Source organism: Mesorhizobium sp. B4-1-1 (assembly GCF_006439375.1).
Taxonomy (GTDB): Bacteria; Pseudomonadota; Alphaproteobacteria; order Rhizobiales; family Rhizobiaceae; genus Mesorhizobium.
The window spans coordinates 115,344-172,007 of sequence record NZ_VFTH01000006.1 but is presented as its reverse complement, the minus strand read 5'-3'; the positions used below and the strand labels follow the sequence as shown (position 1 = coordinate 172,007).

General features: G+C 64.3%; 52 protein-coding genes, 1 tRNA gene and 2 pseudogenes (1 of these 55 cut by a window edge). 17 read left to right on the top strand and 38 right to left on the bottom strand.

Annotation, left to right across the window (positions count from 1 at the left end; all coding sequences use genetic code 11):
* Window positions 1–243: 243 nt before the first annotated feature.
* The 10 genes from FJW10_RS11120 to FJW10_RS11075 all read right to left on the bottom strand — a co-directional run bounded on the left by FJW10_RS11120 (window position 244) and on the right by FJW10_RS11075 (window position 9,606).
* The gene (locus FJW10_RS11120) at window positions 244–1,521 is read right to left on the bottom strand and encodes an L-fuconate dehydratase (RefSeq protein WP_140900122.1); all 1,278 of its coding nucleotides are present in this window, start codon (window positions 1,519–1,521) and stop codon (window positions 244–246) included.
* Window positions 1,522–1,575: 54 nt separating this feature from the next.
* Entirely contained in the window at window positions 1,576–2,307 is a 732-nt protein-coding gene (locus tag FJW10_RS11115) for an SDR family oxidoreductase (protein ID WP_140900121.1), read from the bottom strand.
* A 19-nt stretch (window positions 2,308–2,326) separates the two neighbouring features.
* A complete protein-coding gene (locus FJW10_RS11110) occupies window positions 2,327–2,773 on the bottom strand; it encodes a MaoC/PaaZ C-terminal domain-containing protein (protein WP_040993608.1) in 447 nt (148 codons plus the stop codon).
* Between the two features lie 9 nt (window positions 2,774–2,782).
* Window positions 2,783–3,856 (bottom strand): Gfo/Idh/MocA family oxidoreductase, encoded by a 1,074-nt coding sequence (locus FJW10_RS11105; RefSeq protein WP_140900120.1) that lies wholly within the window; start codon window positions 3,854–3,856, stop codon window positions 2,783–2,785.
* A complete protein-coding gene (locus tag FJW10_RS11100) occupies window positions 3,849–4,178 on the bottom strand; it encodes an L-rhamnose mutarotase (protein WP_140832152.1) in 330 nt (109 codons plus the stop codon). Before FJW10_RS11100 ends, FJW10_RS11105 begins: the two co-directional genes overlap by 8 nt.
* Before the next feature lie 10 nt (window positions 4,179–4,188).
* A complete protein-coding gene (locus FJW10_RS11095; RefSeq protein ID WP_140832151.1) occupies window positions 4,189–5,301 on the bottom strand; it encodes a mandelate racemase/muconate lactonizing enzyme family protein in 1,113 nt (370 codons plus the stop codon).
* Window position 5,302: 1 nt separating this feature from the next.
* Window positions 5,303–6,400, bottom strand: a complete 1,098-nt coding sequence (ugpC, locus tag FJW10_RS11090; RefSeq protein WP_140832149.1) for a sn-glycerol-3-phosphate ABC transporter ATP-binding protein UgpC — start codon at window positions 6,398–6,400, stop codon at window positions 5,303–5,305.
* Between the two features lie 4 nt (window positions 6,401–6,404).
* Entirely contained in the window at window positions 6,405–7,271 is an 867-nt protein-coding gene (locus FJW10_RS11085) for a carbohydrate ABC transporter permease (RefSeq protein WP_140900119.1), read from the bottom strand.
* Window positions 7,272–7,273: 2 nt separating this feature from the next.
* Window positions 7,274–8,170, bottom strand: coding sequence for a sugar ABC transporter permease (locus FJW10_RS11080; RefSeq protein WP_140782471.1), 897 nt, complete (start codon window positions 8,168–8,170; stop codon window positions 7,274–7,276).
* 119 nt (window positions 8,171–8,289) lie between these two features.
* Window positions 8,290–9,606: a sugar ABC transporter substrate-binding protein gene (locus FJW10_RS11075; protein ID WP_140900118.1), complete on the bottom strand. Its 1,317-nt coding sequence runs from the start codon at window positions 9,604–9,606 to the stop codon at window positions 8,290–8,292.
* A gap of 165 nt (window positions 9,607–9,771) precedes the next feature.
* Between FJW10_RS11075 and FJW10_RS11070 the strand changes: the two genes are divergently transcribed.
* Complete coding sequence (locus FJW10_RS11070; protein ID WP_140900117.1) at window positions 9,772–10,560, top strand: IclR family transcriptional regulator; 789 nt, start codon at window positions 9,772–9,774, stop codon at window positions 10,558–10,560.
* Window positions 10,561–10,728: 168 nt separating this feature from the next.
* Window positions 10,729–11,568, top strand: a complete 840-nt coding sequence (locus tag FJW10_RS11065; protein WP_140900116.1) for an amidohydrolase — start codon at window positions 10,729–10,731, stop codon at window positions 11,566–11,568.
* Between the two features lie 24 nt (window positions 11,569–11,592).
* Here FJW10_RS11065 and FJW10_RS11060 read toward each other — a convergent pair whose 3' ends face one another.
* The 10 genes from FJW10_RS11060 to FJW10_RS11015 all read right to left on the bottom strand — a co-directional run bounded on the left by FJW10_RS11060 (window position 11,593) and on the right by FJW10_RS11015 (window position 20,055).
* A complete protein-coding gene (locus FJW10_RS11060; RefSeq protein ID WP_140650564.1) occupies window positions 11,593–12,027 on the bottom strand; it encodes a type II toxin-antitoxin system VapC family toxin in 435 nt (144 codons plus the stop codon).
* On the bottom strand, window positions 12,027–12,269 hold the full coding sequence (locus FJW10_RS11055) for a type II toxin-antitoxin system Phd/YefM family antitoxin (protein WP_140650566.1): 243 nt from the start codon (window positions 12,267–12,269) through the stop codon (window positions 12,027–12,029). The genes FJW10_RS11060 and FJW10_RS11055 overlap by 1 nt, the downstream gene beginning before the upstream one ends.
* A 184-nt stretch (window positions 12,270–12,453) precedes the next feature.
* On the bottom strand, window positions 12,454–13,419 hold the full coding sequence (locus tag FJW10_RS11050; protein WP_140832141.1) for an ABC transporter permease: 966 nt from the start codon (window positions 13,417–13,419) through the stop codon (window positions 12,454–12,456).
* A 5-nt stretch (window positions 13,420–13,424) separates the two neighbouring features.
* The gene (locus FJW10_RS11045; RefSeq protein WP_140900115.1) at window positions 13,425–14,366 is read right to left on the bottom strand and encodes an ABC transporter permease; all 942 of its coding nucleotides are present in this window, start codon (window positions 14,364–14,366) and stop codon (window positions 13,425–13,427) included.
* Window positions 14,363–15,100, bottom strand: a complete 738-nt coding sequence (locus tag FJW10_RS11040; protein ID WP_140900114.1) for an ATP-binding cassette domain-containing protein — start codon at window positions 15,098–15,100, stop codon at window positions 14,363–14,365. The genes FJW10_RS11045 and FJW10_RS11040 overlap by 4 nt, the downstream gene beginning before the upstream one ends.
* On the bottom strand, window positions 15,093–15,830 hold the full coding sequence (locus tag FJW10_RS11035) for an ATP-binding cassette domain-containing protein (RefSeq protein WP_140900113.1): 738 nt from the start codon (window positions 15,828–15,830) through the stop codon (window positions 15,093–15,095). The genes FJW10_RS11040 and FJW10_RS11035 overlap by 8 nt, the downstream gene beginning before the upstream one ends.
* A gap of 156 nt (window positions 15,831–15,986) precedes the next feature.
* Window positions 15,987–17,171: a substrate-binding domain-containing protein gene (locus FJW10_RS11030; protein ID WP_140900112.1), complete on the bottom strand. Its 1,185-nt coding sequence runs from the start codon at window positions 17,169–17,171 to the stop codon at window positions 15,987–15,989.
* 26 nt (window positions 17,172–17,197) lie between these two features.
* The gene (locus FJW10_RS11025; RefSeq protein ID WP_140900111.1) at window positions 17,198–18,343 is read right to left on the bottom strand and encodes an extracellular solute-binding protein; all 1,146 of its coding nucleotides are present in this window, start codon (window positions 18,341–18,343) and stop codon (window positions 17,198–17,200) included.
* Entirely contained in the window at window positions 18,340–19,500 is a 1,161-nt protein-coding gene (locus FJW10_RS11020; RefSeq protein WP_140900110.1) for a CaiB/BaiF CoA-transferase family protein, read from the bottom strand. The genes FJW10_RS11025 and FJW10_RS11020 overlap by 4 nt, the downstream gene beginning before the upstream one ends.
* A gap of 3 nt (window positions 19,501–19,503) precedes the next feature.
* A complete protein-coding gene (locus tag FJW10_RS11015; protein ID WP_140900109.1) occupies window positions 19,504–20,055 on the bottom strand; it encodes a MaoC family dehydratase in 552 nt (183 codons plus the stop codon).
* Window positions 20,056–20,257: 202 nt separating this feature from the next.
* Between FJW10_RS11015 and FJW10_RS11010 the strand changes: the two genes are divergently transcribed.
* A complete protein-coding gene (locus tag FJW10_RS11010; protein ID WP_140832127.1) occupies window positions 20,258–21,364 on the top strand; it encodes a lactonase family protein in 1,107 nt (368 codons plus the stop codon).
* Window positions 21,365–21,383: 19 nt separating this feature from the next.
* On the opposite strand, the gene FJW10_RS11005 is transcribed toward FJW10_RS11010, so the two are convergent.
* Window positions 21,384–21,740, bottom strand: a complete 357-nt coding sequence (locus FJW10_RS11005) for a hypothetical protein (RefSeq protein WP_246674208.1) — start codon at window positions 21,738–21,740, stop codon at window positions 21,384–21,386.
* A 496-nt stretch (window positions 21,741–22,236) separates the two neighbouring features.
* Between FJW10_RS11005 and FJW10_RS11000 the strand changes: the two genes are divergently transcribed.
* Together FJW10_RS11000 and FJW10_RS10995 are read left to right on the top strand one after the other, a co-directional pair.
* Window positions 22,237–22,695 (top strand): YbhB/YbcL family Raf kinase inhibitor-like protein, encoded by a 459-nt coding sequence (locus FJW10_RS11000; RefSeq protein WP_140900108.1) that lies wholly within the window; start codon window positions 22,237–22,239, stop codon window positions 22,693–22,695.
* Window positions 22,696–22,767: 72 nt separating this feature from the next.
* Window positions 22,768–23,268, top strand: a complete 501-nt coding sequence (locus FJW10_RS10995) for a DUF6496 domain-containing protein (RefSeq protein WP_140900107.1) — start codon at window positions 22,768–22,770, stop codon at window positions 23,266–23,268.
* A 509-nt stretch (window positions 23,269–23,777) separates the two neighbouring features.
* Here FJW10_RS10995 and FJW10_RS10985 read toward each other — a convergent pair.
* Both FJW10_RS10985 and FJW10_RS10980 read right to left on the bottom strand, forming a co-directional pair.
* Window positions 23,778–23,853, bottom strand: a tRNA-Ala gene (locus FJW10_RS10985).
* Between the two features lie 161 nt (window positions 23,854–24,014).
* Window positions 24,015–24,410 (bottom strand): TIGR02300 family protein, encoded by a 396-nt coding sequence (locus FJW10_RS10980; RefSeq protein ID WP_140650589.1) that lies wholly within the window; start codon window positions 24,408–24,410, stop codon window positions 24,015–24,017.
* A 196-nt stretch (window positions 24,411–24,606) separates the two neighbouring features.
* Between FJW10_RS10980 and aroA the strand changes: the two genes are divergently transcribed.
* From aroA to rpsA, 3 genes are all read left to right on the top strand, one after another.
* Window positions 24,607–25,965 (top strand): 3-phosphoshikimate 1-carboxyvinyltransferase, encoded by a 1,359-nt coding sequence (gene aroA, locus FJW10_RS10975; protein ID WP_140900106.1) that lies wholly within the window; start codon window positions 24,607–24,609, stop codon window positions 25,963–25,965.
* Between the two features lie 86 nt (window positions 25,966–26,051).
* Window positions 26,052–26,702 (top strand): (d)CMP kinase, encoded by a 651-nt coding sequence (gene cmk / locus FJW10_RS10970; RefSeq protein WP_140900105.1) that lies wholly within the window; start codon window positions 26,052–26,054, stop codon window positions 26,700–26,702.
* 194 nt (window positions 26,703–26,896) lie between these two features.
* Window positions 26,897–28,594, top strand: coding sequence for a 30S ribosomal protein S1 (rpsA, locus tag FJW10_RS10965; RefSeq protein ID WP_140644738.1), 1,698 nt, complete (start codon window positions 26,897–26,899; stop codon window positions 28,592–28,594).
* 81 nt (window positions 28,595–28,675) lie between these two features.
* On the opposite strand, the gene FJW10_RS10960 is transcribed toward rpsA, so the two are convergent.
* The 4 genes from FJW10_RS10960 to FJW10_RS10945 form a co-directional block, all read right to left on the bottom strand.
* Window positions 28,676–29,383: an SDR family NAD(P)-dependent oxidoreductase gene (locus FJW10_RS10960; RefSeq protein WP_140832117.1), complete on the bottom strand. Its 708-nt coding sequence runs from the start codon at window positions 29,381–29,383 to the stop codon at window positions 28,676–28,678.
* A 197-nt stretch (window positions 29,384–29,580) separates the two neighbouring features.
* A complete protein-coding gene (locus tag FJW10_RS10955; RefSeq protein ID WP_140900104.1) occupies window positions 29,581–31,161 on the bottom strand; it encodes a 5-guanidino-2-oxopentanoate decarboxylase in 1,581 nt (526 codons plus the stop codon).
* Between the two features lie 75 nt (window positions 31,162–31,236).
* Window positions 31,237–31,908, bottom strand: a complete 672-nt coding sequence (locus FJW10_RS10950; protein WP_140900103.1) for a TetR family transcriptional regulator C-terminal domain-containing protein — start codon at window positions 31,906–31,908, stop codon at window positions 31,237–31,239.
* A complete protein-coding gene (locus FJW10_RS10945) occupies window positions 31,878–32,750 on the bottom strand; it encodes a dimethylarginine dimethylaminohydrolase family protein (RefSeq protein WP_140900102.1) in 873 nt (290 codons plus the stop codon). The genes FJW10_RS10950 and FJW10_RS10945 overlap by 31 nt, the downstream gene beginning before the upstream one ends.
* A 210-nt stretch (window positions 32,751–32,960) precedes the next feature.
* Between FJW10_RS10945 and FJW10_RS10940 the strand changes: the two genes are divergently transcribed.
* The 7 genes and pseudogenes from FJW10_RS10940 (at window position 32,961) to FJW10_RS10910 (ending at window position 39,376) form a co-directional block, all read left to right on the top strand.
* Window positions 32,961–33,776 (top strand): ABC transporter ATP-binding protein, encoded by an 816-nt coding sequence (locus tag FJW10_RS10940; protein WP_140900101.1) that lies wholly within the window; start codon window positions 32,961–32,963, stop codon window positions 33,774–33,776.
* A gap of 57 nt (window positions 33,777–33,833) precedes the next feature.
* Window positions 33,834–34,631, top strand: a complete 798-nt coding sequence (locus FJW10_RS10935; RefSeq protein ID WP_140832107.1) for a transporter substrate-binding domain-containing protein — start codon at window positions 33,834–33,836, stop codon at window positions 34,629–34,631.
* Between the two features lie 148 nt (window positions 34,632–34,779).
* On the top strand, window positions 34,780–35,490 hold the full coding sequence (locus FJW10_RS10930; protein WP_181177500.1) for an ABC transporter permease subunit: 711 nt from the start codon (window positions 34,780–34,782) through the stop codon (window positions 35,488–35,490).
* The gene (locus tag FJW10_RS10925) at window positions 35,490–36,299 is read left to right on the top strand and encodes an ABC transporter permease (protein WP_140832103.1); all 810 of its coding nucleotides are present in this window, start codon (window positions 35,490–35,492) and stop codon (window positions 36,297–36,299) included. The genes FJW10_RS10930 and FJW10_RS10925 overlap by 1 nt, the downstream gene beginning before the upstream one ends.
* A 96-nt stretch (window positions 36,300–36,395) precedes the next feature.
* Window positions 36,396–37,397 (top strand): Ldh family oxidoreductase, encoded by a 1,002-nt coding sequence (locus FJW10_RS10920; RefSeq protein WP_181177490.1) that lies wholly within the window; start codon window positions 36,396–36,398, stop codon window positions 37,395–37,397.
* 382 nt (window positions 37,398–37,779) lie between these two features.
* Window positions 37,780–38,232: pseudogene (locus FJW10_RS10915) on the top strand (DoxX family protein).
* Window positions 38,233–38,392: 160 nt separating this feature from the next.
* The gene (locus FJW10_RS10910) at window positions 38,393–39,376 is read left to right on the top strand and encodes a complex I NDUFA9 subunit family protein (protein ID WP_140900099.1); all 984 of its coding nucleotides are present in this window, start codon (window positions 38,393–38,395) and stop codon (window positions 39,374–39,376) included.
* Between the two features lie 7 nt (window positions 39,377–39,383).
* On the opposite strand, the gene FJW10_RS10905 is transcribed toward FJW10_RS10910, so the two are convergent.
* Window positions 39,384–40,754, bottom strand: a complete 1,371-nt coding sequence (locus FJW10_RS10905; RefSeq protein ID WP_140900098.1) for a cytochrome P450 — start codon at window positions 40,752–40,754, stop codon at window positions 39,384–39,386.
* A gap of 476 nt (window positions 40,755–41,230) precedes the next feature.
* On the opposite strand from FJW10_RS10905, the gene gyrB reads away from it, so the two are divergent.
* Window positions 41,231–43,702 (top strand): DNA topoisomerase (ATP-hydrolyzing) subunit B, encoded by a 2,472-nt coding sequence (gene gyrB, locus FJW10_RS10900; RefSeq protein WP_140900097.1) that lies wholly within the window; start codon window positions 41,231–41,233, stop codon window positions 43,700–43,702.
* Between the two features lie 238 nt (window positions 43,703–43,940).
* Window positions 43,941–44,843, top strand: coding sequence for a hypothetical protein (locus FJW10_RS10890; protein ID WP_140900095.1), 903 nt, complete (start codon window positions 43,941–43,943; stop codon window positions 44,841–44,843).
* An 88-nt stretch (window positions 44,844–44,931) separates the two neighbouring features.
* Here FJW10_RS10890 and FJW10_RS10885 read toward each other — a convergent pair whose 3' ends face one another.
* From FJW10_RS10885 to FJW10_RS10840, 10 genes and pseudogenes are all read right to left on the bottom strand, one after another.
* Window positions 44,932–46,338: an NAD(P)(+) transhydrogenase (Re/Si-specific) subunit beta gene (locus FJW10_RS10885; protein ID WP_140832088.1), complete on the bottom strand. Its 1,407-nt coding sequence runs from the start codon at window positions 46,336–46,338 to the stop codon at window positions 44,932–44,934.
* Between the two features lies 1 nt (window position 46,339).
* On the bottom strand, window positions 46,340–46,759 hold the full coding sequence (locus tag FJW10_RS10880; protein ID WP_140644722.1) for an NAD(P) transhydrogenase subunit alpha: 420 nt from the start codon (window positions 46,757–46,759) through the stop codon (window positions 46,340–46,342).
* On the bottom strand, window positions 46,759–48,003 hold the full coding sequence (locus FJW10_RS10875) for a Re/Si-specific NAD(P)(+) transhydrogenase subunit alpha (protein WP_140900094.1): 1,245 nt from the start codon (window positions 48,001–48,003) through the stop codon (window positions 46,759–46,761). The genes FJW10_RS10880 and FJW10_RS10875 overlap by 1 nt, the downstream gene beginning before the upstream one ends.
* A gap of 85 nt (window positions 48,004–48,088) precedes the next feature.
* On the bottom strand, window positions 48,089–48,313 hold the full coding sequence (locus FJW10_RS10870; protein WP_140545869.1) for an aa3-type cytochrome c oxidase subunit IV: 225 nt from the start codon (window positions 48,311–48,313) through the stop codon (window positions 48,089–48,091).
* 150 nt (window positions 48,314–48,463) lie between these two features.
* Window positions 48,464–48,613, bottom strand: coding sequence for a DUF3096 domain-containing protein (locus tag FJW10_RS10865; RefSeq protein WP_127866594.1), 150 nt, complete (start codon window positions 48,611–48,613; stop codon window positions 48,464–48,466).
* A 94-nt stretch (window positions 48,614–48,707) separates the two neighbouring features.
* Window positions 48,708–49,589, bottom strand: a complete 882-nt coding sequence (locus FJW10_RS10860) for a hypothetical protein (RefSeq protein ID WP_246674206.1) — start codon at window positions 49,587–49,589, stop codon at window positions 48,708–48,710.
* A gap of 315 nt (window positions 49,590–49,904) precedes the next feature.
* Entirely contained in the window at window positions 49,905–52,220 is a 2,316-nt protein-coding gene (locus FJW10_RS10855) for an EAL domain-containing protein (RefSeq protein WP_140832084.1), read from the bottom strand.
* 149 nt (window positions 52,221–52,369) lie between these two features.
* Window positions 52,370–55,855, bottom strand: a pseudogene (locus tag FJW10_RS10850) (indolepyruvate ferredoxin oxidoreductase family protein); the annotation flags it as partial.
* 196 nt (window positions 55,856–56,051) lie between these two features.
* Entirely contained in the window at window positions 56,052–56,582 is a 531-nt protein-coding gene (locus FJW10_RS10845; RefSeq protein ID WP_140650640.1) for a hypothetical protein, read from the bottom strand.
* A protein-coding gene (locus tag FJW10_RS10840; protein ID WP_140900092.1) for a CGNR zinc finger domain-containing protein crosses the window boundary here: on the bottom strand, window positions 56,575–56,664 show its 3' end. It continues 519 nt past the right edge of the window; 90 of the gene's 609 nt are visible here — the last part of the coding sequence; its start codon lies off the right edge, out of view; it ends in the stop codon at window positions 56,575–56,577. The genes FJW10_RS10845 and FJW10_RS10840 overlap by 8 nt, the downstream gene beginning before the upstream one ends.

The window sequence follows — 56,664 nt, the reverse complement described above, 5'->3', positions numbered from 1 at the left end:
GAACCTAAACGATTAGGCAGCTCGGAAGCCGGGATCTGGCCGCGGTGATGCTCGCATGACATCTTCATCGTGCCTGTCTCGAGCGACCAGACGGGCTACACCTACGAGGCCGTCTTCAACTGATCGTCTTTGCCCGATGCATGGGACCAGCCACGCTGTCAGGTCGTGGACGCCCCCTGAGCGACCTCGTAGCCCGAGAAGCAGACGATACCGCGTCCAACGCGAGAAGGCAGCGCCGATGCTTCAGGCACGATGCAGGTAATCCTCGATCGACCGAGCCTTCATCTCGATCGAGAAACCAGGTGCCCGAGGCGGCATATAAGCGGCATCGCGGATCACGCAGGGTTCGAGGAAATGCTCGTGCAGATGGTCGACATATTCGATGACGCGTCCGTCCTTGCTGCCTGACACGGCGACATAGTCGATCATCGACAGATGCTGGACATATTCGCAAAGGCCGACGCCGCCGGCATGCGGCCAGACCGGCAGGCCGAACTTGGCGGCGATCAGCAGCACCGCCAGCACTTCGTTCAGCCCGCCCATGCGGCAGGAATCGATCTGCACGACGTCGATCGCACCGCCGGCGATGAACTGCTTGAACATGATGCGGTTCTGGCACATCTCGCCGGTCGCGACCTTGATCGGCGCCACAGCCTTGCGGATCTGTGCGTGGCCGGCGACGTCGTCGGGGCTGGTCGGCTCCTCGATGAAGAAGGGCTTGGCGAAGGCCAGGTCCTTCAGCCAGTCGATCGCCTGGTCGACCTCCCAGACCTGGTTGGCGTCTATCATCAGATAGCGGTCCGGGCCGATCACCTCGCGGGCGATCCTGAGACGGCGGATGTCGTCGGCGCGGTCGCGGCCGACCTTCAGCTTGATGTGATTGAACCCATCGTCCACTGCTTCCTGGCAAAGACGCCTGAGCTTGTCGTCGGGATAGCCGAGCCAGCCGGCCGAGGTGGTGTAGCAGGCATATCCCTCGCGCTCGAGCGCGGCGATGCGCCCGGCCTTGCCGGCCTCGGCTCTCTTCAGGATCGCCAACGCTTCGGCCGGCGTGATCGCGTCGGTGAGGTAGCGGAAATCGACGATGCGCACGATCTCCTCGGGGCTCATCTCGGCGACCAGGCGCCAGACCGGCTTGCCGGCCTCCTTCGCCCACAGGTCCCAGACCGCATTGACCACCGCGCCGACGGCGAGATGCATTGCGCCCTTGTCCGGGCCGATCCAGCGCAGTTGGCTGTCGCCGGTCACATGGTGCCAGAAACGGCCGGGGTCCTCTTTCACCCAGTCAAGATCGAGCCCGACGACGCGGCGGCGCAGCGCTTCGATCGCCGCGCAGCAGATTTCATTGCCGCGGCCGATGGTGAAAGTGAGCCCGTGGCCCTTCAACGACGGGACATCGGTGTCGAGGATGACATAGGCTGCCGAGTAATCCGGATCCGGATTCATCGCATCGGAGCCGTCGAGGCTTTGCGATGTCGGGAAGCGCAGGTCGAAGGTTCTGAGGTCCGTGATTTTCGTCATTGCCGCCTCGTGACTGAATTGCCGCCCGCGCTCAACATGGCTACCGAAACGGCCTCAGATCGACCAGCCGCCGTCGATATTATAGGCCTGACCTGTCGTGTAGGAGGCGCCGGCCAGATAGACAGCGAGGTCGGCGATCTCGTCGGGCGTGCCGATCCTGCCCATCGGCTGGCGGGCGATGAAAGCGGCGCGCGCCGCCTCGTAGTCGCCCTGCGCCTGCATGCGGCCTTGAAGCGAGGGGCTCTCGACGGTGCCAGGACAGATGGCGTTGCAACGTATGCCCTTGGCGACATAGTCGGCGGCGATCGACTTGGTCAGGCCGACCACGGCCGCCTTGGTCACGCCATAAGCAAAGCGGTTCGGCACGCCTTTCGGCGCGCCCGCCACCGACGCCATGTTGATGATCGAGCCGTCGCCGCGTTCCAGCATGCCAGGCAGCACGGCGCGGATGGTGCGGATCATGGCGCGCACGTTGAGATTGAAGGCGAAGTCGAGGTCCTCGTCCTTCATCTCCAGGATCGAGCCGGCATGGACGAAGCCGGCACAGTTGAACAGCACGTCGACGCGGCCGATTTCGGCAAAGGCGGTTTTAACCGCATCGTCGTTCAGCACATCGAGTTTTCGCGTCGCAATGCCGGGCGTCTTGCTAAGTTCGGCCAGGGCCGCCTCGTTGATGTCGGTGGCGTGAACAATGGCGCCGGCCTCTGCGAAAGCCAGAACGCTTGCCCGTCCTATGCCCTGCGCGGCCGCCGTGACGACCACGACTTTGCCTGTGATATCAGCCATGTTCTTTTGTCTCCGTCGTTCAGCCGGGCCGTCGCTCGACGATGTAGATGTGATCCGCCGCCAGCACGACCTCGTCGCGCTGGTTCAAAACCTCGACACGCTCGATGACGCGTCCGGCGTTTGGCCGTTTCGGGTCGTCCTCCTTGGCGGCGATGGTGGTGCGCGTGCGGATCGTGTCGCCGATGAAGACCGGCTTGATGAAGCGCAGCCGGTCATAGCCATAGGAGAAGGCGACGGGATTGATCACGCTCGCCGTCAGACCGACGCCGACCGAGAAGACCAGCGTGCCATGCGCGATGCGCTGGCCGAAGGGCGTTGTCTTCATGAACTCGGCGTCCATGTGATGCGGAAAGAAGTCGCCGGTGTGGCCGGCATGGACGACGAAATCGGTCTCGGTGATGGTGCGGCCACTGGTGAGGCGCGACGAGCCGATCTCATAGTCCTCGAAATAAGTGGTCTGTTCCATGACGCGCTTCTACGGCTTTGCGGCCAGCGGCGTCGCCGGCGTGGCACTCGATTTATAGGCGGCTTCGACCAGCGCCATGGTGTGCCAGGCGTCCTCGACGGAGCTGACAAGCTCGGCGTCCTCGCCGGAAGCAAAACGCTGGACATTGGCCATGCGGCCGACAAAGGCATCGGGGAACCATTCGCCGGCGAGCGGCACGCTGACCCAATCCGACCCGCCCTTGGGATGGATTTCCAGAATATCGGGCTCGCCACTCGGATAGTCGAGATTGAGGCCGAGCTTGACGTAAGCCGCGCCTTCGGTGCCGCAGATGCGGAACTCGCAGGCCTGGTAGCGGCGGCCGAATTTGTGGTCATGATTGATGGAGAGTCCGCAACGCACGGTGTCGCCATAGTCAAGGATGGCGCTGGTGCGGGTCTGTGCGACCTTGTGATTGGGATGGCCAAGCGTCTTGGCATGCACACCCAAAGGATTGCCGAGAAGCTGGCGGATCAGGTCGAGATAATGGATCGAATGCATGGCGATCTCGACACGCGGCGCCTTGAGCAGGAATTCCCATAGCTGCCAGGGTGTGTCGAGCGCCAGAAGCGCGTCGAAATCAACGACCTCGCCCAGCCAGCCCTTGGCGATGGCATCCTTCAGCGCCAGCATCATCGGCGCGAAGCGAAGCTGGAAGTTCACGGCGGCCTTCAGGTGCTTGGCGCGGCAGATTTCGAGGATCTCGGTCGCCTCGCCGAGGTAGTTGCCCATAGGCTTCTGGATCAGCGCCACTGCGCCGTCCGGCAGGGCCTTCAGCACCTCTGCATGCCGGCCCGGCGGGGTGGCGAGGTCGAAGATCGCGTCCCTGACGGCCGCTGCTTCCTCGACCGAGTGGAACGCCGTGACGCCCCACTTGTCGGCGAGCTTCCGCGCCTTGGCCTGGTCCGGATCGTAGAGGCCGGAAATCGGGAAGCCGCCCTTGCGGTAGGCGGGAAAATGCGCGTCGCCGACGATCGAGCCGGCGCCGAAGGTGACGATCGGACGCGGCTTCGACGGTTTCGGCCAGGACTGCGCCAGCGATGCCGGATCGAAGGCATCAGTCATGATGGAAGACCTCGTCCATCGACGCCCACCACTCGCCTTCCTTGCGGGTCGGCAGCGGCTCCTGGCAAGGCATGCAGACCGACCACCATTCCTGGGTCTTGGGATCGGCAGCCATCTTGGCCATATCGGTGGCGTAATCGGTGCCGTGATATTCGAAATAGGAGAACAAAAGGTTCTCTGGCCGCTTCAGATAGATCGAATAGTTCTTGATGTTGCAGGCCGAGATCATGGCGAGAACGTCAGGCCACACAGCAGCGTGCAGGCGGACATATTCCTCGACCTTCTCGGGCTTCAAGCCCAGCACCATTCCCATGCGCTGCATATCCGCCTCCCTATTTCACGATCGCCGTGGTGAATTCGGCGATGCTCCTTGCCTTCACCGCGTCCCAGTCCCAGTCGATGCCGATGCCGGGTTCGCTGGGCGCCAGCGCATGACCGTCCTCGATGCGCATCTTAGCGCCCGTCAACTCATCGAGCTGCGGAATATACTCGACATATTTGCCGTTCTGGATGGCGCAGACCAGACTGACATGCAACTCCATCAGGAAATGCGGGCAGACCGGCATATCGAAAGCCTCGGCCGCATGGGCCACTTTCAGCCAGGGGGTGATGCCGCCGATGCGGCCGACATCGACCTGGACGATGTTGCAGCCGCCTTTCTGCATGTACTCGCGAAAGTGCCTGATGGAATAGAGCGATTCGCCGACGGCGATCGGCGTCGGCGTCGAATTCGACAGCCGCACATGGCCGTCTATGTCGTCGGCCGGCAGCGGCTCCTCGATCCAGGCGAGGTCGAGCTCGCGCAGCCGCTCGGCGCGGCGGATCGCTTCGTCGACGGAAAAGCCCTGGTTGCAGTCGGTCATGATCTCGTAGCCGTCGCCGACCGCCTTGCGCACGGCCGAGAGCCGCGCGACGTCCTCGGAGCCGTGCGGCTTGCCGATCTTGACCTTCGAGCCGGTGAAGCCCCTGGCCTTTGCGGCAAGCGCGTCGTCGACAAGTGCGGCCTTCTCGATATGCAGCCAGCCCCCCTCGGTGGTGTAGAGCGGGCAGCGGTCCTTGGCGCCGCCGGCAAGCTTCCAGAGCGGCAGGTTCTGTTTTCTCGCCCGCAGATCCCAAAGCGCCGTGTCGATCGCGGCCAGCGCGATCGCGGTGATGGCGCCGATGGTGGTGGCGTGGGTGGCGAATTCGAGATCGTGCCAGATCGCCTCGATCTGGTCGGCGTCACGGCCGATCAGGCGCGGCGCGAGATGATCGGCGAGAAGCCGCATCACCGAGGAGCCGCCGGTGCCGATCGTATAACTGTAGCCGGTGCCCGACGCGCCATCGGAATCGGTGATGGTGACGATCGGCGTCTCCTGGCTGACGAAACTCTGGATCGCGTCCGTGCGCTTCACCTTCGGCACGAGGTCGACCATGCGCAGTTCGATTTTCTCGATTTTTGCCATGTCAGTTCCTCAGCGACTTGCCGGTTTCGGCGGAGAACAGATGCGCGCGGCTCAGATCGAAGCTCATGCCGATCCGGTCGCCCGTTTTCAACGGTTTCGGATTGAGCATGCGCGACACCCAGTCGGCGCCGTTGAACTCGGCGAAGACCAGCGTTTCGTTGCCGAGCGGTTCGGTGATGCTGACCGGCAGCTCGACGCGGTGGACTTCTGTTTCGCCGCCGGAGCTCAGGCCGTGACCGGTCGGATAGAAGTCGTCTGGACGAATACCGAACACGACCCTGTCGCCGGCCGCCGTCTTCGACTTGAACTGGCCGGGCAGCGGCAGGCTGTCGCCGCCGCTGAACACAAGCTTGCCATCGCTCACCGTCGCCTCGTGCAGGTTCATCGGCGGCGATCCGATGAACCCGGCGACGAAGTGGGTCGCGGGTCGGCTGAACACCTCATCCGGCGTGCCGACCTGCTCGATGTAACCAGAGCGCATGATGACGATGCGGTCCGCGAGCGTCATCGCCTCGACCTGGTCGTGGGTAACGTAGATCACCGTCGACTTGACCTTGGCGTGCAGCTTCTTGATCTCGGTGCGCATCTGCGTGCGCAGCTTGGCATCGAGGTTGGAGAGCGGCTCGTCGAACAGGAAGACATCGGGATCGCGCACGATGGCACGGCCCATGGCGACGCGCTGGCGCTGGCCGCCGGAGAGCTGCGAGGGGCGGCGCTCGAGCAGTTCGTCGAGGCCGAGGATGGCGGAGGCTTCGGCAACGCGCCGGTCCATGTCGTCCTTGGCCGCACCCGCGATCTTCAAGGAGAAGCCGAGGTTCTCGCGCACCGTCATATGCGGGTAGAGCGCGTAGGACTGGAACACCATGGAGATGTTGCGCGAGCGCGGCGCCAGGTCGTTGACCACGCGGCCGCCGATGTCGATCGTGCCGCCGCTGATATCTTCGAGACCAGCGATCATGCGCAAGGTCGTCGACTTGCCACAGCCGGACGGACCGACCAGCGCGATGAATTCTCGATCGGCGATGTCGAGATCGATGCCGTGCACGATCTCCATGTTGCCGTAGCGCTTGGTGAGCTTTTTCAGCGAAACCGTTGCCATGAAGTCAACCTTTCACCGCGCCGGAGGTGAGACCGCCGACAAGGTGTTTCTGGACGATGTAGGTGAGGGTCAGCGCCGGGATGATCATCACCACGGCCAGCGCGCACATGCCGCGCCAGTCGATGGTGAACTCGGCCGTGTAGTCGAGCAGCCCGACGGGCAGCGTCTTGGAGTTGACGGAGCGGGTAAGCTGCGAGGCCAAAGCGAACTCGTTCCAGCAGGTGAGGAAGGCGAAAATCGCAGCCGAGGCGATGCCCGGACGCGCCAGCGGGAATTCGACCTGCCAGAAGGCTTGCCAGCGCGTGCAGCCGTCGATCTGCGCGGCCTCCGCGAGGTCTTTCGGCACCTGGCGGAAGAAGCCGTCGATCAGCCAGATGGTGAAGGGCACGTTGAGCGCGACATAGGCCAGGATCATGCCGATATGGGTGTCGATGATGCCCAGCCGCACATAGAGGAAGAACAGGGGCAGCGAGAGCGCGATGCCGGGCACGGTGCGCGTCAGCATCAGGCCGAGGAACATGCCCGACTTGCCGCGGAACCGGTAGCGCGCGAAGGCGTAGCCGCCGGCCATGCCGATGGCCACCGCGATCACCGTCGAGGTGATCGAGATGATCAGCGAATTGCGGAAATAGTCGAGCACCGGGATGCCGCCCTTGCCGATGCCGCTGAACATCGCGACATAGGCATCGAAGGAGAGTTCTTGCGGGATCCAGACCGGCGGCTTGGCCATGATCTCGACCGTGGGCCTGAGCGACGACAGAACGATCCAGATGCCCGGCAGGCAGATAAGCAGCATGGCGAGGAACAGGCCGACACGGTGCGCGACGGTCAGCGCGCGGCGGGTGAGGCGGGCGGAGGCGTTCTCGTCCATCGTCACCACTCCGCGCCGATCTGCGCGCGCGCCGCGGCGAGCTTGTTGTAGAAATAGACGGTGAAGGCGATCGACAGCAGGATCGAGAAATAGGCCATGGCGTTGGCGAGACCCATGCGGGCGTCGCTGTAGGCGGTGCGCCCGACCAGCGTCCACAACAACTCGGTGCGGCCGGCCGGGCCGCCGTCGGTCATGATCTTGACGATGTCATAGGCGCGCGCGACGTCGAGCGAGCGGATCGTCATAGCGATATAGGCGAAGGGCATGACGAAGGGCCAGGTGACATAGCGGAAGGTCTGCCAGGGCGTGCAGCCGTCGACGCGAGCCGCCTCGATCGGCTCCTTGGGCATGGCCAGCAGGCCGGCTAGGATCAGGATGGCGAAGATCGAGGTCGACGACCAGATCTCGGCGATCGAGATGGCGATGAAGGCGAGATGGCCTTCGATCAGCCACGGGATGGCGTCCTGCGTGATGCCCAGCGACTGCAGCGCGTTGTTCACCAGGCCGATATTGTCGTTGAACATGAATTTGAACTGGAAGCCGACCAGGATCGGCGAGAACATCATGGGGAACATCATCAGCGTGCGCAGGATGCGCTGGCCGCGCGTCGCCTTCTCCACCAGCATGGCCAGCCCGAGGCCGAGCAGCATTTCAAGGTTCAGCGCGATGGTGAGCAGGAGCACGGTGCGGCCGAAGGCCCACCAGAAATCGGCATTGGACAGGATCGAGAGATAGTTGCGAAGGCCGACGAAGACGAAGAAGGTCTCGGGCCGCGTCAGGCGGAACGGCGTGAAGCTGGAATAAAGCGACAAGATCAACGGCAGCACCACGACCGCCGCCAGCACGACGATGGCCGGGAGCAGCAGCAGGAACGGCGCGGATGGCTTGAAGCCCTTCATCGGGACCCTGTGAAAGAAACGACTGAGCCAGCCCCGGCCGAAGCCTGGGCGAGATTTGAGCAGCCGCAAAGGCTGCAGCCTCCCCGGTTTGCCGGGGAGGCGATTTGCGAGCGCGATGCCTAGAGCTTGCCGGCGTCCTGGAGGATCTGCGTCGCCTTGGCGGCCGCCTCGTCCAGGGCCTGCTTGGACGTCTTGTCGCCGAGGATCGCCGCCTGCAACTCGGGATAGACGGCGTTCGAGATCTCGATCCATTCCGGCGTCTGCGGCACGGCGAAGGCGTGCTTGGCTTCCTCCTGGAAGGCGGAGAGAACCTCCTTCTTGTAAGGATCGTTTTCAGCCTGCTTCAAGTCCCAGTCCCAAACCGCGGTGCGGGTCGGCAGCGGGCCGGCGGCGGCTTCCAGCTTCTGGCTGTCCTCGTTGGTCAGCCACCAGACCAGGGAAGCGGCGGCTTCCTTGTTGGCGCAGTTCTCGGTCACCGAGAAGCCGTGGAAACCGGACCAGCCGGTGCGCTTGCCGGAAGACCCCTTGGGCGCGACTTTCACGCCGACATTGCCGGCGACCTTCGAGGACTTCGGATCGTTGAAGAAACCGGCCCAGCCCGGCCAGTCGAGGTTGATCGCCACGGTGCCCGAGGCAAAGCCCTGGCCGAGATCGTCCCAGAGATAGTTGGTGGTGCCGGCCGGCACGGCCTTGGCCTTGTAAAGGTTGACGAACCAGTCGAGCGCCCGGATGCCAGCCTCGGAATTGAAGACGGGCTTGCCGTCCTTGTCGAGATATTCGCCGCCCTCGGCGACCACCATCTCGTAGAAGCGGCCGTTGATCGCCTCTTCCTTGCCGGCGAACTGCGTGCCGTAGAAATTGGGCGGGTTGGCGAAGAACTCGGCCTGGTCGGTGACTTCCTTCCAGGTGTCCGGCGGCGCAAGGTCATAGCCGTATTTGGCCTTGAACTTGGTCTTGTTGTCGGGGTTCTCGTAGAGGCTCTTCTGGTAGTAGAGCGCCGAGACGTCGAACTGCGCGCGCGGCAGCATCTCCAGCTTGCCGTCGATGGTCGCGGCCTTGATCGTCGACGGCACGAAAGCGTCGATCTCTTCCTTCGGCAAGAGCTTGCTGAGGTCGGTGTAAAGGCCCGTATACTGCGGCGCGAAGGACGAATGGTTCCAGCCGACGCACCAGTTGGTGCTGCCCGAGGCGATGTCGGACTTCAGCTCCTTGTCGATGTCGAAGCCGTTCTTCTTGGTCAGGATGTTGACCTTGGCGCCGGTCGCCTTCTCCCATTCGGGGATGCGCTCGTAGAGCTTTTCATATTGCTGGCCGCCGATCAGCTTCACGTCGATCGTCACGCCCGGAAATTTGCCGGGCAGATCGGCCGAAAACGCCGTGCCGCTCAGCAACAGGCCAGCCAGGCCGGCGGTAATGCCTAGAACCAGTCTCGTCATGTTCTCCTCCCATGGGCTCGCGGCGACGGTCCGCCGAGTGCGTGACCGATCGCTCAAGCTTCATTCATATGCAAATAGCATTTTCATTCCCGGGTCAAGGCGATTATGCTTCCAGCCGAATGAAGTTCATGCATATATGCAGATTTAAATTCACTGGAGGGGCGGGTGGCAGAGGAAGAAGACGGGGACCGCTACCGGGCGCCGGCGCTGGACAAAGGGCTGGATATTCTCGAATTGCTGTCCAGCGTGGATGGCGGGTTGACGCAGGCGGAGATCGCCAAGCGGTTGGACCGCAGCCCGAACGAGTTCTACCGGATGCTCGACCGGCTGGTGCGGCGCGGCTATGTCACCAAGATCGACGGCGACCGCTATTCGCTGACGCTCAAGCTGTTCGGGCTGGCGCAGTTGCACGCGCCTGTGCGCAGGCTGGTGTCCTACGCGACGCCGATCATGCGGGAACTGGCCGAAACCTCATGGCAGGCCAACCAATTGGTGGTGTTCGACCGCGGCGCCGCCGTGGTCATCGCGCAGCAGGAAGCGCCGCGTTACTGGGGCATCTCGATCCGGGTCGGCTCGCATATCAGCCTGTTCGACACCGGTTCCGGCCATGTGCTGCTTGCCTTCCGCTCACCCGAAGAGCGCAAGATGATGATCGCCGAGCATCTGCAGAGCACCGAACAACTCAACCTGACGCCGGAGTTCTTCGCCCGCCTCGACCAGGTGCGCGACCGGGGCTACGAGATGATGGCGTCGCTGCAGACCGCCGGCGTCTACAATCTTTCGACGCCGGTGCTGGGCCCCGACGGCAGAGCCATCGCGGCGCTGACCATCCCCTACATCACCCTGGTCAACGCGCCGACGGCGCCGGACATCACGCTGACGATTCGGCATCTGCAAGGCGCCGCCGCCAGGCTCTCGCAGCTCGCCGGATCCGATGTGCCGCAGCCGCAGTAATTTCTTATTTGAATAATAGATTTTTCGGCGGGATAGTGTCTTAGAGTGGGATGAACTCAAAAGCAGCCGGTCATCCCGCTCTAACGCCTTGTTTTTTTGGAGCATGATCTTTCCGAAAAGTCTGCAACTTTTCGGGATCATTCTCCGGGCCACGGAGGATACGTCGCCATGATCATCGACACGCATCTGCATCTCATCGACCAGAGCGCGCTCCGCTATCCGTGGCTGGCCGGCGTGCCGGCGCTCAACCGCGATTTCTCCTATGAGGAATATGCCGCCGACGCCCGGCGCTCAGGCATCGAAGCGGTGCTGCATATGGAGGTCGATGTCGACCCCGCCGATATCGCCGCCGAGACGGCCTATGTGAAGTCGATCGCCGGCCAGGCCGGCAGCCTGCTTAAGGGCGCGATCGCCTCCTGCCGGCCCGAGGAGACCGGTTTCGAGGCCTATCTGGAAACGGTCAGGGCCGAGCCGTTCGTCAAGGGTTTCCGCCGCGTGCTGCATGTCGTGCCCGACGATCTCTCCGAAGGCGCGCTGTTTCGCCGGAACATCAAGCGGCTGGCCGGCAGCGGCCTGACCTTCGACCTTGTGGTGCTGCCGCATCAGATCCCGAAGGCGATGGCGCTTGCCGACCTCGCGCCCGACGTCCAGTTCGTCCTCGACCATTGCGGCGTGCCCGACATCAAGGGCAATGCGGAACATCCGTGGCGCGAGCATATGGAAGCGATCGCCAAACGGCCGAACGTCACGGCCAAGATCTCCGGCGTCGTCGCCTATGCCGACCCGGCGACGTGGACGATCGAGATGCTGAGGCCCTATGTCGAGCACACGATAAGCTCGTTCGGCTGGGACCGCGTGATCTGGGGCAGCGACTGGCCGGTCTGCACGCTGGGCGGCGGGCTGACGACCTGGATTGCCGCCACCCATGCAATGCTTGCCGGCACGAGCGAGGCGGAGCGAGCACGCCTGCTTTCGGGCAATGCGCGCCAGTTGTGGCGGCTTGGATAGGCAAATAAAGAGCTCGCCTGCAAACTAATCGCTGTCAGCGAGCATTTGCGCCGGCACACCGAGTTCTGGCCCGGCGTCGGCGAGCCGCTGATCAAGCGTATATATCGTGGCGCCATGCTCCGATGCGATGGCGAGATGCAGCGCGTCCCCTGCTCGAAGTCCAAGATCGTGCCGGTCGGCAAACCTCGCTGCCGCCCGGAACTGCCCGCCCGTCACGCCCAGGACGGTAAAGCTCTCCGCGACAAGCCTATTAAACACGGCAAGCGCGGCGGCGCGCTGTTCCAGGCTGATTTGTCCTGTGCGTAGCTTGATCGCCATGGCGGACGACATCTCGGTGACGGTCCAGTCGCTAATGAGAAGCTGCGCCGGCTCCTGTTCCGTCAGCCAAGCCTGCACACGCGGCGTCATCGTTTCGTTCGAGAGAGCCGCCACGATCAGCGACGTGTCGAGATAGAGCATCAGTAGCGATCACCATCCCGCATCGACCGGACGAGATCGGCGGCGCCCTGGGACTGGGCCGACATCGCTGCCGTCAGCGAACGAAGCAGCGCGATATCGATCGGTTTGCGCGGCCCGACTACGGCAGTGAGTCGTGCGACCGGCTTGCCGCGACGAGTGATGTCGATCGAATCGCCCGCCTCGACCCGGTCGACCAGTTCGCTGAGGTGGGCCTTGGCATCGGCGAGATTGATCGCATTCATGTCACACTCCTGACCATGTAGATAGTCATATAGCGCATCGGGCTGGACAATTCCAGAACGATGCTTCTCTGCGATCAACTGACGGCTGGACCAGCCTCAGTAAACCCAAGGTGTCGTACGCTAGGTCGCCCAAGCGCGACATTTTTCCGAGAGCGGCCAGGAATCAAACAGCTTGCCGCTCGATCTAAACCGTCGTGCGAACGTGGCGCTCGCGGCCGTAGAGCGAGACCAGAAGCAGGATGACCAGGCCGAGCGCGGCTTGCACCGTCGACGGCCGGAAGCCGAGACCGATCAGCAGCGTGTTGATTTCGGTCAGCACCAGGACGCCGGCGATGGTGCCAAGATAGCTGCCGCGGCCGCCGACAAGCGCCGCGCCGCCGACCACGACGGCGGCGATCGTCTGGAAGAGATAGGGCTGGCCGACATCGCCATAGGCCGAGCCGGTGAAGCCGAGCAGCAACACGCCGGCGACAGCCGCGAAGAAGGCGCTGGCCGCATAGGTGACGACCCACATGCGCAACGGATCGATCAGCGCCAGGGGCGCCGCCTCCGGATTGCTGCCGACCGCGTAGAGCCGGCGGCCATAGGGCGTGCGGGCAAGCACCAGCACGATCAGCGCCGTCAGTACCACGAGGCAGGGCACCAGCAAGGGCACGGGCAAGGGACCGACCGAGCCGCCGATCGAGACGAAGCTGGACACGGCCTGCGGCGCCGAGCCGGATGGAAAACCGCCGGTCCACAACAGCACGGCGCCCTGGACGACCATGCCGATGCCGAGCGTGACGATCAGCGGATGGATGTTGAGCCCGCGCGAGATCAGCCCGTTCAGCGCGCCGATGGCGACGGCAAGGACACCGACGACAACGCAGACCAGGGCGAAGTTCCAGCCCTGACCATAAAGCTGCGCCGCCACGACATTGGCGAAGCCGATGACGAAGGGGATGGAAAGATCGATGCCGCCAAGGATGACGACCAGCGTCTGGCCGATCGAAGCCACCGCCAGCAGCGAGGCGATGACCAGCAGCGCGCGGATGGCGAAGGGCGCCGAATAGCCGGGGATGAGCAGCGTGCCGACGACCTGCAGCAGCAGCGCCATCAGGAAGGCGCCGGCGATGCGGGCGTTGGTGGACTGGAACCAGTTGCTTATCATCCCGGTCAGCCTTTCCGCCTCGACAGCCGTTCCTGCACCGCCGTAAGCACCACGGCGATAACGAGGATCAGGCCATAGGCGATCTGCAGCACATAGGTTGAAACGTTGAAGGTTGTGAGGAGGCTCTGCAGCAGGAAGATGTCGATGGCGCCGATCGCGGCGCCGCCAAGCCCGCCAAGCCCGCCGGCGAGGCTGACGCCGCCCAGCGCCACGGCGGCAATCGCAATCAGTGTGTAGGTCGGGCCGATATTGGGGTCGGCCGAGCCGATCAGCGCGGTGAGCATCAGCCCAGCCGCGGCGGCGAAGATCCCGGTCAGGATATAGGCGATGAGCCGCACCTTGGTCACCGGCACGCCGGCGGTATAGGCGGCGCGGTCGTCGCTGCCGACGGCCATCAGCAGGTCGTAATAGGGCGTGCGGCGCACCAGGAGCCAGCACAGGCCGATCAGCGCCAGCGGCAGAATCGAGAGCGGCCCGGCCATCGCCTTCAGCCAGTCAGGCGCCGGACCGATCGGCGCCGGCAGGATGGTGAGCGTGACGCCGGTGAGGATGAGATACGTGCCGAGCGTCGCCACGATCGGCTGGATGCGCAGGATCGTAGCGAGCACACCGTTCGCTGCGCCGACCGCCGCGCCAACCAGCAACGCGGCCGGAACGACGATCCACGGCGACGAGACGCCGAGATTGAGGAACAGCACCTGGATGACCAAAGCATTGACGAAGCCCATGAGCGGACCGACGGAGATATCGATGCCGCCGCGTCCCGCCAGGACGACCGGGGCGGAGGCGACGGCCGCGCCGATCAGCGGTGCGGCCAGCCCGAGCAGCGTGCCCCAGGACGACGGCTGAAAGCGCGCCGGATTGAGCCCGACGTTGAGCACGAGCAGGACGACGAGCATCACCGCGGCAAAGCCGACGCCACGGAGCTTGCGAAGGATCGGGCTCATGCGGCGCGCCCGAACATGGCTGCGATCACGGTGTCGGCGGTCATCTCCGCGCCCGAGAACTCGGCCGACACGCGCTGCTCGCGGAACACCAGCACGCGGTGGCAGAGAAGCAATATCTCCTCGATCTCGCTGGACAGGATCACCAGGGCCATGCCCTCGGCGGCGAGGCCACGGAAGACGTCATAAAGCACATGACGGGTCGCCACGTCGACGCCGCGCGTCGGATCGTTGAGCAGAAGGAAGTTCGGCTCCAGCGCCAAGGCGCGGGCGAGCAGCACCTTCTGCTGGTTGCCGCCGGACAGCGTCGTTATGGCCGCATCCGGACGCGGCGCGACGATGCTGAGTTTCTGCCTGTAGGCTTCATAGCGACGACGGCGTGCCGCGAAGCTCAAGAAGCCGAAGCGGCGATCGTTCGACACGGTGGAGATGGCGAAATTGTCGAGCACCGACTGCGTCGGGAAAATGCCGGTCGAGCGGCGGTCGCGCGGCAGATAGGCGATGCCGCCGGCGACGGCCTTGCGGAAGCTGGTGATCGACCCCGCCTTGCCGTCGACTGCGATCTCGCCGGCGACTGGCCGCTCGAGCCCGGCCAGCGCGCGCAGGAAGCGTTCCTGGCCGTGGCCGTCGAGCCCGGCAAGACCGACGATCTCGCCTGGCGCGATCGTCAGACTGATCGGATCGACACCGGGAGCGATGACGAGCTCCCGCACACGGAGGGCTTTTGCATCAGCCATGCGCCAACTCCGCGGCCGTTTGCGGCGCCATCGCCGCCAGAAGCTCGGCCGGCGTCGAAACACCGCGCTCCTCGGTCTTCACCACCCGGCCGGCGCGCAGGATGGATATGCGGTCGGACAAAGCCATCACCTCGTCCATCCGGTGCGTGATGAACAGGATCAGCGTGCCCGCCCCGGCCATCGCGCGCATAAGCGCGAAGACCGACTCGCGGTCGGCGAAGTCGAGCGCCGCCGTCACCTCGTCGAGGATCAGGACACGCGGGTTGCGGATGACGGCGCGGGCAAGCACGACAAGCTGTCGCGCGGCAAGCGGCAGCTCGCCGCATGGCCGGTCGAGATCGATCGGCGTCACCGCGAAGCGGCCGAGCGCGGCCTGCGCCCGGGCGCGGCGGTCGCCACGCGGCACGCCTCGTCGCCAAAGGCCGTCCAGGCCGAGCAGGATGTTGTCGGTCACCGAACGATCGGGCGCGACCAGCACTTCCTGGAAGACGGTAGCAAGGCCAGCGGCCTGGAAGGCCGCGGGCTGCGTGCCGGAAAACGCCTTGCCGTCTAGCAGGATCGCACCCCTATCGGGCTGCACGATGCCGGACAACAGTTTCACGAGCGTGCTCTTGCCCGAGCCATTCTCGCCGAGGATCGTATGGATCGTGCCGGGATGGAAGGCGATCGACGCCTCGGCCAGCGCGACGGTTTCGCCATAGCGTTTCGAGACGCCTTGGACTTCGAGCATGTGTCTTTCCAAGATAGAGAAGCAGGCCCCTAGAACGTTTCACCGTTTCACGGAAACGGCGAACCCTCTATCACTTCGTTTTGACGCAATTCCGGACGGAAAACCGTTTCACACTTTTCCTGGAATTGCTCTAGCGAGAGCCGGCTTCGCAAAACATCACTTGGCGCAGGCGTCCGGCACCTTGGAATAATCCCAGCCCCTGGTCGGCGCGGGATTGGCGAAATAGGCGTCGAGCACGTCCTCGGGCATCGGGTCCGTCGGCGGCACCGGGAAGACCGAAACGGCATCCGGCGTCATGCAGTCCTTGTACCATTTGTCGAGCTCGACGGCATGCACCGGCGGGATCGGGATCAGCAGCGTGTTGAGCTTCGGCTTCTGCCCGTCGAGCATGCGCTCACCGACGCGAAACAGCGTCTGCGCAGTCCAGCCCGGCAGCACGGCATGGCCCTCGAAGCGGTACTTGTCGGGATTGGCCTTCCAGTAGCCGAGCGCGTCGCCGGTGATCGAGCCGGTGATCAGCGGCGCGGGACGGCCGGCTTCGGCGAAGGCTTCGGCGACGACGCGGCTTTCGCTGCCGGTCGTCCACACCGCATCGATCGGCGCGGGATTGGTGGCGATCGCTTGCAGCACCACCGTCTTGGTGACGTTGGCCGTCCAATTGCCGTTGACGGTGCGCGCGACCTTGAGGCCCTTGTTCTCGGCCAGCGCCTTGTCGGCGCCCTGCTTTTCCTGGACCACGATCGGATGGCCGGCGATGCCCTCCACCACCAGCACGCTGGCATCGGGCTTTGTCTTGCCGATCGCCGTCATCATGTCATAGCCCCAGCGGGCATAGTTGGAATCGACATTGATGGCGTTGGGGCTGGTGATCGAGCCCGCCGCGGTGATGAAGGGGATGCCAGCCTTGGCGGCGGCGTCCACGGCATCGTCGAGCGCCGTCGCCGAGCCCGGGATCGAGGTGATGATCGAACATTTCTTGTCGATGAAGGCGCGGATCTGGTTGATCTGCTGGCTCGGGTCGTTGTTCGAATCCGACACTTCGAAGCTCGACACCGTGCCGTCGGCGATCAGGCCCTCGACCAGCCGCTTCAGCTCCTTGGTAACGGACACGCGCCACGGATTGCCCTGGTAGCTCTCCGAATGGCACCACTTCCACGGCTTGGCAGGCGGCGTGAAATTATCCCAGGCCGAGGGCAGCACTTTCTGCGGCGCGCCGTCATACTGCGCCTTGAGATCGGCAGGCAAGCCGTCGATCACCGACTTCACGTCGGCGGCATGGACGGCGAACGGGATCGTGACTATGGCGGTTGCGGCGAGCAGGCCGCGTATCAGGCTGGTCATCTTTTCCTCCCTTGGTGCATCAGAAACTAGCTGGCGGCGGCCGGCGCGAAACTCTCCCTGAACAGGCGATTGATGTCGGCGACGACGTCGTCCTGCCTGCCGGCAAGGCCCTCATTTATGCGGTCCGAAGCCTGCTGTTGGAACGCCATATAGCCGTCGTGGCGCGGGCGGACCCAGGCGCCTTCGAGCGTCGCACGCGTGTCGCGATAGAAGTCGCCGGTCGCGGCGTTGACGGCATCGTCCTCCCAGGCCGCGGCATGGCCGGGCTGGCCGCCGGCGGCTGTGTAAGGCCCGCGCTGCACGTCGCCGCTGGCGATCCAGTAGGCGAAGTCGATCGCCGCCTCGCGCGCGGCGGAAAAGGCCGAGACGGCAATACCGGTTCCGCCAAGCGCCGAGCCGACCGGGCCGTTGCCGCCGGCGACCGGCATGTCGGCGAAGGCAAGACGGCGCGGCCGGAAACCCGCCACCGCATAGGGAACATAACCGTAGATCAGTGGCGCGCAGGCGATGCGGGAATTGGCTTCCGCCATCCTTTCAAACACCGCGATCGGATCCATGGTCAGGCATGCGGGATCGACGAGCGCCGCGATCTCGCGCAGCATCTCGAAGGCGGTTTCGCCGGCCTCGCCATCGATAAGGTCGACCGAACCGTCGACGATGCACGGCCGGCCAAGATCGGCGGCCAATGTGTAGAAGCACATCAGCGAATGCGGCGGCCGGAGCGGCAAGAGAACGCGGCCCTGCTCGGCAAGCGCCAGCACTTCGGTCCAGATCGCCGGCGCGGCTTCGATCAGATCCGGCCGCCAGGCCTGAACCTGGGTCGCGGCATCGATCGGAAATGCCCATTGCCGGCCCTGCCAGGTGTAACTCGGATAGGATTGGCCGACGCTTCCGGCGGCGAGTGCCTTGCGTTCCGCCTCGCGTCCCGGCACATCGAGCGGCGCCAGACATTTCTCGGCGGTGATCTGGCCGACATGCGGGTGGTCGATGACGATCAAGTCGTAGGCGCTGGCGAGTTCTTTCACGGGAAAAGATTCGAAATCCTGCAGCGAGCGCTTTTCCCATTCGATCGAGACGCCGGTCTTTTCCTTCCACAGCGCCGAGCACGCCACCATCGGGTCGTAGCCGCGCGGATGGCTCCAGGTCATGCCTTTCAAAGAAACACCGCTCACAGGCCGAACTCCGAGCGGATTTTCTCGCTGTGCTCGCCGATGCGAGGGGCGGCTCGATCCACTTTGGCGCGGGCGCCGTCGACGCGCAGCGGCGTGCGGGTGGTTAGGATCGAGACATTGTCCTCGCGCGTCACGGTCTGCAGCATGTCGAGCGTCTTGAAGCCGTCGCTTTCCATCAGTTCCGGCCAGGTCAGCACCTTGGCGCACCAGACATCGGCGGGCTCGAGGATGGCCAGCCATTCGTCGATGGTCTTTTGCCCGATGCGCCTGGCGACGATCGCCTTGATCTCGTCGCGGGCCGTGAACCAGGTCGCGGGCTTGTCGCGGAACGGGTCGAGCTCGGGCAGTTTGAGCAGGTCGGCAATCTTCGGGATCGGCGTCATCGCAATCGCCAGGTAGCCGTCCTTGGCCGGATAGACGCCGTAGGGCGCCGACAGATAGGCGTGGGCGCTGCGGAAGGACGAGCGCTTCGGCAGACGGCGGCCGTCGTTGAGATGCGTGGTCAGCACCTCGAACTGGAAATCGATCAGCGCCTCGAGGAGGCTTGTCTCGACATGGCCGCCCTTACCGGTGATGCCGCGCCGCACCAGCTTGGCGAGGATACCCTGGGCGCAGGCAGCGCCCGCCAGCATGTCGGCGACCGCCAGGCCGAACGGCACGGGCCCCTGCTCCTCGTCGCCGTTGAGCCACATCACGCCGGAACGGGCCTGCGCGAGCAGATCCTGCCCCGGGCGCTTGACCCAGGGACCGTCCTCGCCATAGCCGCTGATCGAGGCGTAGACGAGCCGGGGATTGATCGTCCTCACATGCTCATAGTCGAGGCCGAGCCGCTCGATGACGCCCGGCCGGAAATTCTGGATGAGCACGTCAGCCCTGGCGATCAGCGCACGCAGCATCGCAAGATCGGCCTCGTTCTTGAGGTCGACGGCCAGGCTCTCCTTGCCGCGGTTGATGGCGTGGAAAATGGTGGAATCGCCACCGATCTCGGTGTCGCTGAGATAAAGCCGGCGCGACAGGTCGCCGCCGTCCGGCCGCTCGATCTTGATGACGCGCGCGCCGAGATCGAGCAGGCGCAGCGAGCAATAGGGTCCCGACAGGAACTGGCTCATGTCGACGACGACGAGGCCGGTCAGCGGAAGTTCGTTTTCAGCGGCCACGGTTCATTTCTCTGTCTTGCCGACGAAATCAGCCGGGTTCTTGTATTTCACCGTCTGCAGATGCTCGCAGTAGAGCACCAGCTCTCCTTCACCCTTGAAGACTTCATAGCTGGCGCGGATCAGGCCCATGTCCTGGTAGCGCGGCTTTTTGTCGAGGTTGGTTCGGATCGAATAGATGGTGTCGCCGATGAAGACCGGCTTGATGAATCTGAGCTTGTCATAGCCATAGGAAAAGGCGTTGATGCAATTGGTGGCGACCAGGCCGAGCCCGGCCGAAAAGACGAAGGCGCCCGCCACCAGCCGCCGGCCGAAAATGCCTTCCTTCTCGGCGAACATCTGGTCCTGCACGTAAGGATGGATGTCCAGCACCAGCGCGTTGAACATATGGCTTTCGCCCTCGGCGATGGTGCGGCGGAGCGAGCGGATTTTGTGGCCGGCCTGCCAGTCCTCGTAGAACCAGTTTTCCGAATTCCAGACGGGGATGCCGGCATGCGCCTCAGGCATGTCGACCGGATGCGTCGAGGCGACGCCGACGGTCGGCGAGAATGCGCTCATGGTCCTCTCCGGAAGCTTCCGGCGCGGCCTGCAAGGCGGTTCCGGGCACGAGGCCGGATGGCGAGACGCATGTCGCTTTTCCTCCCGTCAATTCTTTTGTGAATAATATTTTCACATATGGGATTGCCTTGCAAGCGACGATCGGCGAAATTTTTGGAAAGCCGGCACGAGCGCAGCAGCGCCGGCGATGGGAGGAAGATCGATGCAAAGCGCGTGTCTTGTCTTTGTCGGCAGCCTCAACCGCGAGGCTCCCTATTTCCAGGGGGCGCGCGGCGTCGGCCTCGGCGTCTACGCTTTCGACGAGGCGACGCTTGCCGTGCAAAAGCTTGCCGAGACCGACGAGGTCGACAACCCGACCTTCCTGTCGGTGACGCCGGACGGGACGCGCATCTATGCCAATTCGGAAGTCTTCGCCTGGCGCGAGGGAACGGTCACGGCCTATCGCTTCGAGCGCGCCACCAATTCACTCGCCTATATCAACAAGCAGCCGTCGCTCGGCAGCATCACCGCGCACAACACGATCACCCGCGACGGCGGCAAGCTGCTGGTCGCGAATTACGGGCTGGGAAGCGGCGGCCCCGACAAGGCGGTCGCTGTGTTCGGCTTCGCGGCCGACGGCGGCCTGACCGCGCCGCTGGCGAGCGTGGCGCATTCCGGCACCGGCCCCAACGCTGACCGGCAGGAGCGATCGCACGCCCACAGCGTCACCGAAACCATCCAGGGCGGCGTTGCCATCGTCGCCGATCTCGGCATCGACCAGCTGGTCTCCTACCGGATAGGGCCCAACGGCGCGCTGGTGAAGCTCGCTTCCTCGGCGCTCGCGCCAGGCGCCGGACCGCGTCACGTCGCGCTGCATCAGAACGGCCGCTTCGTTTTCGTCATGAACGAGCTGGACTCGACGGTCGTCTCCTTGGCGCTCGACCAATCGTCAGGTCAGCTCGAGCCGATCGACACCAAGCCGGCGGTTCCAGAACAGGCTCGCGCGCATAATCACTGCGCCGACATCCAGATCTCGCCCGACGGCCGCTTCCTCTACGGCTCCAACAGAGGCCATGACAGCGTCGCCATCTTCGCCGTCGATCAGCAGTCTGGGAAATTGGAGCTGGTCGACTTCGCGCCTTGCGGCGGCGCGACACCGCGCAACCTCGCGCTGACGCCGTCGGGCAGGCATCTGTTTTCAGCCAACCAGAACGCCGATCGCATCTCGATCTTCGCCCGCGACGAGACGAGCGGCCGGCTGACCGACACCGGCCACGCCATCGAAATCGGAACGCCGATGTGCGTGCGGATCACGCGGGACCCGCTTTGACTTCAGTGACTGACTTTGCTCACTGGCCGACCCGGGCGAACGAGCCGATATAGGTCTGGCCGGCAAGCGCGTAGGTAACGTTGAGTGTTCCTGGCGACGGCATCGTTGCGGTGATGTCCGCGCCGTTCGGCAGGCGCCCGAGCTTCAAGGTGTTTCCGACGATCCTGCCGGAGCCGTCGGCAACGCCCGGCTTGTTATCGGCCAGGTCGCCCCACGCGTAGCTGACCGTCACCTGCCCGCCCGAGGACACGGTCAGGACCGCCAGCTTGCCGTCATACATGCCGTTGAGCTGCCCCGCCCATATGCCGGAGAATGCGGCGTATCTGGCCGGAACGCCCTTGCCGGGGGGAACGATCGCAGCCGCCTGATCCAGCACGGCCGAATTCGGCGAGGTCGCAGCGGAAGCAGCAGCGGCGGCCGGGATTGGCTCGGATGGAGGCGGTTCGTCGGGAGCCGACTGGCAGGCGGCAAGCGCGGATGCCAGAATGCAAAGCATCGGCAAGAGACCGTTTTGTCGCGCGAGCAGCCCGGATCGAACACGTCCCTGCGCCAGATTCCCACCCAAAGCCGGAATTCTCATAAGCATCCCTCTGACAGGAAGCCCCTTAGCCTAGTTGCGGCCACCGGCATAGGGATTTCCTCGGGCGCTTGTTCGCCGGTACCACCCGCGTTCGCTTTCCGTTGGAGCGGCTTTCCAGGGACGATATCTTTGCAAGCATCCGTCGACGCTCCGTCGCGGGCGTGATGCTGGAACTCCCGCCAGTGCCCCGCGTTCCAAAAGAAACCGGTTGCGAGCGCGCTCCACCGATCCGAGCGAAGATCGTTCGTGAATTCCTTCGAGAAGAACGCGATAAATGCACGGAGTTCCAGCCATGGCTTTCACGCTTGAGAGTCCAGCCTTTGAAAACGGGCAGACCATTCCCGAACCCTATGTCCGCAACGGAGGCAATTTGTCGCCTCCCCTGCGGTGGAAGAACGCGCCGGTCGGGACCAGAAGCTTCCTGCTCGTCGTCGAGGATCCCGATGCGCCGCGCGGCATGTTTCGCCATTGGGCGGTCTATGACATTGCCGCCGGGCGAGACCGCTTGCCGGAAGGCACCGCCGGACCGGAAACTTTCCGCCAAGCCGTGAACGACTTCGGCAATTCCCATTATGACGGTCCCCAGCCGCCAAAAGGGCACGGCGTTCACCATTATCACTTCCGCCTTTCAGCACTCGACGTCGAGGCGCTGGAACCCGGCGGAGAAACGGGAATCGCGAATCTTCTGGCCCAGGCGGAGCCGCATATGATCGCCACTGCCGACCTCGTCGGCACATATGAAAGTCGCTGATGCGCGATCTGACGCATGCTGTCGGCATTCGATCATGCATCCGTTCGAACGAGGAGAACGAGGAGAAAAACAATGCCGGACAAGAAAACCATCGAAAAGGCGCGCGAGGACAAACGCGAAGGCAAGTCGGCAAGCACGCAGGCCGGTGAATTCGTTCACGCGGAAATCGACAAAGTCCGCAAAGGCAAGCACGGCGCCCGCTCCACCAAACAGGCGATCGCCATCGGCCTTTCGGAGGCGCGCCGCGCGGGCGTCGACTTGCCGCCCCCCAAAAAAGGCGATGTGAAGGAGAGCACGCGCAAGAGCGCCAAATATGCTTACGAAGCAGGCCAGGGCGAACGGAAGCCGAAGCGCCAGCCGAAGGTCTCGAAGGCGGTGTCGAAGGTGCTTGAGGGCGAGCCGAAGACCATCGCCTCCCACAAGGCGCTGTCGAAGCAGGCCAAGAGCGCTGCATCCGGCCGCACAGCCGAAGAGCGGTCGGCGGCGGCAAGGAAAGCCGCGCAGACCAAAGGCGCCCCCGGACGATCGACGGCAGCGCGCAAAGCAGCCAGAACCCGCACCCAGCGCGGTTAGAGTGTGAGCGGCCAAGTTGGATGCTTCGCCTTAACCTTCCGTCGGGAAGATGCGACGGACCTGAGAACGGTTCGCCGTTTGACATCGGCCGCCAGATATTTCGGATGCAGTCGACAGTAAGAGGTACGTGCTCTTGCCCGTCAGGGAGAAGAGCCATGCTTCAATCCATCCTTCGCAACCATATTTTGAAAACTCCTCCTCCGAAGGATTTCGCGCTTCTACAGCCGTCCATGCATCGCGTGGAACTGGCTATCAAAGCCCGACTGGAGGACCGCTATCGATAGTCGGAGGTTTTAAGCGATTTCTTTATTTCTACCTTACCGACGTAGGGCCGCAAGGCGTCTGGGACGCGCAACCGAAGCCAGTAAACGTTGCCGCGAAGCTGGAGATGTGATGCTCGCCGGGGCACGGAATTTCCTGCGTTGTGGACCACCTATGTGGACCACATTGCCTGCGCATGCCTTTGAAATCAAAGGTTCTTTAGGGAAATCAACATCCTAAAGAGTGACTGGTGGAGCCAATCGGAATCGAACCGACGACCTCTTGAATGCCATTCAAGCGCTCTCCCAACTGAGCTATGGCCCCACTCCCGGCAGTCAGCCGGCGCCGTTTCCGGCGAAGAGATCCGGCGCGATTGGGAACCGCGCCGTCGTTTAGTGCTGGCGGCTTCTAGCGCCGCCTTCGGTCAAGATCAAGCCTTGAAAAGCCGCTTTTTCGTCACAGGCCAAAATGGCCGGCAAACGAAATCAGACTTCGTCATCGTCGTCGCCGACGCCGATCATATCGGCGACGTCATCGTCCTCTTCCTCTTCGTCGGCAAGGAAGGTGTCGTCCTCATCGTCCCCGAGATCGACATCTTCTTCATCATCGCCAAGATCGGGAAGATCGTCGCCGCCACCCTTGGCCTCGTCATCGGCCTCCTCGAGCGAGACGACTTCGGCGCCTTCCTCTTCGTCGGCGTCCACTTCCTTCTCGGCGACTTCCTCATCTTCCTCGACGGCAGAAATCTTGCCTTCGTCGAAATAGGAGCGTGGATAGCTCTTGCCGGTATAGGGCGAGACGATCGGGTCCTTGTTGAGATCGTAGAATTTCCGACCCGTTTCGGGGTCGACACGCTTGGTGCCAAGTTCAGCTTTTGCCACAGTAGGCCTCGTCAATAAAAGAGTGGTCCCCATAACGGCAGTTTTGAGCGCTGTCAAAGCCAAAAGCCGGCATTGTAAAATGCTCGTATTCGAAGGCCTCGCACAAGGGGATGACCATTGCAACGCACCGTGATACGAGACCGCCGCACCATGACGAACCGAGCCGGCCAGCCGGCATTTCATTTGGAAGACAAGGATGTCTCACTCCGCCGCCGCTAAGCCAGCCACGGCCCGCAAATCCCCTCCCCTTGCCGGCATCGCGCGCGTGCCGGGCGACAAATCCATTTCGCACCGCTCCTTCATGTTCGGCGGCCTCGCCTCCGGCGAAACCCGCATCACCGGCCTGCTCGAAGGCGAGGACGTGATGCGCACGGGCGCCGCCGTGAAGGCAATGGGCGCGCATGTCGAAAAGAAGGGAGCCGAATGGGTGATCCGCGGCACCGGCAACGGCGCGCTGCTGCAGCCGGAAGGCCCGCTCGATTTCGGCAATGCCGGCACCGGTTCGCGCCTCACCATGGGGCTGGTCGGCACCTATGACATGGAGACCACCTTCATCGGCGACGCCTCGCTTTCCGGCCGGCCGATGGGCCGCGTGCTCGACCCGCTGCGCCAGATGGGCGTGCAGGTGCTGAAGGCAGCGCCCGGCGACCGCATGCCGATCACGCTGCGCGGCTCGAAACACGCCGCGCCCATCACCTACCGCGTGCCGATGGCGTCCGCGCAGGTGAAGTCGGCGGTGCTGCTTGCCGGCTTGAACACGCCCGGCATCACCACGGTGATCGAACCGGTGATGACGCGCGACCATACCGAAAAGATGCTCAAGGGCTTCGGCGCCAACCTGTCGGTCGAGACCGACGAGCGCGGCGTGCGCCATATCTTCATCGAAGGCCAAGGCAAGCTGACCGGGCAAACCATCGCGGTGCCGGGCGACCCCTCCTCGGCCGGCTTCCCGCTGGTGGCAGCACTTATCGTGCCGGGCTCCGACATCGTTATCGAGAACGTGCTGATGAACCCGACCCGCACCGGTCTGCTTCTGACCCTGCAGGAGATGGGTGGCAAGATCGAGATCCTCAACCCGCGCAATGCCGGCGGCGAGGACGTGGCGGACCTCCGCGTGCGCTATTCCGAACTGAAAGGCGTCACCGTGCCGCCCGAGCGCGCGCCGTCGATGATCGACGAATATCCGGTGCTGGCCGTGGCCGCGAGCTTCGCCGAGGGCGAGACGCTGATGCAGGGGCTGGAGGAATTGCGGGTCAAGGAATCCGACCGGCTGTCGGCTGTGGCCAACGGGTTGAAGCTCAACGGCGTCGACTGCACGGAAGGAGAGGCTTCGCTCGCCGTGCGCGGCAAGCCGGGCGGCAAGGGGCTCGGCGCGCATCCGAACGGCCAGGATACGGCGGTGAAGACGTATCTCGACCACCGCATCGCCATGAGTTTTCTTGTGATGGGGCTGGCGACCGAGAAGCCGGTGACGATCGACGACGCGAACATGATCGCGACGAGCTTTCCGGAGTTCATGGGATTGATGAAGGGGCTGGGCGCGGAGATCGAGTGATTGTCGATGGGTTGGGGCCAAACAGAAATGCTGGCGGGACAGCGCTCGCCTTGTTCCTTGCGCCCTCTCTTCATGGCGAGCAGCCAATGACCCACACCTTCACCATCGCCATCGACGGCCCCGCGGGCGCCGGCAAGGGCACGCTTGCCCGTCGCCTCGCCGACCACTACCGGCTGAACCTGCTCGATACCGGCCTCACCTATCGCGCGGTGGCCCACAAGCTGCTGGAACTCGGCCTGCCGCTCGATAATGTCTCGGCGGCCGAAACCGCGGCCCGGCAGGTCAACCTGTCGAACCTCGACCGCGCGGTGCTGTCGGCGCACACGGTGGGCGAGGCGGCCTCCAAGGTCGCGGTCATTCCCACGGTGCGGCGCATCCTGGTCGAGAAGCAGCGCGAGTTCGCCAAGGCGCCGCCGGGCGCGGTGCTCGACGGCCGCGACATCGGCACCGTCGTGTGTCCCGACGCCGACATCAAGCTCTACGTCACGGCAAGTGCGGCGGTGCGCGCCAGTCGCCGGCTGGCGGAGATCGAGAGCATGGGCGGCAGCGCCGATTTCGCCACCATCCTTGCCGATATCGAGCGCCGCGACGAACGCGACATGGGCCGCGCCGACTCGCCGCTGAAGCCAGCGCGAGACGCGCACTTGCTTGATACCAGCGAAATGGCTATAGAAGCCGCGTTTCTGGCGGCGATGGTGATCGTTGATGACGTCCTTACCAAGAGAAACAAGGCCTGATCAGGTTTTTCGATTGCCGTTGGCGGCGAAAATACCCATATCGGGCACGAACCAGCCTGCCAGCATTCTTCATGCGCCGGACTTGCCGCCTGAACAGCGGCCAAGGGCTCTTCAGCCCGGAACGCCGGCAGGCTCACGCAACGCTAACCCACGGCGCCCGCTCCGCCAGCGCGCGGAGCATTCCAGGAGAAACAATGTCAGCTGCTAATCCGTCTCGCGACGATTTCGCGAGCATGCTCGAAGAATCATTCACCGCCGGCCATTCCGGCGAGGGCCAGGTTGTCCGGGGCACGATCACCGCGATCGAAAAGGACATGGCCATCATCGATGTCGGCCTCAAGGTCGAAGGCCGCGTGCCGCTGAAGGAATTCGGCGCCAAGGGCAAGGAATCCTCCCTCAAGGTCGGCGACACCGTCGAAGTCTATGTCGAGCGCATCGAGAACGCGCTTGGCGAGGCCATGCTGTCGCGCGAGAAGGCTCGCCGCGAAGAGAGCTGGGTGCGTCTCGAAGAGAAGTTCACCAAGGGTGAGCGCGTCGAAGGCGTCATCTTCAACCAGGTCAAGGGCGGCTTCACCGTCGACCTCGACGGCGCCGTGGCGTTCCTGCCGCGCAGCCAGGTCGATATCCGCCCGATCCGCGACGTCACCCCGCTGATGCACAACCCGCAGCCCTTCGAGATCCTCAAGATGGATCGCCGCCGCGGCAACATCGTGGTGTCGCGCCGCACCGTGCTCGAGGAGAGCCGCGCCGAACAGCGTTCGGAAATCGTGCAGAACCTCGAGGAAGGCCAGGTGGTCGAAGGCGTGGTCAAGAACATCACCGACTACGGTGCGTTCGTCGACCTCGGCGGCATCGACGGCCTGCTGCATGTCACCGACATGGCATGGCGCCGCGTCAACCATCCGACCGAGATCCTCAACATCGGCCAGACGGTCAAGGTGCAGATCATCCGCATCAACCAGGAAACCCACCGCATCTCGCTCGGCATGAAGCAGCTCGAGTCGGATCCGTGGTCGGATATCGGCACCAAGTTCCCGATCGGCAAGAAGATCAAGGGCACCGTCACCAACATCACCGACTACGGTGCGTTCGTCGAGCTGGAGCCGGGCATCGAGGGCCTCATCCACGTTTCGGAAATGTCGTGGACGAAAAAGAACGTGCACCCCGGCAAGATCCTGTCGACGACGCAGGAAGTCGACGTGGTGGTGCTCGAGGTCGATCCGGCCAAGCGCCGCATCTCGCTCGGCCTCAAGCAGACGCTGGAAAACCCGTGGCAAGCTTTCGCCTCGAGCCATCCGGTCGGCAGCCAGGTCGAGGGCGAGGTCAAGAACAAGACCGAGTTCGGCCTGTTCATCGGCCTGGAAGGCGACGTGGACGGCATGGTGCACCTTTCCGACCTCGACTGGACCCGTCCGGGCGAGCAGGTCATCGAGGAGTACAATCGCGGCGACGTGGTCAAGGCGCAGGTGCTCGACGTCGACATCGAGAAGGAGCGCATCTCGCTCGGCATCAAGCAGTTGGCCCGTGACACTGTCGGCGAAGCGGCCAACAGCGGCGAGCTGCGCAAGAACGCCGTCGTCACCTGCGAGGTTATCGGCGTGAAGGATGGCGGTCTGGACGTGCGGCTGGTCGACAGCGGCATCGAGACCTTCATCAAGCGTTCGGACCTTTCGCGCGACCGCGACGAGCAGCGCCCCGAGCGCTTCACCGTCGGCCAGAAGGTCGATGCCCGCGTCATCGCCTTCGACAAGAAGACCCGCAAGCTGCAGGTCTCGATCAAGGCGCTGGAAATCGCCGAGGAAAAGGAAGCGGTCGCCCAGTACGGCTCGACCGACTCCGGCGCCTCGCTGGGCGATATCCTGGGCGCGGCGCTGAAGAAGCAGGGCAACTAAGCCAAGCCTCTTCAACTGACGAACAGCAAAAAACCCGCCGGAGCGATCCGGCGGGTTTTTCTTTTGTCGGGATAATCGAGTTCAGGCCCGGCCGTAGAGAGGGACCAGCGTGCCGCTCATGGCCTGGTTGGCGGGCGAGGCTAGATAGGCGATCGCTTCCGCGGCGGCTTCGAGACTGACCCATTTGGCGAAATCGGCGTCGGGCATGTCGGCGCGGTTGGCGGGCGTGTCGAGCGTCGAGGGAGCCACGGCGTTAACGAGGATGCCCTTGCCCTTCAACTCCTCAGCCATGGCCACCGTCATCGCCGCGACCGCCGCCTTGCTCGCGGCATAGGCGACCATGCCGGAGCCGCGCCTCGGGTCGAGACCGGCGCGCGCGGTGACATTGACGATGCGGCCGGCCGTATTGGACTCCAGCATCGAGCGCACAGCGGCGCGGCTGCATAGGAAAGCCGTGCGGGCGTTGGTCTCCATCATCTCGGCGAAGGAGGCGGACTCGATCTTTTCCACCGGTGCCATGGTGAAGCCGCCGGCAAGGTGGATCGAGGCCCAGAGCTCGGGCACCTGGTGGTAGAACGCTTCGACCTTGGCCGAATCCGACAGGTCGACATTATGCGCTAGATGCACGCTGGCGTGGGCCGCGTAAGGAAAATGCGGCGGGGCCGCCGCGTGGGCATTGGGCACGTGGCAGATCGCGCCTTGCTCCAGCAATCTGCCGACAACCGCGCCGCCGAGCGCCCCAGTACCGCCCGTCACCACGACATGCCTGCCATCAAGCGTTTCCGTCATACTTCGACCGCTCCTGTCACTTTTTATGATTATTTCTTTTGGTTATGCCGCCCCAGATTGGAACGTCGCGCCTTTCGCGTCGTCACTCAATTGAAATATCGACATGGCAGGCGCAGCGTCTTTGCATGCGTCGAACCGTGGCACGCGGCATTGATCTGCCGGCGCCGGAACGGGCCAACCGGTAGACGCGCCAGTCTTCAGTCGACGGTGATTTCGATGACGCGCGGCTTGCCTGCCGCCCGCGCGCGGCTTAGCGCCTCGGCAAGACCACTGGCCCCGGCCAGCCGCTCGGCCTCGATGCCGTAGGCCTCGGCGAGCTTGCAGAAATCCGGCGGCGCCGGCGACACGCCGACCGGCTCGACGCCGACATCGAGCATCGAGGTCTCGATCTCGCGATAGCCGCGGTTGTTCCAGACGACGAAGATCACGGGCGCTTCGGCGTCGAGCGCGGCGCCAATCTCCGGCAAGGTGAACTGGAAGCCGCCATCGCCGGTGAGGCACACCACCGGCGCCTCGGGCACCGCAAGCGCCGCGCCGATCGCGGCCGGTGGACCGTAACCCAGCGCGCCGAAGCCCGTCGCTGCGTTGAACCAGCCGCCGGGGCGGTCGTGGTCATAATAGAGATTGGCGGCATAGATCGGCTGGGTCGAGTCGCCGACGATGATGGCGCCCGGCAGCGCGTCGCGGATCGTTTCCACGGCATGAACTTGCGCCAGATAGTCGGGCTTCAATTCGGCTAGCGCTGCCTTCCGCGCGGCGGCCGCACGAGCCTCGCCATCGCTTGCCGCAGCATGGCCGGGCCCGATCGCCGCAAGCAGGGCCTCGATCCCGTCGGCGCAATCGGCCTGGATGCCGACCGTCACCGGCCGGCGCGCGATCTGGTCGGCGCCGATATCGATACGGATCAGGTTCTTTGGCAGCACGAAGCCGCCGTCGCCATAGCCGTCATAGTCGGTCGGGCCGAATTCGGTACCGGCGGCGATCACCAGGTCGGCATCCGCCATCAGCGCGCGCACGGCCTTGAGGCTGGGGCTCGCCGGCACGCACAGCGAATGGCCATGCAGCAGGCCGCGCGCATTGGCGGTCTCGACGACCGGAGCGCCAAGCGTCTCGGCCAGGCGCCGCAGCGCCGCGTCGGCCTTCCTGGCGCCGCCGCCCGAGAGGATCAGCGGTCGGCTGGCGGCCTCGATTAGCTTCGCCGCTTCAGCGACCGCCGCGGCGTCCGGCGCCGGCGGCGCCGCGTTGCTCAGCGCCGCCGCTATGCCGTCGGCGGGCTTGACCATCACATCGGTGGGAATCTCGATATGAACCGGCCCCGGCCGCGCCGACGAAAACAGCGCGAAGGCGCGGGCGAGAGCGCCCGGCAGCTGCCCGGCTTCGGTGACACGCTCGGAAAACAGCGCGACCTTTTCCATCATGCCGCGCTGGTCCGGCAGTTCATGCAGGAAGCCCAAACCCTTGCCCAGCGTATCGGTTGCGTTGACGCCGGAGATCACCAGCATCGGCACAGAATCGGCGCGCGCCTGGCCCATGGCGGTGATGGTGTTGGTCAGCCCCGGTCCGGTGATGACGAAGGCGACGCCCGGCCGGCCGCCGGCGCGCGCATAACCATCGGCCATGAAGCCTGCCCCCTGCTCGTGGCGCGGCGTGACGTGGCGGATCTTCGAGCGCGCCAGGCCGCGATAGAGCTCGACCGTATGCACGCCTGGAATGCCGAAGACGGTGTCGACGCCATGCGCTTCGAGCAGGGTGATGAGCGCTTCGCCGATGGTGGTCATCGCATTTCCTTCCTTTTGTTTCTCACGCAATTGCGGACGGAAAGTTGCGGCGAAGTGGCCGAACCCAACCGCTTCTCATTTTTCCTGGAATTGCTCCAGCGCCGCGAGGCCGAGTTCGGCCTCGACGGCCTTGATGCCGATCGCCGCCAGCTCGCCGGGCGAGAACATCTCGCCGGCCAGGCAGCCTTCGATCCAGAGCCCGTCGATGATCGCGTTGATCGCGATGGCATGGTGGCGCAGCTCGCTTGCGTCCGGCTTGCGCCGTTCGGCGGCGAGCACGTCGGCCACGACCGCTTCCACCTCGTTGCGAAAGCCGAGATAGCCTTCGCGATGGGCGCGGGCGAGCGACGGATCCGCGCCGGCGCGGCCGATGAAGGTTGCCCAGAGCGAGAAAACCCGCTGGTCGATGATCGGCGCGTTGAGGTTGGCGGTGACGAAAGCCGCAAGGCGTTGGCGCGGCGAGGCATCTTCCATGACCAATGCCGCTTTCGCCTGCTCCGTCATGCGGCCCATCAATGCTGCATAGGCCTCCTGCAGCAAATCTTCCTTGCCGGGGAAGTAGTGCCGGATCAGCCCGGCGGTAACGCCGGCACGCAAGGCGATGGTGCGAACAGTGGCACCCTGCAAGCCATGTTCCGCCACGCTGTCCAGGGTGGCATCGATCAGGTCCTGCCGCCGCCGCTCCTCGCCCTCGCGGCGGAACTTGCGGCGCGCACTCATTGGCGCAGGATCGGCCGCGTCAGGCATGTCGGCCCGCCTTCGCAGGCGATGCAGAGCGCGTCCGCCTCAAAAACCTCAACCACGCAGCCGGCGGCTTCCATCGCGGCTTTGGTCTTGGGAAAACCGGCAACGGCAATGACCTTGTGCGGGCTGGTCGGCAGCACGTTCAGGCTGAGGCCGTTGGAGGCGGCGAACTCGCCGGCGTCGCCTTCGACCAGCCGGATGCCGCGCGCCTTCAGCATCTGGTAGAACGGGGCCGGCAGAAGCGGTGAATAGACCAGGGCAAGGTCGTCGGCCAGCGGGCTGATCACCGACATCAGATGCAGGCACGCCTCTTCGCCCTGCCACAGCGGCAGATCGAAGCCGTAGACGGAAACGCCCAGCGGCGACAGCAGGTTGGAAACCTGCTGGATGCCTTCCTGGTTGGAGCGCACACCGCGCCCGATCGCCAGCGTGCGGGCATCCACCCATACGCAGTCACCGCCTTCGACCTGGCCTGGCGCCTCGACCCGGCCGAGGACCGGAATGCCCAGTCTCTTGTAGGTTTCCTCATGCAGCGAGGGCTCCCGGGCGCGCAAGGGCTTGCCCATGGACAGGATCAGCGCGCCGCGGTCGGTCATCAGCGACGGGTCATGGGTGAACACCGAATCCGAAAGGCCGTCGGCCTTGTCCTCGATCCATTCGATTTCGGCGCCGGAAGCCGCCACCAGTTCGGCAAGAAGCGCATGCTGCGCAGCGGCCTTCGCCGGGTTGAATCCGGGGCCATAGTGCCAGGCAGCCCTGTCGGCGTCGCGCATGGCGTTGGCCGCCGACCGCATCAGCACGCGCCGCAGCGGCGCCGCCATGGACTGTGATCCGAAAGCGCTCATCGATGTCCTTTTAAGATGAAAAAAATCGTGAAAATTTCATGAAAGGCTATTTATACACTTGCGCAACAAGGCCGCAAGTGCCGTAATGAGCGGGATTGACGGGCTCGCGCTGTCGGGTCCATGCTGAAGTCTGGAGTGGGCAGGACAGCGTATGTTGATTAGCCGGATGGACGTTCGACGACCTGCCTTCGACCATAGAGAGGTCGCCCGGTGAGCGTGGCGGACGCTGCCGCAGTCCGGTCCGGCAAGGCGCAGAACAACGCCGCCGAAGCCATCCATGTCGAAAACCTGCATAAGAAATTCGGCCAGCTGCACGTGCTGAAGGGCGTTTCGCTGTCGGCGCGCGACGGCGAGGTGGTCGCCATCATCGGCGGCTCCGGCTCCGGCAAGTCGACGCTGTTGCGCTGCATCAACTGCCTGGAGAACCCGACCAGCGGCATCATCCGGGTCAATGGCGAAGAGATCAAGCTCAAGGCCGACAGCCACGGCCACACCGTTCCGGCTGACCGCAGGCAGATCGAGCGTATCCGCTCGAGGCTCGGCATGGTCTTCCAGAATTTCAACCTGTGGAGCCACATGACGCTGATCGAGAACGTCATCGAGGTTCCGGTGCATGTGCTCGGCGTCAAGCGCGACGAAGCGATCGCCCAGGCCGAGAAGCTGCTCGCCCGCGTCGGGCTGGCGGAGAAGCGCGACGTCTATCCGGCCTTCCTCTCCGGCGGCCAGCAGCAGCGGGCCGCGATCGCCCGCGCGCTGGCGATCAATCCGCGCGTCATGCTGTTCGACGAACCGACGTCCGCGCTCGATCCCGAGCTGGTCGGCGAGGTGCTGAAAGTCATCGGCGACCTGGCGCGCGAGGGGCGCACCATGGTGCTGGTGACGCATGAAATGAAGTTCGCCCGCGAGGTCGCGACGCATGTCGTCTATCTCTACAACGGGCTGGTCGAGGAGGAAGGTCCGCCGGAACAATTGTTCGGCGCGCCCAAATCCGAAAGGCTCAAGCAATTCCTCCGCAATGTCGGCTAGGTGCCGGCATCAAGCAGAGCGAAAAACCGGGAACAACAACAAGCTGGGAGTCCTGAAATGAAGACTGTTCTCAAGACATTCGCCGCCGCGCTGCTTCTCGGCGTCGCGGCGATGGGTGGCGTGGCCAAGGCCGAGCAGGTCAAGATCGGCGTCGCCGCCGAACCCTACCCACCCTTCACCTCGCCCGACGCCTCGGGCAAATGGGTGGGCTGGGAGATCGACTTCGTCGACGCCGTCTGCGCCGAAGAGAAACTCGACTGCGTCATCACGCCGGTTGCCTGGGATGGCATCATCCCGGCGCTGACCACCAAGAAGATCGACGCCATCGTCTCTTCCATGTCGATCACCGACGAGCGCAAGAAGACGATCGACTTCTCGGACAAGTACTACAACACCCCGACCGCGATCATCGGACCGAAGGACCAGAAATTCGGCGCCACGCCTGACGATCTCAAGGGCAAGGTGATCGGCGTCCAGGTCTCGACCGTGCACGCCGTCTACGCCAAGAAGCATTTCACCGGCGCGCAGGAGATCAAGGAATACCAGACCCAGGACGAAGCCAACCAGGATCTGGCCGCCGGCCGTATCGACGCGGTGCAAGCCGACTCGATCGCGCTCGGCGAGTTCCTGAAGTCGGACCAGGGCAAGGGCTGCTGCGACCTCAAGGGCATGGTGACCCCGGACGACGAAGTGCTTGGACCAGGCGTCGGTGCCGGCATCCGCAAGGAAGACACCGCGCTCAAGGAAAAATTCAACGCCGGCATCAAGGCGATCCGCGCCAACGGTAAATATGACGAGATCTCGAAGAAGTATTTCGACTTCGACATCTATGGCGGCGCCACGCAGTCGAACTGAGCCCTCTCGAAATGAGTGAGGGCATGGCGTCCGCGCCATGCCCGACCTTGCCACGCATGCGTGCCGCCGACCTTGCCGTCGGTGGCTTGCCAGCAATCCGGGGACGAAGCTGATCGACACCTTTCTTCCGGCCTCCGCGGCCGGCATCATGGAACTCCTGTCGCCCGTGGCGCCCGGCTGGGGCGGCACGCTGCTGGTCGGTCTGCTGCATTCGGTCGAGATCGCTATCGGCGCCACCTGCCTCGGCCTCATGATCGGCACCGCCGGCGCCTTCGGCAAGCTCTATGGCGGTCCGGTGACGCGCGACCTGCTCGCGGTCTACACGACCGTCGTGCGCGCCGTGCCGGAACTGGTGCTGATCCTGCTGCTCTATTACGCCGGCACCGACCTCATCAACCAGGTGCTGACGGCGATGGGCTACAGCCGTATCGACATCAGCGGGCTCGCGGCCGGCATCTTCGTGCTGGGGTTCGTCCAGGGCGCCTATTCGACCGAAGTCATCCGCGGCGCCATCCTCGCCATCCCGCAAGGCCAGATCGAGGCCGCCCGCGCCTACGGCATGTCGCCGGGCCTGATGCTGCGACGCATCACGCTGCCGGCGATGCTGCCCTTCGCCATCCCCGGCCTGGCGAATCTGTGGCTCATAGCCACCAAGGACACCGCGCTGCTTGCCGTCGTCGGTTTCTTCGAACTCACCCTTGCAACGCGCCAGGCGGCCGGCGTGACCAAGGCCTACCTTCTTTTCTACCTTGCTGCCGGCGCGCTCTATCTCGCGCTCTCGCTGTTCTCCAACCTGATCATCGGCCGCGTCGAGGCCTGGTCGCGGCGCGGCATGCCTTCCGTCAGGGAGGCACGCTGATGTCTGCCGAAGCCTCCGCGATCAACATGGCGGCGCGCGCCTCGATCTGGCTTAGACCCCACCGCATCGTGCTGATCCTGATCGCGCTGGCGCTGGTGCTCTGCGCTGCTTTCTTCATGCGCTGGGACTGGCTGCCGCAATATTGGGCAATGGGCCTGATGGGCATATGGCGGGCGCTTTGGATCCTCGCCGTCACTTGCGCGCTCGGCTTTGCGCTGGCCGTGCCGCTCGGGCTCGCCCAGGCAGGCGGACCGATCTGGTTCTCGGTACCAGCGAAGGTCTTCTGCACCATCATCCGGGGAACGCCGCTGCTCCTGCAGCTCTGGCTCCTCTACTACGGCCTCGGTTCGATCTTTCCGCAGTATCCGTGGATCCGCGAATCGTGGCTGTGGCCATATCTCAGGCAGGCCTGGCCGTATGGCGTGGTGGCGCTGACCTTGTCCTTCGCCGGCTATGAGGGCGAAGTGATGCGCGGCGCCTTCGCCGGCGTGCCGCGCGGACAGTTGGAGGCCGCCCGCGCGTTCGGCATGAGCCGCTGGAAAATCTTCCGGCGCATCTGGTTGCCGCAGGCCTTCTACCGGGCGCTGCCGACGCTGACCGGCGAGACCGTGCTGCAGCTGAAGTCGACCCCGCTGGTGGCGACGATCAGCGTCATCGATATCTTCGCCGTCTCCTCCAAGGTGCGCCAGGACACCTACCTGACCTATGAGCCTTTGCTGCTCTTGGCGCTGATCTATATGACGATCACCGGCATCCTGGTCTTCGTCTTCAGTCGGATCGAGGCTCGGATTCCGGTCAAAATCGGTTAAGTGAGTAGTGAATAGTGGCTGGTGAGCAGTGGGCTGCTTGCTGGTTTTCCCCTACTGGCTACTCCCTACTTTCCTACTCACTCAGGAGCAGCCCTGATGCAACTCACTCTCGACCAGGCAACGGGCCTATGCCGGATGGCGGCGCTCGGCGCCGGCGCCAACGAAGAAGCGGCGCAGTCATTGACCGCCTCGATCATCGCCGCGGAGGCCGAAGGCCTGTCGACGGTGGGGCTGTCGCATTTCATCGATTATCTGGAAGCGCTCGAAGCCGGCCGTATCGACGGCAACGCCGATCCGGCGATCACCCGGCCGGCGCTCGCCGTCTATCTTTCGGACGCGCGCGGCGGGCTTGCCCATACCGGCTTCGACCGCACGATCGACGACCTGGTCAAGGCAGCAAAACTGTTCGGCGTCTCGATCTTCTCGCAGAAGAACGCCTATACATGCGGCGCGCTCGGCTATTTCACCGGGCGGCTGGCGGAACAGGGGCTGGTTTCCTTTGCCGCGACCAACGGGCCGGCGGTGCTTGCCGGCTCGGGCTCGGTCAAGCCGGTCTATTGCACCAATCCGATGTCCTTCGCGTCGCCCGCCGCCGACGGGCCGCCGCTGGTCATCGACCAGTCGTCGAGCGCGACCGCCTTCGTCAACATCCGCAAGGCGGCCGAGGACGGCAAGAAGATCCCCGAAGGCTGGGCGCTGGATGCCAGCGGCAACCCGACCACCGATCCGGCGGCCGCCATGAAAGGCGCGATGCTTGCCTTCGGCGGCCAGCGCGGCGCCAACATCGCCTTGATGGTAGAGGTGCTGGCCGCCGGCATTTCCGGCGCCAACTGGTCGGTCGACGCGCCTTGGTTCACCGGCGGGCCGGACAGTCCCAGCACCGGCCTGTTCGTTCTGGCCATCGAACCCAAGCTGCTCGATCCGGATTTCGAGAAGCGTATGAAGGACCAACTCGACCGGCTGCGGCGGCGCTATGGCGTGCATATCCCCGGTCGCTCCCGCGCCGAAGCCGCCGAGAAGGCAAAGGCGCGCGGCATCACCACGTCGAGGGCCGTGGTGCAGCGCATTTCAGAATTCGCCGAGCGTTACTCGGCCTGAGCAAACCGCGCCACGCAACGAGGGCACGGTTTCTTTCGACGCCCGGCTGAACCTTTTCTCGCCCTGCAACGACCAATCTCCGGCACCCCACGCCGCGAGCCGCCCGGTTGGCTTCGTCTGGCTCGCGGTTGGCGGCGCCGCGCCGGGCGTTCAGGGCGGGGCGGGCGTGCTTGCTTCACGCCACCTTGGTACCGTCTCAGGTCAGGCCGCCTCGGTGGGCCCTGTTTCGGCGTGGACACTGCCCGGAAAACCCCGCCTCGGCGGGGTTTTCTGCGTTTCCGAGCAATCGCCACAAAAGATGAGTCAATGGTGAACTTTTGTTAACTTGACTTGCCCGGGGCCGTCGGGCGTTTGCGGGTATCGTCACAAAACAGGAGTTACGATGTCCGAGACCACCGACGCCTCCCGCGCAAAGCTGATCATCCCGGCGCTTGGCCGCCTCTATTCGGCATTGCATGACGCTGGCGAAACCTTGCTGCGCACCGTCGCCGGCGGCTTCCTGGCCATCCATGGTTCGCAAAAGATCGTCAATCCGTTCGGCGCGACGGAAATGGTCGAGGGGCTCGGCTTCTATCCGGGCGTCTTCTGATCGCCGCTGCTCGCCTGCACCGAATTCTTCGGCGGTATCCTGATCGCCCTCGGCCTTTTCACACGCCCTGCCGCTTTCGCCGGGCTGATCGTGCTTCTGGTCACCGTGTGGTTCCACTGGGCGACCATGGGCCAGGGTTTCTCGGGCGCGGAAAAATCTCTGCTTTGGGCCGCGATCCTCGCCTTCTTCGCAATCCGCGGCGGCAATCGCCAGTCGGTCGACGCGCATATCGGCAAGGCTTTCTGAGCCGCTTTCGCCTGGACGCAATTCCAGAAAGGAACCGCTCGGCACGTTTCCTGGAATTGCTCAAAAAACAGGGCAATGGCGACCTCCGGTCGCTCTTTGCCTTTGGCGAGAAACGGATTAAGAAACGGCTTCAGCCAAGCATTTGCGCGCGGAGCCAGTCATGACCGAAATCCTGCAGACCCCCAAGCTCGTCGTCGTCTTCGGCGGTTCGGGTTTCGTCGGTCGCCATGTCGTGCGGGCGCTGGCCAAGCGCGGCTACCGCATCCGGGTCGCCTGCCGGCGGCCCGACCTTGCCGGCCATGTGCAGCCGCTCGGCAATGTCGGCCAGATCCAGCCGGTGCAGGCCAATGTGCGCGTGCGCTGGTCGGTCGACCGCGCCGTGCAGGGCGCCGACCATGTCGTCAACCTCGTCGCCGTCCTGCATGAGACCGGCCGCCAGAAATTCGGCGCCGTGCACGATTTCGGGGCGCGCGCCGTCGCCGAGGCCGCACGCTCGGTCGGTGCCGGCCTCACCCACATCTCGGCGCTCGGCGCGGATCTGAATTCCCCGTCCGACTATGCCCGCACCAAGGCGCTCGGCGAGAAAGCCGTGCTCGACACGATCAGCGATGCCGTCATCCTCAGGCCGTCGATCAATTTCGGGCCGGAAGACGGTTTCTTCAACCGCTTCGCCAACATGGCGCGTTATTCGCCGGTGCTGCCGCTGATCGGCGGCGGGCAAACCAAGTTCCAGCCGGTCTATGTCGGCGACGTCGCCGAAGCGGTGGCGCGTTCGGTCGACGGCAAGGTCGAGGGCGGCCAGATCTACGAGCTCGGCGGGCCGCAGGTGCTGACCTTCAAGGAATGCATGGAAGAGCTGCTGATGGTCGTCGAGCGCCGCCGCCTCCTGGTGCCGGTGCCGTTCTGGCTGGCGAACATCCAGGCCTCGATCCTGCAGCTGCTGCCCAACCCGCTCCTGACCAAGGACCAGGTCATGCAGTTGCGCGAGCACAACGTCGTTTCGGACGAAGCCGTCAAGGCCGCCAGGACGCTGACCGGCCTCGGCATCCAGCCGCAGGCGATCGCCACGATCCTGCCCAGCTATCTCTGGCGCTTCCGCGCGGCCGGCCAGTTCCAGCAGCGCCGGCCTATCGCCGACCGCTGACAAAAGCTCAGGCGCGGCGGGAGATCTGCATCGGCAGGCCGCCCTGCGGCTGCGTGGTGAGCTTCTGCACCGGCCATGGCCGGGTCTCGGGAGTCACGTCGAACCGGAAGCGCGACAGCAGGATCGCCAGCGCGATGATCGCCTCCTGCATGGCGAAGCTGGCGCCGATGCAGACACGCGGGCCGGCGCCGAAGGGCAGGTACTGGAAGCGGTCGATCTTGTCGCGGTTTTCCGGATGGAACCGCTCCGGCAGGAAAGCGTTCGGCCTGTCCCAGAGCTTGCGGTGGCGATGCACGACCCAGGGCATCACCAGCACGGCGGCGTATTTCGGGATGTAAAGACCGTTCCAGGTCTCCGGCTCGATCGGTTCGCGGTTGATCGAGGGCGCCGGCGGATAGAGCCTGAGAGCCTCCTCGAAAGCGGCGCGGGTAAGCGGCATGGCATCCAGCCACTTGGTCGGATCGGGCTCGCGCGCCAGCACGGCGTCGATCTCCCGCTCGACGTTGTCGCGTTCCCAGGGCGCCCCGGCGAGACAATAGATCGTCCAACCCAGCGCCCGCGCCGTCGTCTCGTGGCCGGCGCCTATGAAGGTGATGATGTTGTCCTCGACTTCGGCGCGCGTCAGTCCGTCCGGCCCCTCGGCGCGCAGCAGAAGCGTAAGGAAATCCTGCGGCACCCCGTCGGGATCGCGCTTCATCCGCTCTTCGCGCATCCTCACCGTGCCGGCGACGATGTTGCGGAAATAGGCCATGGTCTTGCGGCCGCGGATGCGGGTGAAACGCGGCAGCCATTCCGGCGCGCGCAACAGGTCGAGCGGATCGACGCGGCCCATGGTCTCGAACAGGCGGTCGATCTCCCTGGCGAAGCTGCCCGGCTCGCCGGCGATCTCGCCGGAAAACAGCGTCTCGGCCAGAATGTCATAGGTGAGCAGCGTCATGTCATGGGCGACATCGCTCTCACCACCGGCCTCGTAGCGGGTGACGAACTCCAGCGTGCGTCTCAGCATCGGCTCGGCGAAGCCGAAGATGTGGCGCGGCGTGAACACCGGCGCCATCGCCTTGCGCGAGCGCTTCCAGACCTCGCCTTCGGCGGTCAACAGCCCGTCGCGCAGGATCGGCCGCAACACCAGCTGGCGCACGGTCGCCATCTTGTAGTTTTTGGCGTTGTCGATCAGCACGTGGCGGATGAGGCCCGGATCGTTGGCGACCACCAGCGGCCCGCCGACGCCGGTCACCGAAATCCAGGGCTCGTTGTAGGTGTGCTCGCCCCATAATTCGAGCGGGTTGCGGTAGATGATGCGCATCATCTCCAGCGTCGAAGGCGGCTTTGTGCGCGGCGTCGGCGCCGGCGGCACGAAGGGGGCGGGCTTGGTGTCCATGAAGCGTGCTCCGCTGACAGCGCCGAATGTAGTGTCCGACGAAGCGGACGTCCATGTGACCGAGCGGCCCGGCGCCTCGCCGGACTGTGACCGACGTCCGCACTCGGCCGGGACGCGCCGATCCGATCTTCGGCGGATGGCTGGAGGGCTTCGCCCGCGAGCACGGCAAGTCCGAGCCGGTGCTGACCGACATCGCGGCGTTCAAGCTGCCGATGCTCGACGAGCCGCACCATCGGCGCCTGCGCTCCCCGCGAAGACGCTTGCGAGGCCGTGCTTCGGCACGGCTTTCACTGTCGGACGCCCCGATGCGCCCGCCAGCATCTCGCGTGGACGTGACAGGGTCGCTCGCCAAGCCGGCAAAATGGCCGCAAACCTTGGAAAAGCAGCCGTTTGCGCCTATATCTAGGACATCAAAACGGCGCGATTCGGGGCCATTTTTCCGCGCTGTATCAGCGGCATCAATCAGACAGGTTTTCATGAGCGACCAGACCGAAAGCGCCAATGGCGCGGAAGCCGAGTACGGCGCCGATTCCATCAAGGTTTTGAAGGGGTTGGATGCCGTGCGCAAGCGGCCGGGCATGTATATCGGCGACACCGATGACGGCTCGGGCCTGCATCACATGGTCTATGAGGTGGTGGACAACGCCATCGACGAGGCGCTAGCCGGCCACGCCGACCTCGTCTCGGTGACGCTCAACCCCGACGGTTCCGTCACCGTGATCGACAATGGCCGCGGCATTCCGACCGATATCCACCCCTCGGAGGGCGTTTCGGCGGCCGAAGTGATCATGACGCAGCTGCATGCCGGCGGCAAATTCGACCAGAATTCCTACAAGGTCTCGGGCGGCCTGCACGGCGTCGGCGTCTCGGTGGTCAACGCGCTGTCCGCCTGGCTGAAGATCAAGGTCCGCCGCAACGGCGAGATCTTCGAGATGAGCTTCACGCACGGCAATGCCGACGCACCGCTGAAGGTGACCGGAAGCTACGAGCAGGACAAGCGCCCTGGCACCTATGAGGGCCGCAGCGGCAGCGAAATCACGTTCTTCCCGTCGGCCGAGACCTTCACCATGGTCGAGTTCGACTACAGCACGCTGGAGCATCGACTGCGCGAGCTCGCTTTCCTCAATTCCGGCGTGCGCATCGTGCTGACCGACGCCCGCCATGCCGACATCGTGCGCCATGAGCTGCATTACGACGGCGGGCTGGAGGAGTTTGTCAAATATCTCGACCGGGTGAAGAAGCCGCTGATCGAGACGCCGATCGGCATCCGCGCCGAGCGCGACGGCATCACCGTCGAAGTCGCGATGTGGTGGAACGACAGCTACCACGAGAATGTGCTGGCCTTCACCAACAACATCCCGCAACGCGACGGCGGCACCCATCTGGCGGGCTTCCGCGCGGCGCTGACCAGGCAGATCACCGGCTACGGCGAATCGTCCGGTCAGACCAAGAAGGAAAAGGTCTCGCTGACCGGCGACGATTGCCGGGAAGGCCTGACCGCGGTCCTGTCGGTCAAGGTGCCGGACCCGAAATTCTCCTCGCAGACCAAGGACAAGCTGGTCTCGTCAGAGGTGCGCCCGGTGGTGGAAAGCCTGGTCAACGAGGCGCTCGGCACCTGGCTGGAAGAACATCCCGCCGAAGGCAAGGTCGTGGTCGAGAAAGTGATCCAGGCGGCCGCGGCGCGCGAGGCCGCGCGCAAGGCGCGCGACATCACCCGCAAGAGCTCGCTCGGCGTCACCTCGCTGCCCGGCAAGCTTGCCGACTGCCAGGAGCGCGACCCGGCCAAGTCCGAAATCTTCATCGTCGAGGGTGACTCGGCCGGCGGCTCGGCCAAGGGCGGGCGCTCGCGCCAGAACCAGGCGATCCTGCCGCTGCGCGGCAAGATCCTGAATGTCGAGCGCGCGCGCTTCGACCGCATGCTCTCCTCCGACATGATCGGCACGCTGATCACCGCGCTCGGCACCTCGATCGGCAAGGACGAGTTCAACGCCGACAAGCTGCGCTACCACAAGATCATCCTGATGACCGACGCCGACGTCGACGGCGCCCACATCCGCACGCTTCTGCTCACCTTCTTCTTCCGGCAGATGCCGGAGCTGATCGAGCGCGGCCATCTCTACATCGCCCAGCCGCCGCTCTACAAAGTGACCCGAGGCAAGAGCTCGCAATACCTCAAGGACGAAAACGCCTATGAGGAATACCTGATCGAGTCCGGGCTGGATGAGGCTTCGCTGACGCTCGCCTCCGGCGAGGTGCGGACGGGCCAAGATCTGCGCAGCGCCATCGACGACGCAATTGCCGTGCGCCAGCTGATCAACGGGCTGCACACGCGCTACAACCGCAGCGTCGTCGAGCAGGCGGCGATCGCCGGCGCGCTCAACGCCGATGTGCTTGCCGATCTCGGCCGCGCCAATGCGATGGCCGAGCGCGTCGCCGAGCGGCTCGATATGATCGCCGAGGAGACCGAGCGCGGCTGGACCGGGCGGCTATCGGCTTCCAATGACGGCTCCGGCGGCTATGTGTTCGAGCGCACCGTGCGCGGCGTGAAGGACGTGGCGCAGCTCGATGCCGGACTGATCGCTTCGGCCGATGCGCGCCAGCTCGACCGCTATGCCTCGCGCCTAGCGGAAGTCTATGGTGAGCAGCCGATCCTGCGCCGCAAGGAGAGTTCCGAGCTGCTTTCGGGACCACTGGCGCTGCTCAACGCGGTGTTCGCCACCGGCCGCAAGGGGCTCACCATGCAGCGCTACAAGGGTCTTGGCGAGATGAATGCCGAGCAGCTGTGGGAAACCACGCTGGATCCGAATGTGCGCTCGCTGCTGCAGGTCAAGGTCAACGACGCGACCGACGCCGATTCGCTGTTCTCGCGGCTGATGGGCGACGAGGTGGAGCCGCGGCGCGAATTCATCCAGGACAATGCGCTGTCGGTGGCTAATCTGGATATTTAGACTACCACAAAACTGTGCTTGTTTTCCAATGCCGGCGCGCTAGGTGCGCCGGCATTGTTGTTGTGGCCTGAGCGACATTTCAAAAGCGCCGGAACAGAAGGCCTGCCTGGACATTGTGACAACGTCGATCACGATTTCTCAGGAGGCTTTCATGGGACGCGGTATCTTGCTTTGGTTGCTAGGAATTCCAATCCCGATCATCATCCTCATCATGCTGTTCGCGCGATAGGGGGCTGATATGCAGTCCACTCTTTCGGCTGTCGGCAAAACCGTCTCAACCGAATCCTCCGCCTCGGCGATCAGTTGGGGTCCGATCATCGCCGGCGCCTTCGCCGCGTCGACGTTGAGTCTCATCCTGATGCTGCTCGGCTCCGGCCTAGGCCTCAGCATGGTTTCGCCCTGGGCGGGCTCAGGTGCTTCCATCACCATCTTCGCGGTCTCGACAGCGGTATGGTTAGTCGTCGTCCAATGGCTGTCATCGGGCGTTGGCGGCTATCTTGCGGGACGGCTGCGCACCAAATGGGTCGACGTCCATACCGACGAGGTGTTCTTCCGCGACACCGCACATGGCTTTCTGGCCTGGGCGCTGGCGACGCTTCTCGTTGTTGGCGTGCTCGGCTCAGCGTTGACGTCGATGCTGGGCTCCGGCGTGCAGGCCGCTTCGACAGTGGTGTCCGGCGCCGCAATGGGCGCCACGGCAGGCAGCCAGGCGACGACGGACAATGCGACATCCTATTTGGTGGATTCGCTGCTTAGACCGGCGGATGCCGGAAAATTGGCTGCGGCTAATCCGGAAAACGACGCCGCGGCCACCGCGCAGGCCTCGCGCATCCTGATTGCCAGTGCCGCCACGGGCGAAATCTCCGCCGACGACAAAGCCTATCTGTCGCAACTGGTCGCGGCGCGCACCGGCCTGTCGGAAGCGGATGCCAAGACACGCGTCGATACGTTGCTGGCGAAGGCGCAAGACGCCAAGGCAAAAGCGCAGCAGGCCGCCGACAAGGCCCGGAAGGCGAGCGCTACCTTCGCCCTGCTCGGCGCCCTGTCGCTCGTCATCGGCGCCTTCATCGCCGGTGCCGCGGCCGCTCTCGGCGGCAGGCAGCGGGACGATGAAGAGACCGCCTATCTGGCTACCCGTTAAAGGGGGCCTATACCAAAAAAGCCCGGCTCAGGCCGGGCTTTTCCAATTCCGATGCGTGGGCCGACACCTTCCTGCAGAAGGTCGCGGCTCAGTGATCCATGGCCTTGACGATTTCCTCGGTCATCTTCTTGGCGTCGCCGAGCAGCATCATGGTGCCGTCCTTGTAGAACAGCGTGTTGTCGATGCCGGCATAGCCGGAGCCGAGCGAGCGCTTGACGAACAGGCAGGTGCGGGCCTTGTCGACGTCGAGGATCGGCATGCCGTAGATCGGCGAGGACTTGTCGTCGCGCGCCGACGGGTTGGTGACGTCGTTGGCGCCGATGACATAGGCGACGTCGGCCTGCGCGAATTCGGAGTTGATGTCCTCCAGTTCGAACACCTCATCATAAGGCACGTTGGCCTCGGCCAAGAGCACGTTCATGTGGCCGGGCATACGGCCGGCCACCGGATGGATGGCGTATTTCACCTCGACGCCGGCGGCCTTGAGCTTGTCGGCCATTTCGCGCAGCGCGTGCTGCGCCTGGGCGACCGCCATGCCGTAGCCGGGCACGATGATGACCTTCTGCGCGTTCATCATCAGATAGGCGGCGTCATCGGCCGAGCCCTGCTTGACGGTGCGCTCGATGCCGTCGTCGGCAACCGCGGCCGTCTCGCCGCCGAAGCCGCCGAGGATGACCGAGATGAAGGAGCGGTTCATGCCCTTGCACATGATGTAGGACAGGATCGCGCCGGACGAGCCGACCAGCGCGCCGGTGATGATCAGCGCCAGATTGCCGAGGGTGAAACCAAGCGCGGCAGCCGCCCAGCCCGAGTAGGAATTCAGCATCGACACCACGACCGGCATGTCGGCGCCGCCGATCGGGATGATCAAGAGCACGCCGAGCACCAGCGAGGCGGCGACGATCAGCCAGAAGACGAGCTTCGATTCCGTGGTGACCAACAGCACGATCAGCACCACCAACGCGATGCCGAGCGCGATGTTGATGAGATGTCGGCCGCCGATCATGATCGGCTTGCCGGACATGCGGCCGTCGAGCTTGAGGAAGGCGATGACCGAGCCGGTGAAGGTGATGGCGCCTATGGCTACGCCCAGGCTCATTTCGACCAGCGCCTGCGCATGGATGTCGCCCGCCGTGCCGATGCCGAAGCTCTCCGGCGCGTACATGGCGGCAGCCGCCACCATCACGGCGGCGAAGCCGACGAGCGAGTGGAAGGCGGCGACCAGCTGCGGCATCGAGGTCATGGCGATGCGGCGCGCGGTGACCGCGCCGATGCCGCCACCGATGGCTAGCCCGAGCACGATCCAGCCGAAACGGCCGACCGAGGGAGCCAAAGGCAAAGCCAATGCCAGCGTGGTGGCGATAGCGATCGCCATACCGATCATGCCGAAGAGATTGCCTCGCCGGCTGGTGGTGGGATGCGACAGCCCGCGCAGCGCCAGGATGAACAGGATGCCGGAGACGAGATAGAGGAAGGAAGCCAGATTGACGGTCACGTCACTTTTCCTTCTTCTTGTACATGGCGAGCATGCGCTGGGTGACCAGGAAGCCGCCGAAGATGTTGACCGAGACCAGCACCAGGGCGACGAAACCGAAGCCGGCGGCGAGCCCGGAGGCCGAGATGCCGACGGCGAGCAGCGCGCCGACGACAATGACCGATGAAATAGCGTTGGTGACGGCCATCAGCGGTGTGTGCAGGGCCGGCGTCACCGACCAGACGACATAATAGCCGACGAAGATCGCCAGCACGAAGATGGCGAGTTGGAAGACGAAGGGATCGACGGCGCCACCGGACAGCGCATGCGCCGCGTTACCGGCAGCCTCGCCTGCGGGCGCGTTGGCAAGATCCTGCACCGCAAGGCGAACGGCGGCAGTCGCCTGATCGAGTTGGTCGAGGGCTTTCTGCAAGGCGTCCATCACGCGGTCCCCTTAGGCTTAGCTGCGGACTTCTTCTTCGGCGCCGGTCTGGCGTCGGCGACCATGCTCGTCGCCGGAATGGCCGCCGGCTCGGTGCGCGGCTGCTCGACCGCCTTGGCGAAGTTCGGATGCACCACCTTGCCGGCGTCGGTCAGCATCGTGGCCTTGACCAGCTCGTCGTCGCGCTTGATAGCGAGCTGCTTGGTCGTCTTGTCGACCATGGTCTCGAGGAAGGCGTAGAGGTTCTTGGCATAGAGCAGCGAGGCCGAGGCCGCGACACGGCCCGGCACGTTGAGGTGGCCGACGATCTTGACGCCATTCTCGGTCATCACGACCTTGCCAGGCACCGCGCCCTCGACATTGCCGCCGCGCTCTACCGCTAGATCGACGATCACCGAGCCAGGCTTCATCGAGGCAACCATGGCGGCCGAAACCAGCTTCGGCGCCGGACGGCCGGGGATCAGCGCGGTGGTGATGACGATGTCCTGCTTGGCGATATGCTCGGCGGTGAGCGTCGCCTGCTTCGCCTGGTATTCCTTCGACATTTCCTTGGCGTAGCCGCCGGCGGTCTCGGCCGCTTTGAATTCCTCGTCCTCGACCGCGAGGAATTTCGCGCCGAGCGACTGCACCTGCTCCTTCACCGCCGGGCGCACGTCGGTGGCGGTGACGACAGAGCCGAGGCGGCGCGCGGTGGCGATCGCCTGCAGGCCGGCGACGCCGACGCCCATGATGAAGGTTTTTGCCGCCGGCACGGTGCCGGCCGCCGTCATCATCATCGGCAGCGCGCGGTCATATTCGGCGGCGGCATCGATCACCGCCTGGTAGCCGGCGAGGTTGGCCTGCGAGGACAGCACGTCCATCGATTGCGCACGGGTGATGCGCGGCATGAACTCCATGGAAAAGGCGGTGATGCCGGCCTTGGCCATCGCGGCCACCGCGGCATCGTTGCCGTAGGGATCCATGATGGCGATCACGGCGACGCCCGACTTGTAGCCCTTGAGCTCCGCATCCGTCGGCCGGCGCACTTTCAGCACGACATCGGCCTTTTTGGCGTCGGCCGCCGTTCCGATCGCGCCGCCGGCAGCAGTGAAATCCTGGTCGGGGATGCGGGAGCCGAGGCCGGCGCCCTTCTCGACGATCACGTCGAAGCCGAGACCCGCCAGGCGCTTGACCGTCTCCGGCGAGGCCGCGACGCGCGGCTCGTTCGGGTCAATCTCACGAGGGATGAATACTATTTGTCCCACCGGATGATCCTTTCGGCTGGAACCTTGATTGCGCAAGGCGTCGGCCGGACGTCCGGCGACGTCGAGGGCAATGGGCTTGGGAAGTCTACCGCAGAATGAGAGTGCCGACGGCCATGATCAGGATGAACAGGATGGTCGCCGAGAAGAAGCCGCCGACGAAGAAGCCGAAGGCCATTGCGATAAGGATGGCGGCACAGAACAGCGAGCCGTATTTGGCAAGACCGAGGAAGCCCTTGTAGGTACGGTCGTGCTCGGCGTAGTCCATTTGCGCGCCCAGCTCGACAGGACCGGTCGGCGTGTGATCAGCCATGGAAGTACCCCTTCGAAAATGCCTTTGAGGCACATAGCGAAAAGCCGAACCAAGAGCAATGGCGCTATTGCCGCACAGCCGGCGACAACAGCCTCAAACGAAAGTTGAAATTGAATGCCGCGGCTGTGTCCACGCGGCCGACACGGGATTTCAGCTGGCGAGGTGAGGGAAAAGGCCGAGCAGACCGACAACGATCAGGTAAAGCGCGACGATGTAGTTGAGGAGCCGAGGCATCACCAGGATCAGTACGCCGGCGATCAGCGAGATCAGCGGCGTCAGCGCGAGGGAGTGGATGGTCATGCGGGGATCCTTTCGTGTGACAGGCGCGATCGCTTGGCAGAGCGGGCTGCGACCTTGATAACGGCGCAGCCGGCGAAAGGTTCATGAACTGCGTTCAGGCAGCGGCGCGATAGTATTTCGCCGTCGGCAGGATGGAGAGGGGCGTCAGGCGGTTGATGGCCGGATTGCCGAACATCAGCCGCTGCTCCATCGGCGTCGAATTGTAGAACGGGAACCGCTCGAGCGTGCGGCGCATATTCTCGCCGGCAGGGATCTCGAACAGGGCGATCGGAGCAAGAACGCCCGGGAACTGCTTGGCTTCGCTCTTCTGCACGGCATTGAAGAACCGGGCATAAAAGTGAGAATGCTCGACCTTGACCGGGGTCAGCACCGAGTCCTGGCCAAAATAATTGGAGGCCACCATGGCGATCCTGAGCGTCAGGAAAGGCAGAACGCCGGGCGCCGGCGCGGCATCGGGATCGGTTGCGAAGCGGGTGCCGTCGATGAAGGTTTCCCCCCGGGCGAGCCGCGGGAGCAACACTTCCGGATAGGCGTCCACCGAAGGTGAGTATGGCTGTTCACTGGAAATATAGTGAAAGCGCAATGTGCTGACCAATTCGCCGTAACAATAGACGCCGAAGCGGTAGGAGTTGGGAAGATTATCCCAGCGATCCTCGAACATCCCGCTGGCGATCGGACCGCACATGCCTGATTTGAGGTAGGACTGATATCGAAGCCGGTAGATCGCTTCCAGATCCTCGCCCCCGGTGATGAGGCGATATTCGACATGCTCCAGGAGCTGCATCATCGTTCGGTTGAGCAGGGAATCAGCCTTTGAGCTGGCGCCAGCCGACGCACCCTTAGCCGCAGCTTCCATTATTGTCCGTCCTCGAATTCCGCCTGTGAACAAGCTATTCGAGTTGAAATGAGACACAAGCTGAAAATTCGAGATTGCTGATTTACCGTCTGTTAACCTTAATAGCTGCGATCGTTTCATCGATCTTGCCCGCGAAAAAACAAATACCGCAGCCAGCGGTGATCTGAGCCGGCCTGACGGCGGTCATCAAGATCAATCCGGATCCAGAGCTTGAAAGCGTGAGTGAATCACAGAATTATACTACGCCGGAACGGCTAACGTTTCATGAAACGCATATCCGCTCCAGACGGAAACCCGGGTTCCGTTTTTTCTGAAATTACTCTCTATTTCAGCGCAATTCCGGACGGAAAACCGCTTCGCACTTTTCCTGGATTTGCTCTTGTTTGACGCAATTCCGGACGGAAAACCGCTTCGCACTTTTCCTGGATTTGCTTCTTAGCTGGCTGTTCTTTTGCCGGCGATGTGAAGGTCCGCGGCAAACGGCCATGTGACGCTCGACATCGTCTCGATGCCCGACGCGCTGAGCGCGGCGCCGAAGAGAAAGCCCTGCACGAAGTCCGGCTTGACCAAATGAACCAGCGTCTTCAGCTGCTCGAAGGTCTCAACCCCTTCGATGGTGACCGAAAGACCCAACGTCCGGGACAGGCTGACGATGCCTTTCAGCAGATCGAGCGATTGCCGGTTCTGGTTTACATCGACCAGGAACGAGCGGTCGATCTTGATCTTGTCGAGCGGCAGCTTGTGGAGATAGCTCAGGCTGGAGTAACCGGTGCCGAAGTCGTCAAGCGCGATGCGCACGCCGAGCGCCTTCAGTTCCTCGATCGACTCGCGCGTCAGCGACTTGTCGTCGAGCAGCGCGGTTTCGGTGACCTCGATTTCGAGCCGATGCGCCGCCAGCCCCGACTTGGCCAAGGCGTCCCTGACCTTCTGGACGATGTCGCGACTGCGGAAATCCTTGGCCGACAGGTTGACCGACACGCTGGTCTGGGCCGGCCATTTGGCGCATTCGGCGCACGCGGCCTCCAGCACGAAAGTGCTGATGTCGGAGACGATGCCCATCTCCTCGGCGAGTGGAATGAAGACGCTGGGCGAGATCGGGCCGAGGTCGGCATGGTCCCAGCGGCAGAGCGCCTCGCAACTGGCGATGCGCATGGTGCTGACAGCCACGATCGGCTGGTAGACGACGCGCAATTCCCTGGCCTGCACGGCATTGCGCAGGTCGGCCTTCATCAACTGGCGATTGCGGAAGGCGGCGTCCATGGCCGCCTCGAACAGCCGCCAGCTGTTCTTGCCGAGTTCCTTGGCCTTGTAGAGGGCAAGGTCCGCCTTGACGATCATGGCGTCCGCATCGGTGTCCTTGACCCTGGAAAGCACCGCGCCACCGCTGGTCTGGATGCGCAACCCGTGGCCGGCAACGTCCACCTCGCCCTGCAGGTCCGCGAAAATCTGGTCAAGCAGGGTGCTGAGATGGCTCTCGTCCTCGACACGGTCGAAGAAGATCATGAACTCGTCGCCGCCGAAACGGCTAACGGTGATGCCCGGTCCGGCAATCGCCGCGAGGCGCTCGGCCACGGCATAGATCAGCCCGTCGCCGACCGGATGGCCGAGCGTGTCGTTGACGCTCTTGAAGTCGTCGAGATCGAGCACCGCGAGGCCGCACAGCCGGTCCTGGTCGCCAGAGGCCATCGCCTCGCCGACGAGTTCGTGGAAATAGGCGCGGTTCGGCAGCCCGGTCAAATTGTCGTAGCGCGCCATGAAGCGGATCTTTTCCTCCGCCTCGACGCGGGCCGTCACATCCTCGAAGGTGATGACGCCCAGTTCCTGGCTGCCTTCGCGGGCGGAGAACTCGTAGTGCTGGCCATTGGCCAGCGAAACGAGCACCTTGCGGTCGCGGCCTTCGCGCAAGGCGCGTGTCAGCTGCGCCTCGATGTAGCGGCAGTCTTTCGGCGCCAGCATGCCGCCGGCGACGCCGCGCATCAAAAGACCGTGGATCGAGCGCCCGAGCAAGGCATCGCCCGATTTCAGCGACATGAGGCGTGCGGCTTCGGCATTGGCCACCGCGACGCGCCCGTCCGGCCCCAGCATGACCAGGCCGTGCGACATGGTGTTGAGCGCGCGATCGAACCGGCGCGTCAGGTTCCTGGCCTGCTTGTGTCCGATGACGGCGGAGAAGAGCACGTTGCGGACATGGTCGGCACTGTTGATGGTGATGAAGGTCAGCGGGATGATCATCAGGCCGAGCAGGACGGATGGGAAATCCATGCGCAGCAGAAGTCCGAGCGCGGCCGGACCGATGAAGGTCACGGAGAAAATCCGTACCATCTGCGGGGAGCCGTAGTTGCGGCCGACAACCGTGACCAGGGTCGCGATCGTCAGCGACGTCGCGGCCAGCTCGGCGAAGGGGTCGGGGTAGACGTAGATCGAAATGAAGCACAGCGAACCCAGGCCCAGGCCCTGCAGGCTGCCCTTGAGGATATAGATGCGCTCCCACCGCCTGGCCTCTTCGACATTGGCTATGGTGCCACCTGTCTTCAGGAAGGTGCGAATGCCGAAGTAACGGAAAAGGCTGATGGAGAGCAGACCGAAAGAAAAGGCCACAAACAGCGGATTGTGCGTCCGCCAATAGATCATGAATCCGAGGATCCAGTAGCAAACGCCACCGATCACCAGCATGTGCGCGTTGTCGAACAACGACCGCACAAACTGGATATAAACATCCGCCGGGATGTTCTCGGTCTTTGTTCTACCCATGCCGTTGGCCCAACACTACGCCTTGTCATGCCACACCTGCCTTAAGAAAGGCTTAGAACGGCGCTGGGCCACGGTTGCACGGGGTTGCGACACACGGGACAGACCGGGAAATTCAGGGGGGTTGGCGCGGCGTCAACGCGCCGGCGCGATCATTCCGCTGCCCGAAGCGCAGGCTCCGCGGGGGCTTGATTCAAGCGCTCGATCAAGCGCGAGCGCTCGCCCGCCGCTTTGTTGGCGCTGGCCTGCCGGACGTGGCCGTAGCCGCGGATGAGCGCCGGCACGGAGGCCAGAGCCGTCGCGGCTTCAACCCTGCCCGGTGCCAGCGCACCGGCGATCAGGTCAAGATCGGCCTCGTACTGCCTCAATGACTGCCGCTCGATGCGCCGCTCGGCCGTATAGCCGAAAAGGTCGAAGGCGGTTCCACGCAGGCCCTTCATCGCCGCCAGCAGCCGAAAACCCTTCATCATCCACGGGCCGAAGCTCGATTTCCGGGGCTTGCCGTCACTGCCGCGCCGCCCGAGGATCGGCGGCGCGAGATGGAACTCGAGCTTCTCGTAGCTCTGGAATTGCTTGGCGAGGTCGGTGGCGAAAGTGCCGTCGGTGTAGAGCCGCGCCACCTCATATTCGTCCTTGATCGCCATCAGCTTGAAGAGGTTCCTGGCGACGGCCTCGGTCACCACGGACGAGCCGGGCACGGCCTTGGCTTCGGCGGCGCGCAACGTCGCCACGCGGTCGGCGTAACGCCTGGCATAGGCAGCGTTCTGATAGGCGGTAAGGAAAGCGACGCGGCGGGCGATCACATCGTCCAGCGTCTCAGCGGGTTTTGACGCCGGCTTGCCGGTTTGGGCGACCAGGCCACGCACGAAATCGGGCTGATGCGCGGCACGACGGCCCCAGCGGAAGGCGGCGACGTTCATCGCCACCGCCTCACCGTTCAATTCTATCGCCTTTTCAACGGCTTCGGCCGAAAGCGGCAGGCCGCCATGCTGGAAGGCGAAGCCGAGCATGAACATGTTGGCGCCGAGCGAATTGCCGAACAAGGCCGTCGCCGTGCGGGTGGCGTCGAAGAAGTGGGCCTTGTCGTCGCCGGCAGCCGCCCGGATCGCCTTCTTCAGCCGCTCGACCGGCAGCGAGAAATCGGCGGAACGGGTGAATTCGCCAGGCATGATCTCGGCGGTGTTGGCGAGGAAGATCGTGTGGCCCTCGCGCACCGCGCCCAGCACCTTCTTGGCGCCGGAGACGACGAGGTCGCAGCCGAGCACGAGATCGGCCTTGCCGGCTGAAACGCGAATGGCGTGGATGTCCTCGGGCGTCGGGGCGATGCGGACGTGGGTGAAGACCGAGCCGCCCTTCTGGGCGAGGCCGGCCATGTCGATCATGCCGCAGCCCTTGCCTTCCAGATGCGCGGCCATGCCAAGCACCGCGCCGACGGTGACGACGCCGGTGCCGCCCACCCCGTCGATGATCGCCGCCCAGCCCTGGTTGCCCATGCGGAACTCGGCCGGCACGGGCACGCCGTCGAGAGGATCGGCCCTGCCGGCAATGCCTTCGGCCTTCCTGATCTTGCCGCCATGCACGGTGACGAAGGACGGGCAAAAACCGTTGAGGCAGGAAAAATCCTTGTTGCAGCTCGACTGGTCGATCCGGCGCTTGCGGCCGAATTCGGTCTCGACCGGCTGGATGGAGACGCAGTTCGACTGCACGCCGCAATCGCCGCAGCCTTCGCAGACCAGCTCGTTGATGAAGACGCGCTTGTCGGGATCGGGGAAGGTGCCGCGCTTGCGGCGCCGGCGCTTTTCGGCGGCGCAGGTCTGGTCGTAGATGAGCACCGAAACGCCCTGCACGTCGCGCAATTCGCGCTGGACGAGATCGAGGTCGTCACGGTGATGGATGCTGATGCCGGCCGGGAAATCGGCCTTGCCGGCATATTTGTCCGGCTCGTCGGTGACGACGGCGATGCGGTCGACGCCCTCGGCTCGCACTTGTCTCGCGATCATGTCGACGGTCAGGCCACCCTCATGCGGCTGGCCGCCGGTCATCGCCACCGCGTCGTTGTAGAGGATCTTGTAGGTGATGTTGGCGCCGGAGGACAGCGCGAAGCGGATCGCCAGCACGCCGGAATGGTTGTAGGTGCCGTCGCCGAGATTCTGAAAGAGGTGGCCGCGCTTCGAGAATGGCGCCTGGCCGACCCATTGCGCGCCCTCGCCGCCCATGGCGGTGAAGCCGACGGTGTTCCTATCCATCCACAGCGCCATGAAATGGCAGCCGATGCCGGCGGCGGCGATCGAGCCGTCCGGCACCTTGGTCGAGGAATTGTGCGGGCAGCCCGAGCAGAAGAAGGGCGTGCGCGAACCGATATCGACGGTGTCGGCGAGCATCGCCTGGAACTGGCGCAGCCTCGCCAGCCGCGCGGCGATTTCTTCCGACGGGCCGATGGTGCGCAGGATCCGCTCGCCTAGCGCGATGGCGATCTCGTTCGGGTCGAGCGCGCCCTTGGCCGGAAACAGCCAATCGCCGCGCTCGTCCTTCTTGCCGACGATCACCGGCTGCGTGGCGGTGCCGTAGAGGTTCTCGCGCAGTTGCACCTCGATCAGCGAGCGCTTTTCCTCGACGACGACGATGGTGTCGAGGCCGCGGGCGAACTCGGCGATATGCTGGAAATCGAGCGGCCACGGGCAGCCGACCTTGAACAGGCGGATGCCGATGCGGTTGGCGGCCTGTTCGTCGATGCCGATATCCTCCAGCGCCTGGCGGACATCGAGATAGCTCTTGCCGATGGTGATGATGCCGAGCTTGGGATTGCGGCCGCCGGAATAGACGATGTGGTTGAGACCATTGGCCTGGATGAAGGCGGAAGCGGCGGCGCGTTTAAACTCATGCAGCCGCTCTTCCTGGCCGAGCATGTCGATCTCGTGGCGGATGTTGAGGCCGCCCGGCGGCATGTCGAATTCGGGAATGACGATGCCCAGACGCTCGATCGAGGCGTCGACGGAGGCCGTCGATTCGATGTTGTCCTTGACGCATTTGATCGCCGCCCAGGTGCCGGCGAAGCGCGACATGGCAAAGCCGTAGAGGCCGTAGTCGACGATCTCCTGGACGCCGGCCGGATTGAGGATCGGCACCATGGTGTCGACGAACAGGAATTCGGTGGCATGCGCGTTGGTCGAGGATTCGGCCATATGGTCGTCGCCCATCAAGGCGAGCACGCCGCCATGCTTCGACGAGCCGGCTAGATTGGCGTGGCGGAAGACGTCGCCGGAACGGTCGACGCCCGGTCCTTTGCCGTACCAGACCGAAAAGACGCCGTCATGCGTGCCCTCGCCCAGCAATTCGGTCTGCTGCGAGCCCCAGCAGGCGGTGGCGGCGAGCTCCTCGTTGAGGCCGGGCTGGAAGACGATGTCGGCCTGCGCGAGCTGCTTCTTGGCCCGCCACAGCTGCATGTCGAGGCCGCCAAGCGGCGAGCCGCGATAGCCGGAGACGAAGCCTGCCGTGTTGAGGCCGGCCCGGCGGTCACGCTCGCGCTGCATCAGAAGCATGCGCACGACCGCCTGCGCGCCGGACAAAAAGACGCGCTCCTTGCCAAGGTCGAACTTGTCGTCGAGCGCGACGTCGTGCAGCGTCATCAAGCATTTCCTCTGCGGAGGCGCCTCAAATCAGGCAGCCAACGTCGGAGTGGGACGCCGCAGTCTTTCTTCCCTTGCGGGAGAGGTCAAACAAAATCGCTGAGGCCAAATAACACGCAACAAACGGTCTGGCGAGCGGCCGGCGGCGCATACAAGATCATGCTAACCGCTTCCTGAGGAACAAAAATTTCGCGCGGGCGCCGGCGTTTCAGGTCGCTTTCGAACAATCCGGCTTCGGTTCGCCCGGCAGCCTGCCGTCGGGATGGCCGGCCAGATCGGAATTTAGCTCGTAGTTCGGCCCGATCACCAGCGGCCGGTCCGGCAGCATGGTCTGGTCCTCCGACGAGGTCATGGTGGTGTCGATGCTCTGCAGCAACGTGCCGCTCGCATCCTCGATGCGGATCGAGACGCTGTAGGGCTTGTCCTTGACCACGCAGGAAAGCGGCGGACTGGTGAGCGTGATGTGGGGCAGCTTCGGCCAGATCTTCTGGTTGACGATGAGCGGGTCGCCGCCTGCCGGGTTCTGGAAGCTCACTACCGCGACCTGGCCGTCGACCATCGGGCGAAGCGGCTTCAGCGTGATGACATAGGTGGCGATGGCCAGCCGATAATTGAACTCGAACAGCTTGCCGGAGATGGCAAAGAGCTGGTCGTTGCCGGTGTCGCGGCAGGCGCCGAGCGCGAATGCCGCGATCAGGGCGGCGCCGACCAGAGCCGAACGCGACAATTTCCTAAGCATTGCTGATCTCCCTGGCCGCTGTACGGCGGCGGTAATAGCGGTTTGCCTTCTGGCGGTTGCCGCAAACGGCCATGTCGCACCA

Bases quoted from the DNA above. Each gene is read 5' to 3' on its own strand.
- FJW10_RS11080 (WP_140782471.1), bottom strand. From the start codon at position 8,170: ATGAAGGGCTTCAAGCCATCCGCGCCGTTCCTGCTGCTGCTCCCGGCC.
- FJW10_RS11095 (WP_140832151.1), bottom strand. From the start codon at position 5,301: ATGGCAAAAATCGAGAAAATCGAACTGCGCATGGTCGACCTCGTGCCG.
- FJW10_RS10845 (WP_140650640.1), bottom strand. From the start codon at position 56,582: ATGCTTAGGAAATTGTCGCGTTCGGCTCTGGTCGGCGCCGCCCTGATC.
- FJW10_RS10945 (WP_140900102.1), bottom strand. From the start codon at position 32,750: ATGAGCGCTTTCGGATCACAGTCCATGGCGGCGCCGCTGCGGCGCGTG.
- FJW10_RS11115 (WP_140900121.1), bottom strand. From the start codon at position 2,307: ATGGCTGATATCACAGGCAAAGTCGTGGTCGTCACGGCGGCCGCGCAG.
- FJW10_RS10880 (WP_140644722.1), bottom strand. From the start codon at position 46,759: ATGGACGCCTTGCAGAAAGCCCTCGACCAACTCGATCAGGCGACTGCC.
- FJW10_RS10855 (WP_140832084.1), bottom strand. From the start codon at position 52,220: ATGGGTAGAACAAAGACCGAGAACATCCCGGCGGATGTTTATATCCAG.
- FJW10_RS11030 (WP_140900112.1), bottom strand. From the start codon at position 17,171: ATGACCAGCCTGATACGCGGCCTGCTCGCCGCAACCGCCATAGTCACG.
- cmk (WP_140900105.1), top strand. From the start codon at position 26,052: ATGACCCACACCTTCACCATCGCCATCGACGGCCCCGCGGGCGCCGGC.
- gyrB (WP_140900097.1), top strand. From the start codon at position 41,231: ATGAGCGACCAGACCGAAAGCGCCAATGGCGCGGAAGCCGAGTACGGC.
- FJW10_RS11000 (WP_140900108.1), top strand. From the start codon at position 22,237: ATGGCTTTCACGCTTGAGAGTCCAGCCTTTGAAAACGGGCAGACCATT.
- FJW10_RS10860 (WP_246674206.1), bottom strand. From the start codon at position 49,589: ATGAAACGATCGCAGCTATTAAGGTTAACAGACGGTAAATCAGCAATC.
- FJW10_RS10905 (WP_140900098.1), bottom strand. From the start codon at position 40,754: ATGGACACCAAGCCCGCCCCCTTCGTGCCGCCGGCGCCGACGCCGCGC.
- FJW10_RS11065 (WP_140900116.1), top strand. From the start codon at position 10,729: ATGATCATCGACACGCATCTGCATCTCATCGACCAGAGCGCGCTCCGC.
- ugpC (WP_140832149.1), bottom strand. From the start codon at position 6,400: ATGGCAACGGTTTCGCTGAAAAAGCTCACCAAGCGCTACGGCAACATG.
- FJW10_RS11015 (WP_140900109.1), bottom strand. From the start codon at position 20,055: ATGAGCGCATTCTCGCCGACCGTCGGCGTCGCCTCGACGCATCCGGTC.
- FJW10_RS11120 (WP_140900122.1), bottom strand. From the start codon at position 1,521: ATGACGAAAATCACGGACCTCAGAACCTTCGACCTGCGCTTCCCGACA.
- FJW10_RS11040 (WP_140900114.1), bottom strand. From the start codon at position 15,100: ATGGCTGATGCAAAAGCCCTCCGTGTGCGGGAGCTCGTCATCGCTCCC.
- FJW10_RS10870 (WP_140545869.1), bottom strand. From the start codon at position 48,313: ATGGCTGATCACACGCCGACCGGTCCTGTCGAGCTGGGCGCGCAAATG.
- FJW10_RS11050 (WP_140832141.1), bottom strand. From the start codon at position 13,419: ATGATAAGCAACTGGTTCCAGTCCACCAACGCCCGCATCGCCGGCGCC.
- FJW10_RS11075 (WP_140900118.1), bottom strand. From the start codon at position 9,606: ATGACGAGACTGGTTCTAGGCATTACCGCCGGCCTGGCTGGCCTGTTG.
- FJW10_RS10925 (WP_140832103.1), top strand. From the start codon at position 35,490: ATGTCTGCCGAAGCCTCCGCGATCAACATGGCGGCGCGCGCCTCGATC.
- FJW10_RS10950 (WP_140900103.1), bottom strand. From the start codon at position 31,908: ATGCCTGACGCGGCCGATCCTGCGCCAATGAGTGCGCGCCGCAAGTTC.
- FJW10_RS11055 (WP_140650566.1), bottom strand. From the start codon at position 12,269: ATGAATGCGATCAATCTCGCCGATGCCAAGGCCCACCTCAGCGAACTG.
- FJW10_RS11045 (WP_140900115.1), bottom strand. From the start codon at position 14,366: ATGAGCCCGATCCTTCGCAAGCTCCGTGGCGTCGGCTTTGCCGCGGTG.
- rpsA (WP_140644738.1), top strand. From the start codon at position 26,897: ATGTCAGCTGCTAATCCGTCTCGCGACGATTTCGCGAGCATGCTCGAA.
- FJW10_RS11035 (WP_140900113.1), bottom strand. From the start codon at position 15,830: ATGCTCGAAGTCCAAGGCGTCTCGAAACGCTATGGCGAAACCGTCGCG.
- FJW10_RS10995 (WP_140900107.1), top strand. From the start codon at position 22,768: ATGCCGGACAAGAAAACCATCGAAAAGGCGCGCGAGGACAAACGCGAA.
- FJW10_RS11100 (WP_140832152.1), bottom strand. From the start codon at position 4,178: ATGCAGCGCATGGGAATGGTGCTGGGCTTGAAGCCCGAGAAGGTCGAG.
- FJW10_RS11060 (WP_140650564.1), bottom strand. From the start codon at position 12,027: ATGCTCTATCTCGACACGTCGCTGATCGTGGCGGCTCTCTCGAACGAA.
- FJW10_RS11105 (WP_140900120.1), bottom strand. From the start codon at position 3,856: ATGACTGATGCCTTCGATCCGGCATCGCTGGCGCAGTCCTGGCCGAAA.
- FJW10_RS10920 (WP_181177490.1), top strand. From the start codon at position 36,396: ATGCAACTCACTCTCGACCAGGCAACGGGCCTATGCCGGATGGCGGCG.
- FJW10_RS11085 (WP_140900119.1), bottom strand. From the start codon at position 7,271: ATGGACGAGAACGCCTCCGCCCGCCTCACCCGCCGCGCGCTGACCGTC.
- FJW10_RS11110 (WP_040993608.1), bottom strand. From the start codon at position 2,773: ATGGAACAGACCACTTATTTCGAGGACTATGAGATCGGCTCGTCGCGC.
- FJW10_RS10935 (WP_140832107.1), top strand. From the start codon at position 33,834: ATGAAGACTGTTCTCAAGACATTCGCCGCCGCGCTGCTTCTCGGCGTC.
- FJW10_RS10865 (WP_127866594.1), bottom strand. From the start codon at position 48,613: ATGACCATCCACTCCCTCGCGCTGACGCCGCTGATCTCGCTGATCGCC.
- FJW10_RS10890 (WP_140900095.1), top strand. From the start codon at position 43,941: ATGCAGTCCACTCTTTCGGCTGTCGGCAAAACCGTCTCAACCGAATCC.
- FJW10_RS10930 (WP_181177500.1), top strand. From the start codon at position 34,780: ATGGAACTCCTGTCGCCCGTGGCGCCCGGCTGGGGCGGCACGCTGCTG.
- FJW10_RS10955 (WP_140900104.1), bottom strand. From the start codon at position 31,161: ATGACCACCATCGGCGAAGCGCTCATCACCCTGCTCGAAGCGCATGGC.
- FJW10_RS10960 (WP_140832117.1), bottom strand. From the start codon at position 29,383: ATGACGGAAACGCTTGATGGCAGGCATGTCGTGGTGACGGGCGGTACT.
- FJW10_RS11010 (WP_140832127.1), top strand. From the start codon at position 20,258: ATGCAAAGCGCGTGTCTTGTCTTTGTCGGCAGCCTCAACCGCGAGGCT.
- FJW10_RS10910 (WP_140900099.1), top strand. From the start codon at position 38,393: ATGACCGAAATCCTGCAGACCCCCAAGCTCGTCGTCGTCTTCGGCGGT.
- aroA (WP_140900106.1), top strand. From the start codon at position 24,607: ATGTCTCACTCCGCCGCCGCTAAGCCAGCCACGGCCCGCAAATCCCCT.